Here is a 57,671-nt window from a genome sequence, read left to right as displayed (position 1 = left end):
GCGCCCCCTTGTTACCCGAAGTACAGGCCGGCCTCGATGGCAGCCGCCAGCGCCTGCTGCGTGGCGAAGGCAATGACCAGCTCGACGCCAGCAGCAGCGAGCGCACCAGCACCTCGTTCGGCACCCGCCTGAGCGCCAGCTACGAGATCGATTTCTGGGGCGGCCTGCGCGCCACCCGCGACAGCGCGCTGCGCAGCCTGGATGCCAGCCGTTTCGATCGCCAGACCGTCGAGCTGACCCTGGTCAGCGCCGTGGCCGACAGCTACCTGCAAGGCCTGGCACTCGACGAGCAACTGCGCATCGCCCGGCTCAACCTGGACAATGCCCGCGACGTGCTGGGGCTGGTCGAGGCGCGCGAACGCTCAGGCTCGGCCACCCGCCTGGAACTGGCCCAGCAGCGCAGCCTGGTGGCTGCCCAGGAACGCCAGCTGCCGTTGCTCGAACAGCGCCGCCAGGACAACCGCATCGTCCTCGCCACCCTGCTGGGCGACCCGGTGCAGGCCCTGCCCGACAATCGCGAAATGATCAGCAACATACAGTGGCCCAGTATCGGCAGCGGCGTGCCCAGCGAACTGCTCGGCCGGCGGCCGGACATCGCCGCCGCCGAAGCGCGCCTGGCGGCGGCCAGCGCCAACATTCAGGTGGCCCGGGCGGCCATGCTGCCTCGCCTGATACTCGGCGCGAACCTGGGCAGCGGTGCGCGCACCCTGCCCAATGTCTTCGACAGCCCCTACTACACCCTGACTGCAGGCCTCGCCGCGCCGATCTTCAACAACGGCCGACTCAGCGCCGCACGGGACCAGGCCAGCGCCGAACAGGAGGAATTGCTGGAGCTGTACCGCGGCAGCATCCTGGCGGGCTTCGCGGATGTGGAGAAAGCCTTGAACGCCATCGCCGGTGTTGAACGCCAGCGCCGCTGGCAGGACCAGGAGGTGGAACAGGCACGCATCGCCTTCGACCTGGCCCAGCAACGTTACGCCGCCGGCGCCGAGACCCTGCTGACAGTGCTCGAAACCCAGCGCACGCTGTACCTGGCCCAGGACCAGCAGGCACAGCTGCGCCTGGAGCAGTTGCAGGGTAGCGTGGCGCTGTACAAGGCATTGGGTGGGGGCTGGCAGACGCCGGGCAAACTGTAGGGCACGCGACAAATCCCTGCAGGCGCGGGTTTGCCCGCGCTTGCAGGGACATGGGGTGATCAGGGCACGATGTTCTTCAGTGACAGGTGGCGCGCGTACCAGGGGCGCTGCGGCACCTTGCGCAGCAGGCTATCCAGCTTTTCCTCGTCACCGAACGTGATACGCAGGGCCAGCTTCATGGTCTCCACGTCCATCTCCACCGACTTGCCCAGGCGCATGCCTGGCTGCGTGCTGCAGCCATGGGTGTCCGGGCCCAGCCACGGGTCGCCGGCTTCGACCCAGCGGCCCGGGGCGAACCAGGGCACGCCATTGACCTCCAGGCGCCGTACCTGGCCGGGGTGATAGCGCTCATGGGCCCGGAACCAGTCGTCGATGCGGTCGTCGATCCAGCCATGGAACCCCCAGAACACCGGATTGACATGGGACGAGAACGGGTCGCCGAGAAAATCGTTTTCGGGCTCGAACCAGCGCGCGGCAAAGTCGGCCTGGTCACGGGCGAACGGCACCGGCGCGCCATTGTTCGGATCACGCGGAACCGACGCCCAGCACATGTGCAGCCAGTCGTGCAGGTTCATCTCCAGTTCCGAACCGAAGGCCCCCAGGGTCAGCTTCGACAGGTACAACGGGTCCTGGTACTGCGACTCCCACACCTGGAAGTTGCTGCAATAGGTTTCGCCGGCCTTGATTGCCCCGACCCACTGGCCATAGGCCTCGTCGCCCGGCGCCTGCCAGGTCGGCGGCACGCAGTAGCCGTCGTGGTTGTCGAAATAGCGGGCAAAGCCTGCGCGGTCGAACTCGACGCTCGGCTGCGGCAGCGGGAAGCGCTGCCAGGAGGGCAGGTCCTGCAAGGTGCGTGCATGCATCAGCATGTGCCGGTGCATGAACAGGAAATCGATACCCGAGCCATTGCGGTGCTTGCGCGGGCCACGGGCATCGCGCTCATGGTCCCTGGGCCCGGGCTGCCAGCCCAGGCCACGCAGGGCGTCCTGCTTGTTCTGCGGCAACTTGTGCCACTGGTCACGGGTGGCATGCCAGAGCTGGTGGAACAAGCGGTGTTCGGCACCGACCACCCAGGCCAGCATCTCGGGGGTATAAGGCAGGCGCTCACGGGCCTCGGGGAACAACCGCTTGACCGCGACGAAGCGGCTGTCGGGCACCGGCAGGGTCAGCGGCCGATCCAGACGCTGCACGCGTCCGGTCAGCGTGCCGCTGCCGGCATTGGCGAACTCGGCCCAGACTTCGTCCAGACTGGCCACGCACTCATAGCCCGGCCCGCCATGCTGGTTGATCAGGCGCCAGCGCACCTGCGCGCTGCTCGCGCCGACCAGGTCGCCCAGCACCCGGTAGGCCGGCTCGCCAGCCCCACGCAAGCGCTCGCCGGTATCGACGAAACCGCGCAGACCGCGCCCCTTGGTGGCGACGTCGAGGAACATCTCGACACCTTGCTGGGGCAGCCCATCCAGGCCGCGCTCGGCACCCTCGAAGCGGATTTCCCAGACGCCGCGCAGTTGGTCCGCGAGCATCTGGCCTGCGTAGTCGGCCAGCTCGACGCTGGCTTCCCCAGGCGTGACGATGTCGTCCTCGGGATCATGGGTCAGTTGCTTGTGCGCGTAATAGGCCGCCGTGCCTGTGGCGCCCGCCACAGCCAGGCCGGCGATGAATCCTCGTCGGGAAATTGTCATTGCGCCTCAATCCGTCTTCGCGTGCCGCGACTGCTATCCAAGCTAGAACGTAGGCGGGCCAGGGAAATTTAGGCGCGGCACACCCCGGCTAATTAACCGCGCAGTGCGCTCGTCTGATGGGTATCTCCCGCTGACAGAGGCATGCCCATGACCTCCCCGCTTGCCCGCCTGGCACCTGCTGCCCAGGCCACGCCCTACCGGCTCTTCGACCTCGACCTCAAGGCCATCGAACCCCTGAGTCCCTCACTGACGCGCTTCGTCTTCACCGGCGAGGACGTCGCGCAGATGACCACCGTGGCCCCCGACCAGCGTGTGAAGTTGCTGTTTCCGACGCCAGCCGGCGCGCCATCCAACCTGCCCAAGCACGCGCAATGGCAGCAGGCGCGGCGCGAACTGCCGGCGCAAGACATGCCGCCCATGCGCACCTACACCATCCGCGCCCTGCGCCGCGAGGCGCTGGAGGTGGATGTGGACTTTGTCCTGCACGGCGTCAATGGCCCCGCCTCGGCCTGGGCCACCCACGCCCGCGTCGGCGATCGCCTGCAGATGGTCGCCCCCAACCTGGCGTATGCCGACGACCCCGGCGGCTATGAATGGAAACCACCACGCAGCGCCCGGCGCATTCTGCTGATCGGCGACGAAACCGCCCTGCCGGCGATTGCCGGCATCCTCGAACAGCTGGTCACGACCGCGCCGGAGCTGGCAGTGGAAGCCTTCATCGAAGTCCCGTTGGAAGCCGACTGTCTCGACCTGCGCCAGAGCCCGGCCACCCGCCTGCACTGGCTGCCACGCGACCTGCTGCGCAGCGAGCACGGCCAAGGCATGCAGCACGCCGTGCGCGAGCTGGCCAGCCTGCCGGCGCTGCGTGGCGCGTCGACGGTCGAGTTGGAAGACGTGGATATCGACGAAAGCATCCTGTGGGAACAGGCCTGCGGCGAACACGGCGACTTCCATGCCTGGATCGCCGGGGAGTCGGGGACTGTCATGGATATCCGCCGCTACCTGATCAAGGAGCGCGGACTGCCGCGAGAAAGCCTGACGCTGATGGGCTACTGGCGCGCCGGGCGCGTGTTCGACTGAACATGAACAGGGGCGCCTTGCGCCCCATCGCCGGCTTGCCGGCGATGGGGTCCTGACCAACAAGACGAAGGGGCTGAACGCAGCCCCGGAACATCAACCGGCCTTGACCGCCGCCGCGACGGCTTCGGCAAATCTGGCGGCCACTTCATCGATCTGCTCGGCACTGATGATCAACGGCGGCAGGAAGCGCACCACAGCACCATGGCGGCCGCCCAGCTCGAGAATCAGGCCGCGGCGCAGGCACTCGCGCTGCACCTTCGGCGCCAGGCTGCGGCATGCCGGCGGATGCCCCTGCGCGTCGCGCTTGCCCGCCGGGTCCACCAGCTCCACGCCCAGCATCAAGCCACGGCCACGAATGTCGCCAAGCTGCGGATAGTCCTGCTGCAACCGCTGCAGGTGCCCGCGCAGGCGCTGGCCCATGGCCTCGGCGTGCTCGCACAGGCGGTGCTCGACCAGGTACTTCATCACCGCAGAGCCCGCCGCCATGGCCATCTGATTGCCACGGAAGGTGCCGGCATGGGCGCCCGGCGACCACTGGTCGAGCCAGTCGCGGTAGACCATCACCGCCAGCGGCAGGCTGCCGCCGATGGCCTTGGACAGGGTGACCACGTCAGGCACGATGCCGGCGTGCTCGAAGGCGAACATCTTGCCGGTGCGGGCGAAGCCGCTCTGGATCTCGTCGACGATCAGCGCCACCCCGGCCTGCTCGGTGATCCGGCGCAGCCCGCGCAACCACTCGATATCGGCAGGGATCACACCGCCCTCGCCCTGCACCACCTCGACGATCACCGCTGCCGGCAGCGCCACCCCGGCTTCGGGGTCGTTCAGCAGGTTTTCCAGGTAGTGCAGGTTGGCGCGCACGCCCGCCTCGCCACCCAGCCCGAACGGGCAACGGTAGTCATAGGGGTAAGGCAGGAACTGCACGCCATTGTTCAGCAGCGCGCCAAGTGGCTTTTTCGGCCCCAGGCTGCCCATCAGACTCAGGGCGCCCTGGGTCATGCCATGATAGGCGCCCTGGAACGCCAGCACGGTGCTGCGCCCGGTCACGGTACGCACCAGCTTGAGCGCGGCCTCCACCGCATCGGTACCGGTCGGGCCGCAGAACTGGATCTTGGCTTCGCCGCGCAGGCCCTCGGGCAACAGGCCGAACAGGTCCTGGACGAACCGGTCCTTGACCGGCGTGGTCAGGTCCAGGGTATGCAGTGGCAGCTCGTCGGCCAGCACGCGCTGGATGGCGTCGATCACCACCGGATGGTTGTGGCCCAAAGCCAGCGTGCCGGCACCGGCCAGGCAGTCGATGAACTGGCGGCCCTCGACGTCCTCGACGTAAAGCCCACGGGCGCGCTTGAGCGCCAGCGGGATGCGCCGCGGGTAGCTACGGGCGTTGGACTCCTGCTGTTGCTGGCGCAGCAGCAGGGGTGAGTCCTCGAATTCGTACAGCGGGCGCGGCGCGGTGGCCGGCAGCACCTGGGCAAGGCTGGAAGCGGTCGACATCGGAAAATCCCTCGCAAGCAAGCGAATGTGCCCGCCACGCGCCCTGTAACCGGATGTGTGTCGGGTTCTTATCGCTTGAAAAACGCTTCAGCGAGGTGCGGATTTAGCGGTTGCCGTCGGATTTGTTGCGGATCAACTCCCTGAGCGTGCCGGCACCTGCAGGCGCACCCGCAAGCCATCGGCCTGGCTGTCGAAACGCAGGCTGCCGGCACAGCGCTGGACGATGGCCTGGACGATCGCCAGCCCCAGGCCGCAGCCGCCGCTCTGGCCGTTGCGCCAGAAGCGCTCGGTCAGGTGTTCGAGGTCGCCCTGCGCGATACCTGGACCATGGTCGCGGACGAGGAAATCCACCTGGCCGTCCTGCGCCTGCACATCCAGCTCCACGGCGGCATCGCCGCCATGGCGCAGGGCGTTGTCCAGCAGGTTGCGCAGTGCCGCCACCGCCAGCGGCGCCGGCATGCTCAGGTAGACCTTGGCCGCCTCCTCGGGCAGATGCAGGTGAATGCGCCGGTTGTCGCCGCCACCGGCATCCTCGATGGCCTGCCGGGCAACCTGGGCGGCACTGCACTGCACGCCGTCATCGAACGACAGGCTGCCCTCGACCCGCGCCAGCATCAGCAACTGCTCCAGCGTGCGGTGCATGCGGTCGGTACCCTGCTCGGCGTGTTCCAGCGCCTGTTCGCGCACCGCGCCATCAGTCATGCGCGCTACCTGCAGGTGGGTCTTGATCGCGGTCAACGGGCTGCGCAGTTCGTGGGCGGCGTCGTCGGTCAGGCGGCGTTCACGCTCGAGGGTCTGGGCGATGCGCAGGAACAGCTGGTTCTGGGTGTCGAGCAACGGTTGCAATTCGCTGGGCAACCCGGCCACCTGCAAGGGTTCGACACTGTCGGCGCGGCGCCTGCGCAAGGCATCGCGCATGCGATTGAGCGGTTCCAGGCCTTTGCCCAGGCCGATCCACAACAACCCCAGGCTGCCCAGCAGGGCCATGAACACCGGGGCCGAGGCCGCCAGCAGGATCGACTGGTTCAGCGCCTCGCGCTCCTGGTGACGATCGGCGGTGGTAATACGCACGTCGCCATGGTTGTAGGTGAAGGTACGCCATGAGGCGCCATCGATGGTCTGGTCACGGAACCCGCTGCGCTCGTCGTCCATGGCACCATCGTGCTTGTGGTTGCTGGCGAGGATCTCGCCGCGCAACGAGCTGACCTGGCAGGCCATGCCATCCGGCACGCTGAACTGGTCGGCGGAGAAATGCGCATCCTGGCCCTTGGCGGTCAGCGGCTGCGGCAATTGGTCGATCAGCCCCGCGACCATGCGTGCCGAGGCCACCAGCCGCTGGTCGAGGGAGAACATCATCTGCTGGCGCAGGTCACGCAGCATCCACGCTGCCGCCAGCACCCAGATGACGATGAACACGCTGCCGAGGATCAGCGACAGGCGTACCCGCAGGCTCATGATGCGGCCTCCTCCGGCGCCTGGGCCGGGCCCAGGCGGTAACCCAGGCCGCGCACGGTCTCGACGATGCTGTTGCCCAGCTTGCGCCGCAGGTGGTGGATATGCACGTTCAGCGCATTGCTCTCGACTTCGTCGCCGAAGCCATAGACGCAGTCCTTGAGCTGCTCGCTGGAGAGCACGCGCCCCGGGTTCTGCAGCAACGCCTGGAGCAGCGCCTGTTCACGCCGCGACAGGTCCAGTGGCCGGCCAGCCAGGCTCGCCTCGCAACTGCTGGGGTCGTAGCGCAGCGGGCCATGCTCGATCACGTTCACCGCCCGCCCGGCCACCCGGCGCAGCAGGGTGTGCAGGCGGGCGGCCAGTTCGCGCAGGTCGAAGGGTTTGAGCAGGTAATCGTCGGCGCCGGCCTGCAGGCCATCGACCCGGTCGGTGACCGCGTCACGGGCAGTGAGCACCAGTACCGGCAGGATCTCGCCCTGCTGGCGCAGGCGGCGCAGCAGCTTCAGGCCGTCTTCGTCGGGCAGACCCAGGTCGAGGATCATCACGTCGAACTTGGCGGTCTGCAGCATCTGCCGGGCCTGCGAGGCGCTGGCCACCCGGTCCACGGTCAGGCCTTGGGCCGAGAGGCCGGCGCAGATGCCGCTGGCGATCAGGTCGTCGTCCTCGCAGAGCAGAACGTGCATGGGGGAGCTCCTGGGTAGGGAAGATGGCATTGCACAGGTTGATCATTAAGGGGGGATTATGAACCGGTTTGGCGACGTTCGTCGGGCTGATAGCATCGGGCGCTGCAACTCTCCCACCAATGGTCCTAGGACCAGCTTAACCTTCAGTTAATAACCCAAGGCCAGCATGGCCTCCTTCAAAGTTCTGCCAAGGCGTCGACATGCGTGTTCTCCTGCTTTTCCTGACATTCCTGCTCGCCGGCCCTCTACAGGCCAACCCGTTCGCGGTCAAACCGGACTTCCTGCCGGTGAACGAAGCCTTCGTGCTGACCCACGACCGCCTGGAAAACGGCCAGATGCGCCTGCATTTCCAGATCAAGGACGGCTACTACCTTTACCAGAAACGCCTGAAGTTCGAAGGCCTGCCCCCCGAGCAGCACCCACCCCTGCCCCAGGCCGAGAACCACCACGACGAGTTCTTCGGTGACAGCGCGGTCTACCGCACCGAACTCGAGCTGCTGCTGCCGGCCAACGCCAGCGGTGAGCTGCGCCTGGGCTGGCAAGGCTGCGCGGACGCAGGGCTATGTTATCCGCCGCAGACCACCCCGATCGCCCTTGGCGGGGCGGCTGCGGCAACGCCGGCTGCCGACCAGGCCAGCGACCAGGCCCTGGCCGGCACCCTGCAGCAGGACAGCCTGGCCTGGAGCCTGCTGGCCTTCTTCGGCCTGGGCCTGCTGCTGGCCTTCACCCCCTGCTCGCTGCCGATGCTGCCAATCCTCGCCGGGCTGGTCCTGGGCAATGGCGCCAGCGCTCGCCGTGGCTGGTGGCTGGCCGGCGTCTATGTGTTGAGCATGGCCCTGGTGTACGCCGCACTCGGCGTGATCGCCGCGCTGCTGGGCGCCAGCCTGCAGGCCTGGCTGCAACAACCCTGGCTGCTGGGTAGCCTGGCGGGGCTGTTCGTGCTGCTCGCCCTGCCGATGTTCGGTGCCTTTGAACTGCAACTGCCAGCCGCCCTGCGTGACCGCCTGGACCGCGCCGGGCAAGGCACCCGTGGCGGCAACCTGTATGGCGCGGCGCTGCTGGGCGCCCTGTCGGGCTTGCTGCTGGGCCCTTGCATGACCGCGCCACTGGCCGGCGCGCTGCTGTTCATCGCCCAGAGCGGCGACGTGCTGCAAGGGGCACTGGTGCTGTTCGCCCTCGGCCTGGGCATGGGTGTCCCGCTGTTGCTGCTGGTCACCCTGGGCAATCGCTACCTGCCACGCCCGGGCGCCTGGATGAACCTGGTCAAGGGCTTGTTCGGCTTCGTGTTCCTGGCCATGGCCCTGTACACCGTGCGCGGCCTGCTGCCGGAAACGCTGGTACTGGCCCTGGCCGGCGCCTGGTTGGTCGCCCTAGGGTGGGCCGCCTGGCCTGCCCTGCAGCGCCTGCCGGCCTTGCGTGCGATCCCCCTGCTGGGCGCGCTGTGGGGTGGCCTGTTGCTGGTGGGCGCCGCAGCCGGTGGCAACGATGTGTGGCAGCCGTTGCAGCCTTTTGCCGGCAAGAGCACGGCCGCGGCCCCCGCCAGCGGCCACGACGCCTTTGTCACCGTCAGCGCACCGTCCGAGCTGCAACGTGAACTCGATGCCGCCAAAGCCCGTGGCCAATGGGTACTGGTGGACTATTACGCCGACTGGTGCGTGTCGTGCAAAGTCATGGAGAAGCAGGTGTTCGCCCGTGCCGATGTCCAGGCCAGCCTTGACGATGTGCACCTGCTGCGCCTGGATGTGACCGCCGACTCCCCGGCCAGCCGAGAACTGCTGCAACGCTACCAGGTTCCGGGCCCGCCCAGCCTGATCTGGGTCGGCCCGGAGGGCGAGGAACGTCGCGCCCGCCGCATCACCGGTGAAATCGACGCCGCCGGATTCCTCCAGCACTGGGCCCAGACCAGGAGCCAAGGCTGATGCTCACCATCACCCTCGGGCCGCTGACCATGGCCCTCAACCACCTGCTGCTGCTTGCCGCACTGGGCATCGCCAGCCTGGTCGGCTGGCGGGTCGCCAGGCGCGGCGGCGAAAACCCCGAGTCGGCGCTGTTCAACCTGTTCCTGCTGGGCTTGCTGTTTGCCCGCCTGGGTTTTGTCCTCGCCTACTGGCCGATGTACCGTGACGACCTGCTGCAAGTCATCGACATCCGCGACGGCGGCTTCCTGCTCTGGGGCGGGCTGCTGGGCATCGTCCTCGGCACCCTGTGGCAAGGCTGGCGCCGCCCGGGCCTGCGCCGCCCGCTGGGCTGGGCGCTGTTCAGCGGCGCCCTGTTCTGGGGGCTCGCCAGCCTGGCCAGCCATCTCTACAGCAAAGGCACCGAGCTACCCGACATGAGCCTGCGCGACAGCCGCGGCCAGGCGGTGGCCCTGCACGACTACCGCGGCCGCCCACTGGTGATCAACATCTGGGCCACCTGGTGCCCACCCTGCCGTCGCGAGATGCCGGTGCTGCAACAGGCCGAGGACGACTATCCCCATGTGACCTTCCTGTTCGTCAACCAGGGGGAGACCCCGGAGAACGTCAGCACCTTCATGGCCACCACCGGCCTGACCCTCTCCAACGTACTGTTCGACGGAACGGGCGAGCTGGCCCGCAAGGTCGGCTCCATGGCCTTGCCCACTACCCTGTTCTACAACGCCGAAGGGCGGCTGGTCGGCAGCCACCTGGGCGAACTGTCGCGCGCCAGCCTGCGCCACGCCCTGGAACCCTTCGAACGCGCCAACGCGCCCGCCCCACAAGGAAACTGACATGCGATTGAATGCGCTGCTGCCCCTGACCCTCGCCCTGCTCGCCACACCCACGCTGCAAGCCGAGGAGCTGCCCAAGGCGATCCAGCAACTGCAGGCCAAGGGCGCCGTGATCAAGGGCAGCTTCGACGCCCCCAACGGGCTGCGCGGCTATGCCGCCGAGTACCACAACAACGGTATTGCCCTGTACCTCACCCCCGACGGCAAGCACGTCCTGGTCGGCAGCCTGTTCGACGAGCAAGGCAAGGACCTCAGTGCCGAGCCGCTGGAAAAACTGGTGTACGCACCGATGAGCAAGGCCGTGTGGGCGAAAATGGAAAAGACCGCCTGGATCCAGGACGGCAAGGTCGACGCGCCGCGTACCGTCTACCTGTTCAGCGACCCCAACTGCCCCTACTGCAACATGTTCTGGCAACAGGCCCGGCCTTGGGTCGAGTCAGGCAAGGTACAGCTGCGCCACATCATGGTCGGCATCATCCGCGAGGACAGCCCGGGCAAGTCCGCCGCGCTGCTCGCGGCCAAGGACCCGGCCAAGGCCCTGCAGGAACACGAGAAGGCCGGCAAGGCCAGCACGCTCAAGGCGCTGGACAAGGTACCGGAGGCGGTACAGAAGAAGCTCGAGGCGAACCTGGCGTTGATGGAAGAACTGGGCCTGGCGGCAACCCCGGCGATCTTCTATCAGGACGAGCAGGGGCAGCTGCAGAGCCAGCAAGGCGCGCCGCGGCCGGAGATGCTCGGGAAGATCCTCGGCAAACGCTGAAAACCATCGCGGGGCAAGCGGCACAGAGCCGATGCGACTTGCCCCGCGATGACCGTTACAACGCCTCCAGCTCCGCCATCAGGTCGCTCAGCCGATCGACCTTGGCGTCATCCAGCGCGCTGTCCTGCAGCCCGCGCACATAGTCCGCCAGCTCTTCCACCGTGCTGCACTCGAACATCGCCCGCAACGGCACGTTCAACTGCAGGGCCTTCTGTACCCGCGAGGCGATCTGCGTTGCCAGCAGCGAATGCCCGCCCAGCTCGAAGAAGTTGTCGCGCACACCCACCCGCTCGGCCTTGAGCACATCGGCCCAGATCCCGGCGAGGGTCTCTTCAAGCTCGTTGCGCGGTGCCAGGTAGGCCTGGCTGTGCTGGCCACCGATATCGATGGCCGGCAGCGCCTTGCGGTCAAGCTTGCCGTTGGCGTTGTGCGGCAGGCTGTCGAACCAGCCCCAGTGCAGCGGCACCATGTACTCCGGCAACTCGGCGCGCAGGCGCTGCTTGAGCTGGTCGAGCAGCGCGGCGTCGGCACTGACGCCCTGGTGCGCCACCAGGTAGCCGACCAGATGCTTGCCGTTGACGCCCTCCTGCACGCCCACCGCGGCATCGCGCAGCTCCGGCTGTTCGTGCAGGCGCGCCTCGATCTCGCCCAGCTCGATGCGGTAGCCACGGATCTTCACCTGATGGTCGATACGACCGACGTACTCCAGCACGCCATCCGGACGGCGCCGCGCCAGGTCGCCGGTGCGGTACAGGCGCTCACCAGGCGCACCGTACGGGTGCGGGATGAACGCCTGCGCCGTGCGCAGCGGGTCGCCGACATAGCCACGGCCCACACCGGTACCGGCGACGCACAGCTCGCCCACCGCGCCCAGCGGCACCAGGGTCTGGTCCTCGCCGAGCAGGTACAGGCGGTTGTTGTCGGTCGGCGTGCCGATCGGCAGGTAGCTGCCCTGGGTCGAGGCGGCATCGACGCGGAAGAACGCCACGTCGTCCGAGCACTCCGCCGGGCCGTAGGCGTTGACCAGGCCGATGGCCGGGTAGCGCTGCAGCCACTGGGCGGCCAGCTCGGGCGGCATGGCCTCGCCGGTCGGCAGCATCCAGCGCAGCCCATCGAGGGCCTGGTGATCGTTGGCCAGCATGCCCTGGATCAGCGACGGCACACTCTCCAGCACGGTGATGCCGGTGGCCTGCACATGGCTCAGCAGGCCTTGCGGATCATGGGCGATGGCGTTCGGCACGATCTCCACGCGGGCCCCGAACAGCGGCGCGGCGAGGAACTGCCACACCGAGATGTCAAAGCTCTGCGAGGCGGTCTGGGCAATCACGTCCTGCTCGTCCAGGGCCAGGTACGGCACCTTGCTCAGCTGGTTGTTGAGCATGCCGCGCTGCTCGACCATCACGCCCTTGGGCAAGCCGGTGGAGCCGGAGGTGTAGATCACGTAGGCAAGGTTGTCCGGAGCGCTGTGGATGCCAAGGTTGTGGCTGGCCACGTTGCTTGCCTGCACGTCTTCCCAGACCAGCAGCTTCGGCCGCGCCGCGCCCGCTACTTCATCGAGCAGCTGGCGCGCCTGCTCGGCGCAGGCCGCGCTGCACACCAGCACTGGCGTGCGGCTCAGCTCGACGATGCGTTGCAGGCGCGCCGCCGGCAGGCCCGGATCCAGCGGCAGGTAGCCGGCGCCGGCCTTGAAGCTGCCGACGATCATGCCCAGCAGCGCCAGGCCGCGCTCGGCCAGCAGCGCCACCGGTTGGTCGATGGCCACGCCAGCCGCGACCAAGGCATGACCCAGCCGGTTGGCCGCCACGTTCAGGCCCGCATAGTCGTAAGCGGCCGCCTCGCAACGAGCGACGGTGCGCTGCGGATGCGCGGCCACCCGCGCCTCGAACAGCTCGACGTAGCTCTGCTCCAGCGCATAGGCATGCTCGGTGCGGTTGCAGTCCTCGAGCAGGAAACGTTGTTCGTCGGCCCCCAGCAGCGGCAGCTCGCCTACCTCGCCCTCGAAGCCCTCGACCAGCGCCAGCAGCAGGCGCTTGAATTCGGCGAGCAGGCGCTCGACGGTCGGGTAGTCGAAGTAGCGCTGGTCGAACGACAGGTGCAGGCCCAGGTCATCGCCCGGGTAGCACACCGCGGTCAGCGGGAAGTTGGTGTGGGTCCGGCCCGAGTCGGAGCTGGCGTCCAGGTGCTGGGCGTGGTCGAGCACCGCCGTTTCCACCGGGGCGTTCTCGAACACGAACAGGCTGTCGAACAGCGGCTGGCCCTTGGGCAGTTCGCTGCATTCCTGGATCGCCACCAGCGGCAGGTACTCGTATTCACGCAACTGCATGTTGCGATCGAGCAAGCCCTGCAGCCACTGGCGCACGCTGCTGCGCTCGCCCGGCTGCGGCAACTGCACGCGCAGGGCGATGCTGTTGATGAACAGGCCGACCGTACGCTGCATCTGCGGCATGCTCACCGGGCGCCCGGCCACGGTGACGCCGAACACCACGTCGCGATCGCCGCTGTAGCGCGCCAGGGTCAAGGCCCAGGCCGCCTGGGCGAAGGTGTTGACCGTCAGCTGGTGGGCCTGGGCCAGTTCACGCAGGCGGGCGCCCTCGCTCACTTGCAGGCGGGTGTAGCAGTCACCCACGACCATGCCGTCACCGGCGTGGTCATGGCGTAGCGGACGGTCGCTGGGGATCGCCGTGGCGCGCTCGAAGCCGGCCAGGTTGGCCTGCCACCACTGGCGCGCCTCGTCGAGGTCCTGGCGCTGCAGCCAGCCGATGTAGTCGCGGTAGCGCGGCGGCACCGGCAACTGGGCCTGGCGCCCTTCGCCCAGGGCCTGGTAGATCTCGAAGAAGTCGTTCATCAGCAGCGAGCGGCACCAGGCATCGATGAGGATGTGGTGGTTGCTCATCATGAACCAGTAACGCGCATCGTCCACGCGCACCAGGCGCAGGTGGAACGGTGCTTCGCGCAGCAGCTCGAAGCCGGCCTCGCGCTCCTCCTTGTGCAGCGCTTGCAGGCGCGCTTCCTGGGCGTGCTCGTCAAGGCCGCGCCAGTCCTGGTAGTCCACCGCGGTCTTGCCGGGTTTGTGGATGATCTGCAGCATCGCTTCGCCGGCGTTCCAGCTGAACGAGGCGCGCAACGCCTCGTGGCGCGCCACCACCGCCTGCCAGGCCTGGGCGAAGCGCTCGGGGTCGAGGGCGCTGTTGATGCGGTAGCGGTCCTGCATGTAGTAGATGCCGGTGCCCGGCTCTAGCAGGGTGTGCAGCAGCAGGCCTTCCTGCATCGGCGTCAGCGGGTAGACGTCCTCGATCTCGGCGGCCGGGATCGGCAGCGTGTCGATCTGCTCCTGGGTCAGTTGCGCCAGGGGGAAGTCCGAGGGGGTGAAGCTGCCGTTGCCGTCCGCCAGGCAGTGGGCGACCAGGGCCAGCAGCTCCTGGCGATATGCCTCGGCCAGACGGGCGATGGTCGCCTCGTCATAGCGCTCGGCGCTGAAGCTCCAGCGCAGTTGCAGCGCGCCGCCGTAGACCTGGCCATCGACGCTCAGCCAGTTCGGCAGCGGCGCATCCAGGTCATGGGCCAGGCCCGCCGGGGCGTCCAGCGGCTGGAACAGTGCCGCCTGGTCGAACTGCTGGTCGAACTGGCCGAGGTAGTTGAAGGTGATCCGGGCCTGGGGCAAGGCGGCCATGCGCTCACGCCCGGCCTCGTCGGCCAGGTAGCGCAGCACACCGTAACCCTGGCCTTTGTGCGGCACCTGGCGCAGTTGTTCCTTGATGCGCTTGATCGACGCGGCGCGGCCAACTTCGCCCTCGACCATTACGGGGCTCAGGCTGAGTGGGTAGGCGTTGGTGAACCAGCCGACGCTGCGGGTCAGGTCCATGTCCTCGAACAGACCATCGCGGCCATGGCCTTCCAGCTGCACCAGCACCTGCTCGTCGCCGCTCCAGTGGCACAGTGTGCGCGCCAGGGCAGTCAGCAGCAGATCGTTGACCTGGGTGTGGTAGGCCGCCGGCGCCTGTTGCAGCAGTTGGCGGGTCTGTTCCACGTTCAGGTCGATGGCAAGGCTGCGGGCATGGCGGTGCAGGTTGCCGCCCTGGGGATGATCGCAGGGCAGTTCGCGACGGGCGTTGCCCAGTTGCGCTTCCCACCAGCCCAGCTCGTCGCGCAGCGAATCGCTGCCGGCATAGCTGGCCAGGCGCGCCGCCCAGTCGCCCATGGCGTGGGTCTTGGCGGCCAGGGTTTCACCGCGGTACAGCGCCTGCAGGTCTTCCAGCAGGACGCGCCAGGACACGCCATCGACCACCAGGTGATGGATCGCCAGCAGCAGACGCTGGACGCCCTGGTCATCGCTGACCAGCAAGGCGCGCAGCAGCGGCCCCTCGGCAAGGTCGAGGCTGCGCTGCACATCGGTATACAGCGCCTGGCAGTCCTCGAAATCACTCACCGTCGCGGTCCACAGCAATGGCTGGGAGCTCGGCTGGGCGTACTCGGCCTGCCAGCGGCCGTTGGCCTGGCTAAAGCGCAGGCGCAGGCTGTCGTGGTGTTGCACCAGCGCGGCCAAAGCCCGCTCCAGCGCTTCGGCCTGCAACGGCTGGCGCGCCTGCAGCAGCACCGCCTGGTTCCAGTGTTGCGGCTGCGGCACTTCGCTGTCGAAGAACCAGTGCTGGATCGGCGTCAGGCCGGCGCTGCCCTGACGTGCGCCCTGCTCGATTGCGCTCGGCGCCTCGCTGCGGGTCACCACTGCCGCCAGGGTCTGGATGGTCTGGTGCTGGAACAGGTCACGCGGGGTGAATTGCAGCCCCAGCTGACGGGCACGGCTGACCACCTGGATCGACAGGATCGAGTCGCCGCCCAGTTCGAAGAAGTTGTCCTGCACGCCGATGCGCGGCAGGTTGAGCACCTCGCGCCAGATCTGCGCCAGCTGCCCTTCCAGCTCGTTGGCCGGGGCCTGGTAATGCTGGCGAGCCTGCTCCAGATCCGGGGCCGGCAACGCGCGGCGGTCGAGCTTGCCGTTGCCCATCAGCGGCAGGCTGTCGAGCAGCACCAGGTGCGCCGGCACCATGTAGTCGGGCAGGTGCTGGCGGGCATCGGCCTTGACCGCCTCGCGCAGCAGGGCCTGGGCCTCGCCGTCGGCGCTGGCCTGTGGGCACACCAGGTAGCCCACCAGCTGCTTGCCACCCGGCAGATCGAGGGCCAGGACCACCGCCTCCTCGACGTCGGCGTGCTCCTGCAGGCGACTCTCGATCTCGCCCAGCTCGATACGGAAGCCACGGATTTTCACCTGCTGGTCGGCCCGCCCGACATACTCCACCAGGCCATCGGCGCGCAGGCGCACCAGATCGCCGGTACGGTACAGGCGACCGCCGGCATGGCTGAACGGGTCGGCGACGAAACGCTCGGCGCTCAGGCCCGGACGGTCGTGGTAGCCCTGGGCCAGGCCGGCACCGCCGACGTACAGTTCACCGATGCCACCTTGCGGCAGCAGCGCCAGGTCCTCGTCAAGGATATAGGCGGTGCGGGCACCGATGACCCGGCCGATCGGCACGCTGCCGGCGTCGACCGGTATCTGCTCCGGCGCCAGGCAGGCCAGTGGCATCACCACCGTTTCAGTCGGGCCGTAGGCGTTGAAGAACTGCTGCGGCGCAAAGGCCTGGCGGATGCGTTGCAGGTGCTCCCCGGTCAGCGCCTCGCCACCGGTGATCACCAGGCGCACCGGCAATTGCTCGCCCTGCCCGGCCAGGTACTGGGCCAGCTGGCTGCCGTAGCTCGGGGTGAAACCGAGCACGCTGACTTGCTGCTCGCGCACCAGCTGGCAGATTTCCTCGGCGCCCCACTGCCCTTGGGCACGCAGCACCACGCGGGCGCCGCACAGTAGCGGCACCAGCAGGCGCTCGCTAGCGGCGTCGAAATTGATCGAATAGAAATGCAGCTCGCAGTCGTCGCTGCGCATGCCGAACTCCGCGATCACCGCCTTGCAGTGCATGGCGATCTCGCCATGGCTGACCACCACGCCCTTGGGCTTGCCGGTGGAGCCGGAGGTGTAGATCAGGTAGGCCTGGTGCTGCGGCAGGTTGAGGTTGTCCAGGGCAGCGTCGCTGTAGGCGGACAGGCTCGCGGCATCGTCCTCTAGGCTCCAGCGGGCAACGCCCGGCGGCAGTTCGCCCAGGGTGTCGAGCAACGCCCGTTGGCCGATCAGAAGGCCCAGGCGGCTGTCCTCGATCATGTAGCGCAGGCGGTCGAGCGGGTATTCCGGGTCCAGCGGCACGTAGGCTCCACCGGCCTTGAGGATGGCCATCAGGCCGACCACCATCTCCAGCGATCGCTCCAGCGCCAGGCCAACCCGCACCTGCGGGCCGACGCCGCGCTCGCGCAGGGCGCGGGCCAGGCGGTTGGCCTGCTGGTCGAGCTCGGCGTAGCTCAGGTGCTGGCCGGCAAAGGTCAGGGCCAGGGCCTGCGGGGTCCGCTCAGCCTGGGCGGCGAACAGCCCGTGCAGCGTCTGGTCCAGCGCGAAGTCCTGCTCGCCCTGCAGCTGGCCGATCAGCACCTGCTGCTCGGCTTCAGCCAGCATCGGCAGTTCGCACAGGCGCTGCTGCGGATCGTCGATCAGCGCCACCAGCAACTGCTGCCAGTGCTCGGCCATGCGCGCGATGCGCGGCTCATCGAACAGGTCGCGGCTGTAGGTGAAGCAGCAGCCCAGGCGGCCGTCGAGGTCGGTGACCTCCAGGTACAGGTCGAACTTGGTGGCGCTGGCATCGTTGACCAGGTAGTCCACCTGCATGCCCACCAGTTCACGGCTCTGCTGGAAGGCCCAGCGCTGCACGTTGCACATCACCTGGAACAGCGGGTTGTAGGCGCTCGAGCGCGGCGGCTGCAAGGCCTCGACCAGTTGCTCGAACGGCAGGTCCTGGTGCGACTGGCCATCGATGATGGTCTGGCGCACCTGGTCGAGCAACGCGCCGGCGCTCATCTGCCCGTCCAGTTCGCAACGCAGCACCTGGGTGTTGAGGAAGGCGCCGATCAGCCCCTCGCTTTCCGGGCGGATGCGGTTGGCCACCGGCGCGCCGATGCGCAGGTCGCGCTGGCCGCTGTAGCGGTGCAGCAACGCGGCCAGGGTGGCGGTCATGGTCATGAACAGGGTCAGGCCGCGCTGGCTGTTGAAGGCGTGCACGCGCTTGACTAGCGCCGGATCCAGGTCGAAGCGGTACAGCTCGCCGCGGTGGCTCTGCACCGCCGGGCGTGGGCGGTCGGCGGGCAGCGCCAGCACCGGGTGCTCATCGCCCAGGCGGTCCTTCCAGTAGGCCAGCTGGCGATCGCCCTCGCCGCTTTCCAGCCACTGGCGCTGCCACACGCTGTAATCGAGGTACTGCACCGGCAGCGGCGCCAGCGGCGACTCGCGCTCGTCGACGAAGGCCTCGTACAGCTCGCCCAGTTCGCGGGCGAAGATGTCCATGGCCCAGCCTTCGGTGACGATATGGTGCAGGGTCAGGACGAAGTAGTGCTCGCGCTCGCCGGCCTTGACCAGGCAGGCGCGCAACAGCGGACCGCGCTCCAGGTCGAACGGCTGGTGCGCCTGGTCATCGGCCAGTTGTTGCAGGCGTTGCTGGCGGGCCTCGTCGGCCAGGGTGCTGAAGTCATGCCAGTGCAGTTGCACGTGGCTGTCATCGGCCACGCACTGGTAAGGCTTGCCGTCGATGCTGGGGAAGGTGGTGCGCAGGGTTTCGTGACGCACGATCAGCGCCTGCAGGGCGCGCTCGAAGGCGTCTACATGCAGCAGGCCCTGGAGACGCGCCATGCCACCGACGTTGTAGGCGGGGCTGTGCGGATCCATCTGCCAGAGGAACCACATGCGCTGCTGCGAGTACGACAGCGGCACGGCCTGGCGGCGGTCGACGCGGGCGATGGTGCCTTGCAGGTTGCGTGCGCCGCAGCCCTGCAGACGGGCAATCTCGGCGCAGAACGCACCCAGCTCGCTGGCTTCGAACAAGGCCTTGAGCGGCAACTCGACATCCAGCGCCTGGCGGGTGCGCGAGACGATCTGGGTGGCCAGCAACGAGTGGCCGCCGAGGGCGAAGAAGTCATCCTGCAAGCCAACCTGCGGCCGGCCCAGCACCTCGCGCCAGATCGCCGCGACCTGTTGTTGCAACGCGCTTTGCGGCTCGACATGTTCACGTTGCTGCCAGACCGGTGCCGGCAGCGCCTTGCGATCGACCTTGCCGCTCGGTCCCAGGGGCATCTGCGCAAGATGGATGAGTTGTGCCGGCACCATGTAGGCCGGCAGGCGCTCGGCCAGAGCGGCCAGCAGCGCCTCGGTCTGCTCGACACCGCTGTAATAGCCCACCAGCTGGGCACCGACGGCATCCTTGTGGATCAGCACCAGTGCCTGGGCGACACCCGGCTCGGCCAGCAGCACCGCCTGCACCTCCTCCGGCTCGACGCGGAAGCCGCGCACCTTGACCTGCTGGTCGAGGCGCCCGAGGTACTCCAGGGCCTGGCTCGGCATGTGCCAGCGGGCGCGGTCGCCGCTGCGGTACAGCCGTGCGCCGTCGCCATCGGGCTGCGGCACGAAGCGCTCAGCGGTCAGCCCCGGGCGGCCGAGGTAGCCGCGGGCCAGGCCCGCGCCCCCCAGGCACAGCTCGCCGGGCACGCCCGGCGCGGTCAACTCGAACTCATCGTCCAGCACCCGGCACAGCACGTTGCCTAGCGGGCGGCCGATGGGCGAGCGCTCGCCGTCATTCGCCTGGCAGTGCCAGTGGGTGACGTTGATCGCGGTTTCGGTCGGGCCGTAGCGGTTGTGCAGTTGCACCTGTGGCAGCAGTTGCAGCACGCGGTCACGCAAGGCGGCGGACAACGCCTCGCCACCGGAGAACAACCGGCGCAGACTGGTGCAGCCGGCGGCCAACGGCTCCTGGACGAACACCTGCAGCAACGGCGGCACGAAGTGCAGCGTGGTCACCGCATGTTGCTGGATCAGCTGGGCGATGCGCTGCGGATCGCGATGTTCGCCCGGGCCGGCCAAAACCAGCTTGCAACCGGTGACCAGCGGCCAGAAGCACTCCCACACCGACACGTCGAAGCTGATCGGCGCCTTCTGCATCAGCACGTCGCTGTCATCCAGCGCATAGCTGGCCTGCATCCACTGCAGGCGCTCGGCCAGCGCGGCATGGGTGTTGCCCACGCCCTTGGGCTGCCCGGTGGAACCGGAGGTGTAGATCACATAGGCGAGGTTGTCGCCGTGCAGGTGCAGGCCGGGGGCCTGGCTTGGCCAGCTGTCCAGGTGCAACTGGTCGAGGGCGATGGCGCTCACGCCTTCGACCTGCGGCAGTTTGTCGAGCAGGCTGCTGTGGCTGAGCAGCAGGCCGGCCTGGCAATCACCGAGCATGTAGGCCAGGCGCTCGGCCGGGTAGTCGGTGTCCAGCGGCACGTAGGCGCCACCGGCCTTGAGAATGGCCAGCAGGCCGACCAGCAGCTGCGGCGAACGCTCCAGGGCAATCGCCACGCAAGTGTCGGGACCGACGCCCTTGTCGCGCAGGTAGTGCGCCAGGCGGTTGGCCTGCTGGTGCAGCTCGGCATAGCCAAGCTGACCGCCCTCCCACACCAGCGCGGTGCGCTCGGGGCTCAGGCGCGCCTGTTCGTTGAGTTGCTCGACCAGCAGGCGCGGCGCGCTCGCCATGGGCGCCTGGCCCCACTCGAGCAGTTGCGTCTGGCTGTGCTCGTCGAGCAGGCGCACTTCGCCGAGGGGCAACTGCGGCTCGGCGCAGACCTGCTCGAGCAAGGCCAGCAGATGGCTGGCCAGGCGCTTGACGGTGGCCGCCTCAAACAACCCGGCGGCGTAGTCGAAGGCCAGCGTCAGGCGGCCCTGGTGGTCTTCCTCGCTGTGCAACTGCAGGTCGAACTTGGCTTCGCGGCTGTGCCAGGGCAGTTCTTCGGCGAGCAGGCCGGGCAGGCGGCGCAAGGCCGACAGGTCGCGTTGCTGGTGGTTGAACATGACCTGGAACAGGCCTTGTTCACGGGCCTGCGGCAGCGCCTCGAGCAACTGCTCGAACGGCAGGTCCTGATGGGCCTGGGCCTCCAGGGTGACCTGGCGCGCCTGGGCCAGCAGCCCGGCGAACGGCAGGCGGCCGTCGAGCTCGGCGCGCAGCACCTGAGTGTTGATGAAGAAGCCGACCATGCCCTGGGTTTCCAGGCGCGGGCGGTTGGCGTTGGGCACGCCGACACGGATGTCGCCCTGGCCGCTGTAGCGGTGCAGCACGGCCTGCCAGCCGGCCAGCAGGACCATGAACAGGCTGGCCTGCTGCTCGCGGGCCAGGTCCTTGAGGGCGCTGGTCAGTGCCGCAGGTACCTTGAGGCTGTGGCGCGCGGCGCGGGTGTGCTGCTGGCTGGCGCGGGGCTGATCGGTGCACAGGTCGAGCACCGGCAGTTCGTCACCCAGCTTGTTCTTCCAGTAGTCGAGCTGGCGGGCGCTTTCGCCGTCGGCCAGCCACTGGCGCTGCCACTGGCCGTAGTCGGCGTAGCCCAGCGTCAGTTCGGGCAGTTGCACGGCCTGGTCCTGGGCGGCATACAGACGGGCGAACTCATCCAGCAGGATGTTCAGCGACCAGCCGTCGGCGACGATGTGGTGCAGGGTCACCCACAGCTGGTGCTCTTCGTCGTCCAGACGGGCCAGGGTCACCCGCAGGAGCGGGCCCTGGCGCAGATCGAACGGCTGCTGCGCCTCATCCTCGCGGCGCGCGGCCACCTCGGCGGGAGACTGCCCTTCGAGGTCCAGATGACGCAGGGTGAACGCCTGGCTCGGCAGGATGCGTTGCACGGCCTGGCCGTCGACTTCGTCGAACAGCGTGCGCAGGGATTCATGGCGTGCCACCAGGGCCTGGAAGCTGGCCTGCAGCGCCGCGACATCCAGCTCGCCGCGCAGGTGCAGGCCGGCGGGGATGTTGTAGGCGGCGGACTGCGGCTCCAGCTGCCACAACAGCCACAGGCGGTTCTGTGCCAGCGACTGCTGCAGGGCCTGGTCGCGAGCCTGGGTTTCGATGATGCCGGCGGCGCTGCCACCTTCGGCGAGGACGGCCGCCACGGCGGCGCTGTATTCGGCCAAGGTCGGTGCTTCGAACAGGGTGCGCAGGCTGAGCTGGATGCCCAGTTCGTCGCCCAGGCGCGCAGTCACCTGGGTGGCGGCGATGGAGTTGCCGCCCAGCAGCAGGAAGTGGTCGTCCGCCGCCACCGCCTCGACTTTGAGCAGCTCACACCAGATACCCGCGATCCGTGCCTGCAGGTCGTCACCGGCCACGCCATTGCCCTGCGCCGTTTGCGCCGTCGGGAACCGCGCATAGATATCCAGACTGCCGTCGTTCATGCGCAGGCGGCAGGCCGAGCGCTGCAGCTTGCCGCTGGAGGTCTTGGGCAAGGCGCCCGGGTTGAGCAGCAACACCACGGCCGGCGCCTGGCGACAGGCATCGGCAATGACCCGGCGCAGGGTATTGATCAGCGCCTCGGGCGTGTGCGCCTTCTGCACATTGCGGCTGATCTCCACCGCCACGCCGATGCCCTCCTCGCCCTGGTCGTCGACGGCGAACACCGCCACCCGGCCCTTGCGCAGCACATCGACCTCACGCTCCAGAGTCTTTTCCAGGTCTTGCGGGTAGATATTCTGGCCACGGACGATAAGCATGTCCTTCAGGCGCCCGGTGACGAACACCTCGCCATCGCGCATGAAGCCGAGATCGCCGGTGCGCAGCCAGGTCTGGCCATCACGCTCGACAAAGGTCCGGGCACTGGCCTCGGGGTTGCGCCAGTAACCCAGGGCGATGCTCGGGCCGCCGGCCCAGATCTCGCCGACCCGGTTGTCCTCCAGCACCTCCAGGCGCTGCGGGTCGACAATGCACACCGCGTGGCCCGGCTGCGGGTAGCCGCAGCTCATCAGCACGCTGCCCTGGCCGGGCTCGGCGCGGTTGGCGGCGAAGGCCTCGGCATCCAGTTCCAGCGCGCCGATACCCTGGCCACGGCGGCTGCCGCTGACGAACAGGGTGGCCTCGGCCAGGCCATAGCTGGCGAAGAAGCTGCTGGCGGTGAAGCCGCAGGCGGCAAACTTTTCAGCGAAGGTATCGAGACTGTCCTGACGGATCGGCTCGGACCCCGAATAGGCCACGCGCCAGCGGCTCAGGTCCAGGCCGGCGAGCGCGGCCTCGCTGACCCGCTCGCTGCACAGCCGATAGGCGAAGTCCGGGCCGCCACTGATGGTGCCGCCGTACTCGCTGATCGCCTGCAACCAGCGCAATGGCCGGGCGAGGAAATAGCCCGGCGACATCAGCACGCAAGGCACGCCACTGAAGATCGGCTGCAGCAGGCCGCCGATCAGTCCCATGTCGTGGTACAGCGGCAGCCAACTGACGATCACGTCGTCCGGGTTCAGGTCGATGCCGAAACCGTGACGGATCAGCTGTTCGTTGGCCACCAGGTTGCCGTGGCTGACCTGCACGCCCTTGGGCAGCGCGGTGGAGCCGGAGGTGTATTGCAGGAAGGCGATGTCGCTGCCTTCCAGCACCGGCTCGTGCCACTGCGCGGCCAGCTGCGGATCCAGGCGGTCCACGGCCAGCAGGCCCGGGACGTTGGCGCCGGCCAGGGCTTCGAGGCCCTGCAAACTGTCACACAGCGCCTCTACCGTCAGCAGCAGGCGCGGCTCGGCGTCGTCGATGATCGACAGCAGGCGTTCCTGATGGTGCTGGCGCGAAGACTCCGGCGGGTAGGCCGGCACGGCGATCACCCCGGCGTACAGGCAACCGAAGAAAGCCGCGACATAGTCCGGCCCACTGGGAAACAACAGGATGGCACGCTCGCCAAACCCGGCCCTGGCCTGCAACGCCGCGGCAATGGTCCGGGCGCGCTGGTCGAGGTCTCGGTAACTGAGCACCGCCTGCTCGCCGGGCGCATCAGCGAGGAAGCGCAAGGCGATGCGCTCCGGGGTCTGGGCGGCGCGTTGCGCCAGGGCCTGGACCAGCGAGTGCGGGAGTTCGAAGGCGTCCGTCATGGGATGTTCCTGCCAGTGTCTGGGTGAGTCGCGCCTGACTGGCCCGCGCACGACAGGCGGGCAGTGTTCGGCAGCCGAGATGTACACAGGGGAACGGATGGGCGGGGGAAGAAATTAGGGCCGTCGGGAAGGCCGCAAAGGCTTGACGCAGAGGCAAATGTTGAAGCGTTTCACAGGCTGGAGCTTAGAACCAAAATGGATAGAAACTCATTAACTTTCGTATTTGACAATCATTATCATTACGAATAGTTTGTCGCACGTCGTAGGAAGCCTCCTTAAGAGGTGCGCTCCCTCTCCTCTCTGAGACAAGGTGATTTCCATGGCGGAACAACTATCCACAAGTAAGTGCGATTCACCATTACTCCAGGCATTCGTCGACAACCGCAGCATCCTGGTCAAGATCGCAGCCCGCATCACCGGCTGCCGCTCGCGCGCCGAGGATGTGGTGCAGGACGCCTTCTTCAGGCTCAGCGCCGCCCCGCAGATCACCTCATCGTTCAAGGCCCAGCTCAGCTACCTGTTCCAGATCGTGCGCAACCTGGCCATCGATCACTACCGCAAGCAGGCCATGGAACTCAGGTACTCCGGCAGCGAGGAGGAAGGGATGAACGTGGTCATCCAGAACGCCTCGCCTGAGGCTACCCACATCAACCTTGCCACTCTGGAACACATCGCCGACGCCCTCGACGAACTGCCCAAACGCACCCGCTACGCCTTCGAGATGTACCGCCTGCATGGCGTGCCGCAGAAGGACATCGCCAAGGAGCTGGGGGTCTCGCCGACGCTGGTCAACTTCATGATCCGCGATGCACTGATCCATTGCCGCAAGAGCAGCCGCCTGGGCTGAGGCCGTCATCGCGGGGCAAGCCCGCTCCAGCAGGGGCGTGTTTGCCTTGGGCACTGCAACAGCCTGCCCACTCCATACTGAATACGCGACGGCCTTGCCGAAATTTAGGCTCTGTATGAACTGACCCTAGTCGTGCGGCGCTTCGACGGTGATCTGGTAAGGCTGGAAGATCCGCAGCAGTTCGCCGTTTTCCCGCAGCTGGCGCAACAGGCTGGCGAATGCCTCGGGGCTGATGGACGCCCCTGGGCGCAGTAGCGCGTAGTGATGGTAGACCTGGTCGACCCGTTGCGAGGCCAGCAACTGGCCGGCACTGTCCGGGTTGCGCTTGAGGAAATCGCTGAGGTACGAACGGGTGACCAGGGCGATGTCGGCACGCCCACGCTCGACCATGTTCAGGTTGCTGTCATGGGAATAGGTCAGGGTCGCCCTGTAGCGTTTCTTCAACCAGGCCGGGTCCGGATTGAAATCGGCGAAGGCGTAGTGGTAGCCATTGAACAGCGCCAGGCGCTTGCCTTCGAGGTCGTCGAAGTAGTGCTGGTCACGCCCGGCCTGCTGACGGCTGACGAACACCTCGGCATCCTCCAGCCCCATGTCCACGGTCTTGTGGGCAATCTCCTGCCAGCCCCACTGCGGGTTCTCGAAGATCGCCATGTCGGTGCGGCCTTGCTGGAAGTCGCCAAAGCGCCGAGGAATCGAGGTGGGCACCAGGACGAAACGGTGCCGGGACTGCAAACGGTTCAACGCCTCGACCAATTGCGGCAGCAAACCGGTGTCGGCGCCCTGCTCGGGGCGCACGGTGTACGGGGGAAAGTGCGCCGCCCCGATCTTCACTTCCAGCACCTCGTCGGCCCGCGCCGCACCACCCAGCGCTACCGCAACGAACAACAGCAGGGAAGAGGAAATCTTGACGCTGGGCAGTGGGATCAAGTCGAGACACTCATCACGGGTAGGGGCCTGAATGCGCCTAAACTAGGCGTTTTCCCACATGGGCACAACCGCCGAATATGCCAAAGTGCCAGGGGATGCCGTGGCTCTCGACTTTGGCTACGCTCTACCGGCCGGCCCGCTCAGATGAGCGCGCCGGCCTTTGTGCATTGAAGGGGAGCCTGGCATGGGCCACTGGTTGGTGATCGACCTGGAAGCCACCACCGACGACGGCGGCTGGCCGGTCACGGAGATGGAAATCATTGAAATCGGCGCAAGCCTGGTCACCCGCGAAGGGCGCGAGGTCGATCACTTCCAGCGTTTCGTGCGCCCCAGGCGGCGGCCGCAACTGACGCCATTCTGCTGCGAACTGACCCACATCACCCAGGCCGACGTCGATGGCGCGGATAAATTCGACCTGGTCTGGCGCCAGTTCGAACAATGGCTGCAGCCGCACCAGGCGCAGTTGCAGGCGTGGGTCAGCTGGGGCGACTACGATCGCAAGCAACTGCTGCAGGAGTGGCAACTGCACCATGTGCGCAGCCTGCTGGAGCAACTGCCGCATATCAACCTCAAGCAACGTTTCGCCAAGGCCCGCCACCTGCAGCGCCCGGCGGGGCTGAACAGTGCCCTGCAACTGGCCGGCCTGCAGTTTTCCGGGCAGCAGCACCGAGCCCTGGAAGATGCCCGCAACACCGCCCGCCTGCTGCCCTTGAGCCTGCCACCGGGCACGGCCTGAAACAGATGACGCTGGGGCGGGCCTTGGGCATACTGGCCAGCCTTTTTTCATTGCTTTTTCAGGAGTCGCCCGATGTTCAAGGTCAATGAGTACTTCGATGGCACCGTCAAGTCGATCGCCTTCGAAGGCAAGGAAGGTCCGGCCACCGTGGGCGTGATGGCCCCGGGCGAATACGAGTTCGGCACCGCCAAGCGCGAGATCATGCATGTGGTTTCCGGCGCCCTGAGCGTGAAGCTGCCAGGTAGCGACAACTGGGAAACCTTCAACGCTGGCGACAAGTTCAACGTGGCCGCCGACAGCAAGTTCCAACTGAAGGTGGCCGTGGACACTGCCTACCTGTGCGAGTACCGCGACTAAGCACCAAGCTGTAGCGGCCCCATCGCCGGCAAGCCGGCTCCCACAGGGACGGCGCTTGGCTTTAGGGCAGCGTGGTCGGGGTGGGAGCCGGCTTGTCGTGGCGACGAACCGCGGCGATGGGCTGCAAAGCAGCCCCAAGCGGCCTAGACCTTGAGAAACGCCGCAACCCGCTCCGCCGCCGCCTGCATATGCTGCTCGTGGCTGAACCCCGACGCCTTCAGCGGCTTCAGATCATGGTCCGCCGCCACCAGCCAGCTCACCTCGATCGCCGGCGATAGCACATACCCCTCGACCGCTTCCCGATTGCCCAGGGCATCCCGCTCACCCTGCACGATCAGCGTACGTGTGCGCAGGCCTGCAAGATGCTCCACGCGAGGTTTCTCCGGCTTGCCAACGGCATAGAACGGATACCCCAGGCACACCAGCGCATCGGCGCCCAGTTCATCAGCCAACAGGCTGGCCATGCGCCCTCCCATGGACTTGCCACCTATGGCCAACGGCCCTGCGACTAAACGCCGCACCTGTTCGTATACAGTCCGCCACGACTCCAGCAACACCTTCTGCGGATTGGGCGGCCGCTTGCCGCCATTCAACCGCCGTTCGGCCATGTAGGGAAACTCGAAGCGCACCACCCCTACCCCTTGCCCCGCCAGCCTTTGCGCCATGTCCTCCATGAACCCGCTGTCCATCGGCGCACCGGCGCCGTGGGCCAGGATCAGGCAGCCGCAAACGCCGCGATCCGCCGGAATTTGCGGAGGATCGCAGCGCAAGCCTGGGACATTTCCGATCTTCGCCCATTGATCCCCGTCAATACCGGCACTTTGCCCATTAATCATGCTTGCCTCGCTGTCTAGCCTGCCTATAACCGTGGATGGGAACCCATACATGAACACAACCAGCAGTACCGCCTACAACTACCAGGTGGTCCGCCAATTCGCCATCATGACGGTGGTGTGGGGCATCGTCGGGATGGGGCTCGGCGTCTTCATTGCCGCCCAGCTCGCCTGGCCCGCCTTCAACCTTGACCTGCCGTGGACCAGCTTCGGCCGCCTGCGACCCTTGCACACCAACGCGGTGATCTTCGCCTTCGGCGGCTGTGCCCTGTTCGCCACCTCGTATTATTCGGTGCAACGCACCTGCCAGACCACCCTGTTCGCGCCGCGCCTGGCCGCGTTCACCTTCTGGGGCTGGCAACTGGTGATCCTGCTGGCGGCGATCAGCCTGCCGCTGGGCTACACCAGCACCAAGGAATACGCCGAACTGGAGTGGCCGATCGACATCCTGATCACCATCGTCTGGGTCGCCTATGCCGTGGTGTTCTTCGGTACGCTGATGAAGCGCAACACCAAGCACATCTACGTGGGCAACTGGTTCTTCGGCGCCTTCATCCTGACCGTGGCGATCCTGCATATCGTCAACAACCTGGAAGTACCGGTCAGCCTGACCAAGTCCTACTCGCTGTACGCCGGCGCCACCGATGCCATGGTGCAGTGGTGGTACGGCCACAACGCCGTGGGCTTCTTCCTGACCGCCGGCTTCCTGGGGATGATGTACTACTACGTGCCCAAGCAGGCCGAACGTCCGGTGTATTCGTATCGCCTGTCGATCGTGCACTTCTGGGCGCTGATCACCCTGTACATCTGGGCAGGCCCGCACCACCTGCACTACACCGCCCTGCCGGACTGGGCGCAGTCGCTGGGCATGATCATGTCGCTGATCCTCCTGGCCCCGAGCTGGGGCGGCATGATCAACGGCATGATGACCCTCTCGGGCGCCTGGCATAAGCTGCGCAGCGACCCGATCCTGCGCTTCCTGGTCGTCTCGCTGGCGTTCTACGGCATGTCCACCTTCGAAGGCCCGATGATGGCCATCAAGACGGTCAACGCCCTGTCCCACTACACCGACTGGACCATCGGCCACGTCCACGCCGGCGCGCTCGGCTGGGTGGCGATGATCTCCATCGGCGCGCTGTACCACACCATTCCGAAAGTGTTCGGCAAGGAGCGCATGTACAGCCTCGGGCTGATCAACGCGCACTTCTGGCTGGCCACCATCGGCACCGTGCTCTACATCGCCTCGATGTGGGTCAACGGCATCGCCCAGGGCCTGATGTGGCGCGCGGTCAACAGCGACGGCACGCTGACCTACTCGTTCGTCGAAACCCTGGTGGCCAGCCACCCAGGCTTCGTCGTGCGCTTCGTCGGCGGCGTGATCTTCCTCAGCGGCATGTTCCTGATGGCCTGGAACACCTGGCGCACCGTGCGTGCCCCGGCTGTCGAGCAAGCCACCGCCAATGCCCAGCTGGCTTGAGGAGTAGAGCCTGATGAAACACGAAGTCGTTGAGAAAAACATAGGCCTGATGGCCCTGCTGATGGTGTTCGCCGTCAGCATCGGCGGCCTGACCCAGATCGTCCCGCTGTTCTTCCAGGACGTCACCAACAAGCCGGTCGAAGGCATGAAGCCCTACACCGCCCTGCAGCTCGAAGGCCGCGACATCTACATCCGCGAAGGCTGCGTCGGCTGCCACTCGCAGATGGTGCGGCCGTTCCGCGCCGAAACCGAGCGCTACGGCCACTACTCGGTGGCCGGCGAAAGCGTCTGGGACCACCCGTTCCTGTGGGGCTCCAAGCGTACCGGCCCGGACCTGGCCCGGGTCGGCGGGCGCTACTCGGACGACTGGCACCGCGCGCATCTGTACAACCCGCGCAACGTGGTGCCTGAGTCGAAGATGCCGTCCTACCCGTGGCTGGTGTCCTCGCAGGTCGACAACAGCCACACCGACGTCAAGATGCGCGTGCTGCGCAGCCTGGGCGTGCCGTACACCGACGATGACATCGCCGGGGCCAAGGACGCCGTCAAGGGCAAGACCGAGATGGACGCGCTGGTCGCCTACCTGCAGGTGCTCGGCACCGCGATCAAGAACAAGAGGTGAGTGCGATGGAAATGGACATCGGCATGATCCGCGGCCTGGGCACCCTGTTGGTGATGATCGCCTTCATCGGCTTGTCGCTCTGGGTGTTCAACCGCCGCCGCGACCGTGATTTCGCCGAAGCGCGCCTGCTGCCCTTCGTCGACGACCGCCTGCCCCCCGCCGGGCAGGAACCTGCTGCAATGAGGAGTACCCGGCAATGACCACCTTCTGGAGTACGTACATCAGCGTACTGACCATCGGCAGCCTGATCGGCCTGACCTGGCTGCTGCTCGGCACCCGCAAGGGCCAGAGCAGCGACACCACCGACCAGACCATGGGCCACAGCTTCGATGGCATCGAGGAGTACGACAACCCGCTGCCGAAATGGTGGTTCTGGCTGTTCGTCGGCACCCTGGTGTTCTCGGTCGGTTACCTGATCCTCTACCCGGGCCTTGGCAACTGGAAAGGCATCCTGCCCGGCTACGAGAACGGCTGGACCCAGGTGGATGAGTGGCAGAAAGAAATGGACAAGGCTGACGCCAAGTTCGGCCCGATCTTCGCCAAGTACGCCGCCATGCCGGTGGAGGAAGTGGCCAAGGATCCGCAGGCGCTGAAAATGGGTAGCCGGCTGTTCGCCTCCAACTGCTCGGTGTGCCACGGCTCCGATGCCAAGGGCTCGTACGGCTTCCCCAACCTGACCGACAAGGACTGGCGCTGGGGCGGCGAGCCAGAGACCATCAAGGCCTCGATCATGAACGGCCGCCACGGCGTGATGCCGGGCTGGGCCACGGTGATCGGCGAGCAGGGCGTGGCGGATGTCGCCGCGTTCGTGCTGACCAACCTCGATGGCCGCAGCCTGCCGGAAGGCGTCAAGGCCGACCCGGCCAAGGGCCAGGAGATCTTCGCCAGCAACTGCGTGGCCTGCCACGGCCCCACCGGCAAGGGCACCCCAGCCATGGGCGCACCCGACCTGACCCACCCGCAGGCGTTCATCTACGGCTCGAGCTTCGCCCAGCTGCAACAGACCATCCGTTACGGCCGCCAGGGCCAGATGCCGGCGCAGCAGGATATCCAGGGCAATGACAAGGTCCACCTGCTGGCGGCCTATGTCTACAGCCTGTCGCAGGATGAAGTGCCGGAAACCGTAACCGCCAAGTAAACAAGCGCAACACCCCTGTGGGAGCCAGACCGCTCCCACAGGCCCGCTCCACCCTCCCCGCCTTGCACCCCCTCCGAACACAACTAAGCTTGTTGCCACAGTGGCTCCGCTCGCAGCGACCGGAACAGACGTGGTGCACAGCCTGACATCACGCACCGATCCTGGACGCTCGAGCCTGCGGCTTTGGGATGTGCCTTGCGTGCCCGTCCCAGAAACAAAAGCTTGACCGATCGATCAGAAAAACATGGAAAACGGTACACATTACAAATATTTATTTGTGTACAATCGTTCAGCCCCCAACGCCACGGGACGGTGGCGAAAAGGGTCCGGACACGGGTCGGCGTACATAACTTGCGTTGCCATAACCCTGGTGGTTATCAATACTGGCGCCGATTTACCAACCAACAAGAACACCCAAACCGTGGAACCTTAGAATGAGCACTGCAATCAGTCCGACTGCTTATAACTATAAGGTCGTCCGCCAGTTCGCCATCATGACGGTGGTCTGGGGGATCCTTGGCATGGGGCTCGGCGTCTTCATCGCCTCGCAACTGGTATGGCCCCAGCTCAACCTGGACCTGCCATGGACGAGCTTCGGCCGCCTGCGCCCGCTGCACACCAACCTGGTGATCTTCGCCTTCGGTGGCTGTGCCTTGTTCGGCACCAGCTACTACGTGGTGCAGCGCACCTGCCAGACCCGCCTGATCTCCGACAGCATGGCCGCCTTCACCTTCTGGGGCTGGCAGGCGGTGATCGTCGGCGCGCTGATCACCCTGCCGATGGGCTTCACCACCACCAAGGAATACGCCGAGCTCGAATGGCCGCTGGCGATCCTGCTGGCCATCGTCTGGGTCACCTACGCCCTGGTGTTCTTCGGCACCATCGTCAAGCGCAAGACCAAGCACATCTACGTCGGCAACTGGTTCTACGGCGCCTTCATCGTGGTCACCGCGATGCTGCACATCGTCAACCACATCTCGCTGCCGGTGAGCCTGTTCAAGTCCTACTCGGCCTACGCCGGGGCCACCGACGCGATGATCCAGTGGTGGTACGGCCACAACGCCGTGGGCTTCTTCCTCACCACCGGCTTCCTGGGGATGATGTACTACTTCGTGCCCAAGCAGGCCGAACGCCCGATCTACTCCTATCGCCTGTCGATCGTGCACTTCTGGGCACTGATCACCCTGTACATCTGGGCCGGCCCCCACCACCTGCACTACACCGCGCTGCCGGACTGGGCGCAGTCGCTGGGCATGGTGATGTCGATCATTCTCCTGGCGCCAAGCTGGGGCGGCATGATCAACGGCATGATGACCCTGTCCGGCGCCTGGCATAAGCTGCGCACCGACCCGATCCTGCGCTTCCTCGTGGTGTCGCTGGCGTTCTACGGCATGTCCACCTTCGAAGGCCCGATGATGGCCATCAAGACGGTCAACTCGCTGTCGCACTACACCGACTGGACCATCGGCCACGTCCATGCCGGCGCCCTCGGCTGGGTGGCGATGATCTCGATCGGCGCGGTCTACCACATGATCCCGAAACTCTACGGCCGCCAGCAGATGCACAGTGTCGGGCTGATCAATGCGCACTTCTGGCTGGCGACCATCGGCACCGTGCTGTACATCGCCTCGATGTGGGTCAACGGCATCACCCAGGGCCTGATGTGGCGCGCCATCAACGACGACGGCACCCTCACCTACTCCTTCGTCGAAGCCCTGCAGGCCAGCCACCCGGGCTTCATCGTTCGCGCCCTGGGCGGTGCGTTCTTCGCCTCCGGCATGCTGCTGATGGCCTACAACGTGTACCGCACCGTGCGCGCCGCCAACCCGGTGGAGGCTGAGGAAGCCACCAAGATCGTCGTCGTGGGAGCCCACTGATGAAGCATGAAGCAGTCGAGAAGAACATTGGCCTGATGGCCTTCTTCATGGTCATCGCCGTCAGCGTCGGCGGCCTGACCCAGATCGTCCCGCTGTTCTTCCAGGACGTCACCAACAAGCCGGTCGAGGGCATGAAGCCACGCACCGCGCTGGAGCTCGAAGGCCGCGACATCTACATCCGCGAAGGCTGCGTCGGTTGCCACTCGCAGATGATCCGCCCGTTCCGCGCCGAGACCGAGCGCTACGGCCACTACTCGGTGGCCGGCGAAAGCGTCTGGGACCACCCGTTCCTGTGGGGCTCCAAGCGCACCGGCCCGGACCTGGCCCGGGTCGGCGGACGCTACTCGGACGACTGGCACCGCGCGCACCTGTACAACCCGCGCAACGTGGTGCCTGAGTCGAAGATGCCGTCCTACCCGTGGCTGGTCGAGCACAAGCTCGACGGCAAGGACACCGCCAAGAAGATGGAAGTGCTGCGCACCCTGGGCACCCCCTACACCGATGAAGACATCGCCGGCGCCGCCGACGCGGTCAAGGGCAAGACCGAGATGGACGCCCTGGTCGCGTACCTGCAAGGCCTTGGCACCCTCATCAAGAGCAAACGGTGACCGTGATGGATATCGGGATGATTCGCGGCCTGGGCACCGTCGTGGTGCTGGTGGCCTTCGTGGGCCTTGCGCTGTGGGTGTTCAGCCCGCGGCGCAAGCGGGAATTCGACGAGGCAACGCAATTGCCGTTCGCGGACGACCCCGAAGCCACCCGTCACGTCGAGCAAGCACAAGCTTCTAGGAGCAAAAAACAATGACAACCTTCTGGAGTCTGTACGTCACCGTCCTGACCCTGGGCACCATCTTCGCCTTGACCTGGCTGCTGCTGTCGACCCGCCGGGGCCAGCGCGAGGAGATCACCGACGAAGTCGTCGGCCACGCCTTCGACGGCATCGAGGAGTACGACAACCCACTGCCGAAATGGTGGTTCTGGCTGTTCGTCGGCACCGTCGTCTTCGCCCTCGGTTACCTGGTGCTCTACCCGGGCCTGGGTAACTGGAAAGGCATCCTGCCGGGCTACGCATACGTCGACAACGAAAAGAAGACAGAGTTTTCCAACGGCCAGGCCGGCTGGACCGGCGTGCACGAATGGGAAAAGGAAATGGCCAAGGCCGACGCCCGCTTCGGGCCGATCTTCGCCAGGTTCGCCGCCATGCCGGTGGAGGAAGTGGCCAAGGACCCGCAGGCACTGAAGATGGGCGCGCGCCTGTTCGCCTCCAACTGCTCGGTGTGCCACGGCTCCGATGCCCGCGGCGCCTACGGCTTCCCCAACCTGACCGACAACGACTGGCGCTGGGGCGGTGAGCCGGAGACCATCAAGACCACCATCATGAACGGTCGCCATGGCGTGATGCCAGGCTGGGCCACGGTGATCGGCGAACAGGGCGTGGCCGATGTGGCGGCCTTCGTGCTGACCAACCTCGACGGCCGCAAGCTGCCCGAGGACGCCAAGGCCGACCCGGCCAAGGGCAAGGAAATCTTCGCCACCAACTGCGTGGCCTGCCACGGCCCCGAAGGCAAGGGCACCCCGGCGATGGGCGCGCCCAACCTGACCCACCCGCAGGCGTTCATCTACGGTTCGAGCTTCGCCCAGTTGCAACAGACCATCCGCTATGGTCGCCAGGGCCAGATGCCAGCCCAGGCGCAAATGCAAGGCAACGACAAGGTTCACCTGCTGGCGGCGTACGTGTACAGCCTGTCGCATCAGGCGGAACCGGCCGCAACCGAGTAAGACAGGCCCGGCCCCTCGCGGATGAATCCGCTCCTACGCGCCCCTGTAGGAGCGGATTCATCCGCGATGAGGCCCGCAAACTCAGCACAAGCTGACCTGAATCAATTGACACCCGCCATAACACGATTCACACCACGAACCCAACGCGACTAAGTGTCGCAGTGCGCCCCGCATGCGCCAGCACAGGCGTATCATGGGCCGCAGAGCGCTAGCAGAACGCGCGAGACTGCGGCCGGCACGCACTGGCCGCGGCATTTCTCCACTGCCGTGGGACTTGATGATGAGCAAGCAAATTCCGGTACATGACGTCACCCCGCCTGCCAGCAAAGGGAAGGATTCCGTCGACCTCTACGCCTCGCGCGAAAAAATCTACACCCGCGCCTTCACCGGCATTTTCCGCAGGCTGCGGATGGTCGGTGGCGCGGTGTTGTTCCTGCTGTATTTCGGCACCGTCTGGCTGAACTGGGGCGGTCACCAGGCCGTGTGGTGGAACCTGCCCGAGCGCAAGTTCTACATCTTCGGCGCCACCATCTGGCCCCAGGACTTCATCCTGCTCTCGGGCATCCTCATCGTCGCCGCCTTCGGCCTGTTCTTCATCACCGTGTACGCCGGTCGGGTCTGGTGCGGCTACACCTGCCCGCAGAGCGTGTGGACCTGGGTTTTCATGTGGTGCGAGAAAGTCACCGAAGGCGACCGCAACCAGCGCATGAAGCTCGACAAGGCACCCATGAGCGCCAACAAGTTCCTGCGCAAGCTGGCCAAGCACAGCCTGTGGCTGCTGATCGGCTTCGTCACCGGCATGACCTTCGTCGGCTACTTCGCGCCGATCCGCGAACTGGCCATCGAGTTCTTTACCGGCCAGGCCGACGGCTGGGCCTACTTCTGGGTCGGCTTCTTCACCCTGGCCACCTACGGCAACGCCGGCTGGCTGCGCGAGCAGGTGTGCATCTACATGTGCCCGTACGCGCGCTTCCAGAGCGTGATGTTCGACAAGGACACCCTGATCGTTTCCTACGACCCGCGCCGCGGTGAAACACGCGGCCCGCGCAAGAAGGACATCGACTACAAGGCCAAGGGCCTGGGCGACTGCATCGATTGCACCATGTGCGTGCAGGTCTGCCCCACCGGCATCGACATCCGTGACGGCCTGCAGATCGAGTGCATCGGCTGCGCCGCCTGCATCGACGCCTGCGACAGCATCATGGACAAGATGAACTACCCCAAGGGCCTTATCAGCTACACCACCGAGCACAACCTGTCCGGGCAGAAGACCCACATGCTGCGCCCGCGCCTGATCGGCTATGCCCTGGTGCTGCTGGTGATGATCGGCGCCCTGGTCACCGCCTTCGCCACCCGTTCGCTGGTGGGCTTCGACGTGGCCAAGGACCGCGTGCTGTACCGCGAGAACGCGCAAGGACGTATCGAGAACGTCTACAGCCTCAAGGTGATGAACAAGGACCAGCGCGACCACGTCTACGTGCTCGACGCCGCCGGCCTACCCGACCTCAAGCTCGAAGGCCAGCGCGAAATCCGCGTAGCCGCCGGGGATATCGTCAACCTGCCTGTGCAGTTGTCGGTCGCACCGGAACAGCTGCCCTCGACCACCAACGAAATTACCTTCATCCTCAAGGACGCCGACGACAGCGCCAGCCAGGTTGAAGCCAAGAGCCGCTTCATCGGCCCACAGATCCGCTGAGAGAGAACCTAGACAATGCCTGCCGCCACCGCCGCCAGCCCCTGGTACAAGCACCTCTGGCCCTGGATCATCATCGGCATCCTGGCCACCTCGGTGTGCCTGAGCCTGACCATGGTCAGCATCGCCGTGCGCAACCCGGACAACCTGGTCAACGACAACTACTACGAGGCCGGCAAGGGCATCAACCGCTCGTTGGACCGCGAGCTGCTGGCCCAGACCCTCAACCTCAAGGCCAGCGTGCACCTGGACGAGCTGACCGGCGAAGTCGAAGTGCGCCTGACCGGCAACAGCGACCCGCAGGCGCTGGAGCTGAACCTGATCTCGCCGACCCAGCCGGCCAAGGACCGCAAGGTGCAGCTGGCACGCACCGAGCCAGGCCGCTATGTCGGCCAGCTGGACGACAAGGTCGACGGCCGGCGCTTCGTCGAGCTGCTCGGCAGCCAGGACGACCATGTGTGGCGGTTGTTCGAGGAGGAGAAGGTCGAGCATGGGGTGACCTTGCAGCTGGGGGATGAAGCCATTCAAGGGGCCGAGCACCAGTAATAGCGACACACCACACCTCGTGGGGGCGGGCCTGAAAACCAGCATTCCAGGCCCATCGCGGGGCAAGCCCGCTGCCACGAACCCGCTGCAGCAAGAAGAGATGTCGATGAGCCAACCCACCCCCTGCTACCACTGCGCCCTGCCCGTCCCCGCCGGCAGCCGCTTCACCGCCGTGGTGCTTGGCGAGCCCCGGGCATTCTGCTGCCCCGGCTGCCAGGCAGTGGCAGAGTCCATCGTCGCCGGGGGCCTGGAGCACTACTACCAGCACCGCAGCGACACCAGCGCCAACCCCGAGGCCCTGCCCCGTCAACTCCAGGACGAGCTGGCCCTGTACGACCGCAGCGACGTGCAGCAAACGTTCGTGCGCCATGAGGGCCAACTGGCCGAGGCCACCCTGCTGGTCGAGGGCATCAGTTGCGCCGCCTGTGGCTGGCTGATCGAAAAGCACCTGCGCACCCTGCCCGGCGTCGCCGATGCCCGGCTGAACCTGTCCAACCATCGCCTGCTGGTCAACTGGGACGACCTGCAACTGCCACTGTCGCAGTTGCTGGCCGGGCTGCGCCGCATCGGCTATGCCGCCCACCCCTACCAGCCCGACCAGGCCGCCGAACAGCTGGCCCGGGAGAATCGCAGCGCGCTGCGCCGCCTGGGCGTGGCCGGGCTGCTGTGGTTCCAGGCGATGATGGCGACCATGGCCACCTGGCCGGAATTCAACATCGACCTGTCGCCCGAGCTGCACACCATCCTGCGCTGGGTCGCGCTGTTCCTCACCACGCCCATCGTGTTCTACAGCTGCGCACCGTTCTTCAAGGGCGCGGCCCGCGACCTGCGCACCCGTCACCTGACCATGGATCTGTCGGTGTCGCTGGCCATCGCCCTGGCCTACTGTGCCGGGATCTGGACCGCCATCACCGGCCATGGCGAGCTGTATTTCGACACCGTGGGCATGTTCGCCCTGTTCCTGCTCACCGGCCGGTACCTGGAGCGCCGCGCCCGCGAACGCACCGCGGCAGCCACAGCGCAGCTGGTCAACCTGCTGCCAGCGTCGTGCCTGCGCCTGGACACCAACGGCCAGGGCGAGCGCATCCTGCTCGGCGAACTGCAGTGCGGCGACCGCGTGCAGGTGCTGCCTGGGGCCGTCATCCCGGCCGACGGGCTCATCGTCGACGGTCGCTCCAGCGTCGACGAATCACTGCTGACCGGTGAATACCTGCCCCTGGCACGCCGCGTCGGCGACCGGGTGACCGGTGGCACCCTCAACGTCGAAAGCACGCTGACGGTCGAGGTCCAGGCCCTGGGCCAGGATTCGCGCCTGTCGGCCATCGTCCGCCTGCTGGAGCGCGCCCAGTCGGAGAAACCGCGCCTGGCGGAGATCGCCGACCGCGCCTCGCAATGGTTCCTGCTGTTCACCCTGGTCGCCGCCGCGGTGATCGGTGTCGTCTGGTGGCAGCTCGATGCGCCCCGAGCGTTCTGGATCGTCCTGGCCATGCTGGTCGCCACCTGCCCCTGCGCCCTGTCGCTGGCCACCCCCACCGCCCTCACCGCCGCCACCGGCAGCCTGCACAAGCTCGGCCTGCTGGTGACCCGCGGGCATGTGCTCGAAGGCCTCAACCAGATCGACACGGTGATCTTCGACAAGACCGGCACCCTCACCGAAGGCCGCCTGGCCCTGCGTAGCATCCGCCCGCTGGGCCGACTGGACGCAGACCATTGCCTGGCGCTGGCGGCGGCGCTGGAGAACCGCTCCGAACACCCCATTGCCCGTGCCTTCGGTCGCGCCGCGCAGGCGGCGGAAACCGTCACTGCCGTGCCGGGGCTGGGCCTGGAAGGCATGCTGGCAAGCCAGCGCCTGCGTATCGGCCAGGCCACCTTCGTCTGCGCACTCAGCGGCGCCGAGGTACCCACCGTGCCGGAGCCGCACGGACAATGGCTGCTGCTCGGGGACCGGCAAGGGCCACTGGCCTGGTTCGGCCTGGATGACCGCCTGCGCGACGACGCCCAGGACCTGGTGACGGCCTGCAAGGCACGCGGCTGGAACACGCTGCTGCTGTCCGGCGACAGTTCGCCGATGGTCGCGCAGGTGGCCGCGCAACTGGGCATCGACCAGGCCGTCGGCGGCCTGCGTCCGGACGACAAGCTCGCCCGCCTGAAAACGCTACAGGGTGAAGGGCGCAAGGTGCTGATGCTTGGCGACGGCGTCAACGATGTACCGGTGCTGGCTGCCGCCGACATCAGCATCGCCATGGGCAGCGCCACGGACCTGGCCAAGACCTGCGCCGACGCGGTGCTGCTGTCCAACCGCCTGCAGGCGCTGGTGCAGGCCTTCGACCTGGCCCGCCGGACCCGCCGCAACATTATCGAGAACCTGCTTTGGGCGACGCTGTACAATGGCCTCATGCTGCCGTTCGCCGCGCTCGGCTGGATCACCCCGGTGTGGGCGGCGATCGGCATGTCGGTCAGCTCGCTGATCGTGGTGCTCAACGCCCTGCGCCTGACCCGGCTGCCCAGCGGCGTGACGCCGCCCGGGCGCGAGCCCGCGTCGCTCGAAAGGAAACCGCTATGCCCGCCCTCTACGTGATGATCCCTGCCGCCCTGCTGCTGGTCGGTGTCGCCGTGTACATCTTCTTCTGGGCAGTGGACAGCGGCCAGTACGACGATCTGGAAGGCCCGGCCCACAGCATCCTGTTCGATGACCAGGACCCTTGCCATCAGGCGGCCGTGAAGCCTGAGGGCGAAAAGCCCAAAGACCAGGACACGACCCCGCGTGCCTGAACTGATCCCCCTGCTGGGCTCGGCGCTGGTCCTGGGCCTGCTCGGTGGCGGCCATTGCCTGGGCATGTGCGGCGGCCTGATGGGCGCGCTGACCCTGGCCATCCCCCCCGAGCAGCGCAGCCGGCGCCTGCGCCTGCTGCTGGCCTACAACCTCGGGCGTATCCTCAGCTATGCCGCCGCCGGCTTGCTGCTGGGCCTGGCTGGCGTGGCCCTGGCCAGCAGCCCGCTGGCGACCGGCTTGCGGGTCGCGGCCGCGTTGCTGCTGATCGCCATGGGCCTGTACCTGGCCGGCTGGTGGAGCGGACTGACCCGTATCGAGGCACTCGGGCGCGGACTTTGGCGCCATGTGCAGCCGCTGGCCACGCGCTTGCTGCCGGTGTCCAGCCTGCCCCGGGCCTTGCTGCTGGGCGCCTTGTGGGGCTGGTTGCCGTGCGGCCTGGTGTACAGCACCCTGCTGTGGGCGGCGAGCCAGGGCAATGCACTGCACAGCGCGGCGCTGATGCTGGCGTTCGGCCTGGGTACCTGGCCGGTGCTGCTGGCCACGGGGCTCGCTGCGGAGCGCGTCGGTGCCCTGTTGCGCAATCGCGGGGTACGCATGGCCGGTGGCGTGCTGGTGATCCTCTTTGGCCTGTGGACCCTGCCCGGGCCTCACCAGCACTGGCTCATGGGGCATTGAGAGGCTGCTGCGACCACCAGATCTCCTGATACAAATCAACACGACTTCTTACAAGCGCCCCTAGACTCCGGACACTGCAGCTCTATCCGGGGACTACCCACATGCTCGACGACCTACACTGGGACGCCGACCTGATTCGTCGTTACGATCTGGCCGGACCACGCTACACCTCCTATCCGACCGCTGTGCAACTGCACGGCGAAGTGGGCTCGTTCGACCTGCTCCACGCCCTGCGCGAGAGCCGCCGCGCCGCCCGCCCACTGTCGCTGTACGTGCACGTGCCGTTCTGCGCCAACATCTGCTACTACTGCGCCTGCAACAAGGTCATCACCAAGGACCGCGGTCGCGCCGCGCCCTACCTGCAACGCCTGGAGCAGGAAATCCAGCTGATCGCCTGCCACCTCGACCCCAAGCAAGTCGTCGAGCAGCTGCATTTCGGTGGCGGCACGCCGACCTTCCTCAGCCATGTGGAACTGCGCCAGCTGATGGCCACCCTGCGCCAGCATTTCCACCTGCTCGACGACGACTCCGGCGACTACGGCATCGAAATCGACCCCCGCGAGGCCGACTGGTCGACCATGGGCCTGCTGCGCGAGCTGGGCTTCAACCGTGTCAGCCTCGGCGTGCAGGATCTGGACCCCGCCGTGCAGCGCGCGGTCAACCGCCTGCAGAGCCTGGAGCAGACCCGCACGCTGATCGAAGCGGCGCGCACCCTGCAGTTCCGCTCGATCAACCTGGACCTGATCTACGGCCTGCCCAAGCAGACACCGGAAGGTTTCGCCCGCACCGTCGAAGAAGTGATCCGCCTGCAGCCCGACCGTCTGTCGGTTTTCAACTACGCGCACCTGCCCGAACGCTTCATGCCCCAGCGGCGCATCGACAGCAGCGACCTGCCGGCCCCAGCGGCGAAGCTGGAGATGCTGCACGCCACCATCGACCAACTGACCGCCGCCGGCTACCGCTACATCGGCATGGACCACTTCGCCCTGCCCGACGACGAGCTGGCCATCGCCCAGGAAGAAGGCACCCTGCAACGCAACTTCCAGGGCTACACCACCCACGGCCACTGCGACCTGATCGGCCTGGGCGTGTCGGCGATCAGCCAGATCGGCGACCTCTACTGCCAGAACAGCAGCGACCTCAACACTTACCAGGACACCCTCTCCACCGCGCAGCTGGCGACCCAGCGCGGCCTGATGTGCAACCAGGACGATCGCCTGCGTCGGGCGGTGATCCAGCAATTGATCTGCCACTTCGAACTGGATTTCGAAGCGATCGAACAGGCCTTCACCATCGATTTTCGCGGCTACTTCAAGGAGCAGTGGCCGCAACTGCAGGCCATGCAACGCGACGGCCTGATCAGCCTGGACGCCAAGGGCATCCGCATCCTGCCGGCCGGCCGCCTGCTGGCGCGCTCGGTGTGCATGGTGTTCGACGCTTACCTCGCGCAGCAGAATCGCCAGCGTTTCTCGCGGGTGATCTGAGGCGATTGAGGCGTTTCACCGCATGGACAGCGCGCCTTTCGAGGCACACTATGGACAGTTGAACGGTGTCGGGACACACCTTCCACACCGCTGCTAGCGTGCACCAAAAATGCGCACACTGGCCTACAGCCCATGCCGCGGGTTATCCTTACGGCTTATGTGTGCTTTCCCACAAGGATCGAAAGAAATGTCCGAGCCAGTAAAACTGCGCCCACACAACCAGGCCCACTGCAAGGATTGCAGCCTGGCCCCCCTGTGCCTGCCCCTGTCCCTGAATTTGGAGGACATGGATGCACTGGACGAAATCGTCAAACGCGGCCGCCCGCTGAAGAAGGGCGAATTCCTGTTCCGCCAGGGTGACAATTTCGGCTCGGTCTACGCAGTACGTTCCGGCGCCCTCAAGACGTTCAGCCTCAGCGACAGCGGCGAGGAGCAGATCACCGGCTTCCACCTGCCCAGCGAGCTGGTCGGCCTGTCCGGCATGGACACCGAGGCCTACCCGGTATCGGCCCAGGCCCAGGAAACCACCTCGGTGTGCGAGATCCCCTTCGAGCGCCTCGATGAACTCTCGGTACAGCTGCCGCAGCTGCGCCGCCAGCTGATGCGGGTGATGAGCCGCGAGATCCGCGACGACCAGCAGATGATGCTGCTGTTGTCGAAGAAGACCGCCGACGAGCGCATCGCCACCTTCCTGGTCAACCTGTCGGCGCGCTTCCGCGCCCGTGGTTACTCGGCCAACCAGTTCCGCCTGAGCATGTCGCGCAACGAGATCGGCAACTACCTGGGCCTGGCGGTGGAAACCGTGTCGCGCGTGTTCACCCGCTTCCAGCAGAACGGCCTGCTCAAGGCCGAGGGCAAGGAAGTGCACATTCTCGACCCGATCCAGTTGTGCGCGCTGGCCGGTGGTGCACTCGAGGTCTGATCGCCGCGCTAACAGGGTATACTGACGCCGAGTTTTTCCAGGATACCCGCCCCATGCACAGCGACACCTTCGACCTCAAAGCCCTGATCCGCCCGGTAGTGGACTTTCCCAAGCCGGGCGTGATCTTCCGCGACATCACCCCGCTGTTCCAGTCGCCGCGCGGGCTGCGCTATGTCGCCGACCAGTTCATCGAGCGCTATGTCGAGGCCGAGTTCAGCCATATCGGCGCCATGGACGCGCGAGGCTTCCTGATCGGCTCGATCATCGCCCACCAGCTGAACAAGCCGCTGATCCTGTTCCGCAAGCAGGGCAAGCTGCCGGCCGACGTGCTGTCCGAGGGCTATCAGACCGAATACGGCGAGGCCTTCCTGGAAGTGCATGCCGACAGTCTCTGCGATGGCGACTCGGTATTGATCTTCGATGACCTGATTGCCACCGGCGGCACCCTGCTGGCCGCGGCGAACCTGGTGCGCCGCACCGGCGCCCAGGTCTTCGAGGCAGCGGCGATCATCGACCTGCCGGAGCTGGAAGGCTCGCGTCGCCTGCAGGCGGCGGGCGTGCCGACCTTCTGCCTGACCGAGTTTTCCCTTAGCGAATACTGAGTTCGCCTTCAAAACGATCGCGGTGCGCCGATGCGACTGGCCCCGCGATGCGTTTACAGGTTTACAACGTGATCGGCCTGCGCCCGGCAAATGCATGGGCCAGCGTCCCGCCATCCACCAATTCCAGCTCGCCACCCAACGGCACGCCATGGGCGATGCGCGTGGCAGTCAGGCCTTTCTCGGCCAGCAGCTGGGCAATGTAGTGCGCCGTCGCCTCCCCTTCCACCGTGGGGTTGGTGGCCAGGATCACCTCACTGAAGGTGCCCTGCTCCTCGATCCGCGCCATCAGCTGAGGAATGCCGATGGCATCCGGCCCCAGCCCGTCCAGCGGCGAGAGATGCCCCTTGAGCACGAAGTAGCGACCGCGATAGCCGGTCTGCTCCACTGCGTACACATCCACCGGCCCCTCGACCACGCACAGTTGCGTGTCGTCACGGCGTGGATCGGCGCACTGCGGGCACAGTTCCTGCTCGGTCAAGGTCCGGCACTGGCGGCAATGACCGACGCCTTCCATGGCCTGGCTCAGGGCCTGGGCCAGGCGCGTGCCGCCACTGCGGTCGCGTTCGAGCAGTTGCAGGGCCATGCGTTGGGCGGTTTTCTGACCGACGCCGGGCAGGATGCGCAGGGCGTCGATCAGTTGGCGGATCAGGGGGCTGAAACTCATGTGTGCAGGCCTGCCAATTCAGGAAACAGAATGAACAAGGGAGCAACGACCGTCGGGCCGTTGCTCCCCATTTGAAGCGAGAAGCCGATCAGAACGGCATCTTGAAACCAGGCGGCAGCTGCATGCCAGCGGTCATGCCACCCATCTTTTCCTGGCTGCTCTGCTCGATCTTGCGCACGGCGTCGTTCAGCGCGGCGGCGATCAGGTCCTCGAGCACTTCCTTGTCGTCAGCGTCGGTCGACATCAGGCTCTGGTCGATGCTGACGCGCTTGACGTCGTGGCGACCGGTCATCACCACACTGACCAGGCCGCCACCGGACTGGCCGGTGACTTCCGCATTGGCCAGCTCTTCCTGCATCTTCTGCATCTTTTCCTGCATCTGCTGGGCCTGCTTCATCAGGCCGGCCATGCCACCTTTCATCATGGGGGTATACCTCGATTGGGTCATGTGATGCGGCCCAGCACAGGCCGGCCGCATGGTTATCCGTTCATTGGCCCTGGCTGGCCAGGGCGTCTACAGGCTCAATAGTATCCTGCCTGACCGTCGCGCCGAACTGCCGGATCATCTGCTGGATGAGCGGGTCCTGTTCGATCGACACCACGGCGTCATGCTGGCGCTCGGCGCGCTTGCGCGAGGCGGCCTGGGCCGGGGTTTCCTGCTCGGGGCGGATCAGCTCGATCTTCAGGCGGATCTCGCGGCCCAGTTGCTGGTTCAGCGCATCGTTCAGCCTGCGCTGCTGCGTCGAGTTGAACAGCGCGCCCTGCCCCGGGTCCAGGTGCAACAGCCAGTCATCACCCTCGGCGGCGATCAGCGTGCAGTTTGCGGCGATGTTGCCTGTCATACCGGAGACAGGCAACTGTGGGAATAATTCCAGCCATTGCAGGGCCAGGCCGGTCGCGGGCATGGCCGCCGGCAGTGGCTCCGGCGCCTGGGCAGGCGCCTCCTCCTGCACGTGCTCGGCCAGCTCGTCCAGGTAGCTGAAGCCGACCGGGTCGCTGTCGGGCGCGTAGTAGTCCTCGTCCGCCGGCGGCTCGTCGTCGCGCTCCATGCCCGCCGGGCTATAGGCCGACGGATCGAACGGCGGCTCGTCGTAGTCCGGCTGCGGGTTGGAGGCTTGGACCGCAGGTGCAGGCTCGGGCGCAACCGGCGCTGGCGCGGCAACGGGCTCCTCCCACGGCAGGTCGATGACCTCCTCGACGGGCTGCGGCTCAGGCTCGGGCTCTGGTTCCGATTGCGGAGCCTCGACAACCTCGGCAACGACCGGCACTTCGACGACTGGCGGCTCGGGCTGTACGGGTGGCTCAGCCACGGGCTCCGGCGCGACCGCTTCAGCGACAGGGCTGGCGGCAACGGACGGCGCCACGGCCACAGCCGCCGCTGCCACCGGTTGGGCCGGATCAGCTGTGGCCTGGCTGATCCCCGTCGGCTTTAGTACCGGCCTCGGTGCGTCGTCGCTATCGGCCGGGCGGAACGCCAGCATCCGCAGCAGGACCATCTCGAAACCGCCGCGAGGGTCCGGCGCCAATGGCAGGTCACGGCGGCCGATCAAGCCCATCTGGTAGTAGAACTGCACGTCTTCGGCCGGCAGGGACTGGGCCAACGCCAGCACGCGGTCACGGTCGCCCTGGCCGTTGTCCACCGCTTCCGGAAGGGCCTGGGCGATGGCGACGCGGTGCAGCACATTGAGCATTTCCGACAGCACGCCGCTCCAGTCCGGGCCTTGCTCGGCCAGGTCACGCACCGCGGCCAGCAGCGCCCGGGCATCGCCTTCGAGCAGGGCCTGGAGCACGCCATACACCTGGCCGTGGTCGAGAGTGCCGAGCATCGCCCGCACGTCGGCGGCCAGCACCCGCCCCTCGCCAAAGGCGATGGCCTGGTCGGTCAGGCTCATGGCGTCGCGCATGGAGCCGTCGGCGGCGCGGCCGAGCAGCCACAGGGCATCCTCCTCGAACGGCACGTTCTCGGCGCCCAGCACGTGGGTCAAGTGCTCGACCACGCGCTCCGGGCTCATGTTCTTCAGCGAGAACTGCAGGCAGCGCGACAGGATGGTTGCCGGCAGTTTCTGCGGGTCGGTGGTGGCGAGGATGAACTTGACGTAGGGCGGCGGCTCTTCCAGCGTCTTCAACAGGGCGTTGAACGAGTGGGTGGAGAGCATGTGCACTTCGTCGATCAGGTAGACCTTGAAGCGCCCGCGGCTCGGCGCGTACTGCACGTTGTCGAGCAGCTCGCGGGTGTCCTCGACCTTGGTGCGGCTGGCGGCGTCGATCTCGATCAGGTCGACGAAACGGCCCTCGTCGATCTCCCGGCACACCGAACAGGTACCGCACGGCGTCGAGGTGATGCCGGTCTCGCAGTTCAGGCACTTGGCGATGATCCGCGCAATGGTGGTCTTGCCCACGCCCCGGGTCCCGGTGAACAGGTAGGCATGGTGCAGGCGCTGGTTGTCCAGGGCGTTGATCAAAGCCTTGAGCACATGGGTCTGGCCGACCATTTCGCGGAACGAGCGCGGACGCCATTTACGTGCAAGAACCTGATAACTCATCAAAAAACCATCGTGACCGGAGCGGGCGGAAAGAGCGCTAATGCTAGCGGAGCGGGGCCGAAATTGCACCCTGCCGATCTCGTCTAAGCTCAGTGACGGGCACACGGACGACGGATCAGGGAGGATGAGGCGTGCGGCGAGTCCTGGCCATCCTGTTGTTGTGGGTATTGCTGTGGGCCACCCACGGCCTGGCGCAACCGCCGGTGTTGCGCTTCTCCATCGCCGAAAGCTGGAGCATGCCGCTGATGCGCATCGAGGACCAGCAGCCAGCGGAAGGCATCCTGCTGGAGCTGATGCAGGCCATCGCCCGGGAGGTCGATGCCCGCCCCCAGTACCATGTGCTGGCGCGCCTGCGCCTGCAGGAGGCGATGCAGGCCGGCGAAATCGACGTACGCTGCTACGTGTCCACGCAATGGTTGACCGATCGGCCCGGCGACTATCTCTGGAGCATCCCGCTCATCGAGCAGCGCGACCTGCTGGTCGGCCGCCCCGGCGACAGCGGCCCCGTCAGCCCGGACGCACTGCCACCCCAGGCCATCGGCACCGTGCTCGGCTACACCTACCCCACGCTCGAGCCGCTGTTCAGCCAGGCCCGCCTGCAGCGCGAAGATAGCCGCAATCAGTTGCTGGTCCTGCAGAAACTCCAGGTCGGGCGCTTGCGCCATGCCGTGAGCAACCAGCTGTCGCTGCAGTGGTACAACCGCTCCCTGCCGCCGGCTCAACACCTGCAACCCCTGGCCGTGCTTGAAGAACAGGCGCTGGGCTGCATGGTGCGCAACGACCCCGCACTGCCGACCCAGGCGGTGCTCAGGGCGTTGGTGCGGATCAAGCAGTCCGGGGAAATGCAGCGGATCGTCGAGCGTTATACCGAGCCCCGTCCGTTCGCAGGTGACGACAGCCCTCAAGTACCCGCAGCCGCGACACCCAGTGCCGCCAGGTAGAGGCCCAAACCGAACACGCAGTGCGTCGCCAGGCTGCGCAGGCAGCTCTTCAAGGGCGCGGGTGTGTTCGTCGCGAAGTACCCTGCCCCCAATGCAGGCTGCACCACGCACAACGGCACGAGCACCGAGACCACCCCGAACAGCAAGGCTGGCCACAGTGTCGGCCCTTGCAACCACCCCTCCCCTGCAATAGCCACCAGCAGCGCCGCAAACACCAGCCCCGTGGCGTAGTGAAGCAACCAGCCCCACGCCAGTTCCCCCCTGACCGGCGCAGCCTTGCCAATCGCCGCATGCCGCCAGCGCCCCGCGAACAGGTGGCCCGCCCAGCGCCCGACCATCGCGTAGTTCAGGGTGGTGACACCCAGGCGCCTGAGCAGCAAGGTCCACAGGTCCATGACCAGGGTGGCGCCGATGCCGACAAGCAAAATGGAAAATGCGAGAGAAGAAACGGTCATGACGAAAGCCCTTGGCAGATTGACGGAGAGGTCGATGCCGAGCAGCATGCAAGTTGAAGTCAACTTCAAGTCAAGGGAGCCGCGATGGACATTGCCGATGTCGCCAGACGCACCGGAGTGCCGGCGTCGACATTGCGTTACTACGCGAACAAGGGGTTGCTCAGATCACTGGCCAGCCACGGGCAGCGCCGCCAGTTCCCGCCAGACACCCCCGAGCGCCTGGCGCTGATCGCGCTGGGACAGGCGGCTGGCTTTTCGCTGGACGAAGTAGCCGCCATGCTTGACGAGCAACGGGTCGACCGCGAGTTGCTGCTGGCCAAGGCCGACGAGATCGACCGCCGGATCAAACGGCTGCAGGCGATGAGCAAGGGGTTGCGGCATGCGGCGCAGTGCCCCGAAGAGAGCCATCTGCAATGCCCGACCTTTCAGCGGCTGATGCAGGTGTCGGCTAATCAGGGCAGGCGTGGAGGTCTCAGTAGCCGTGCAACTCGCGGAACGGCTGGCCCTTGTGGTAGTTGATCCACTCCTCCACGTCATACGGCAGGTACAGCTGCCGACGCGCCCGCGACAGGGCGATGTACACGGCGCAGATCCGCGCATCGAAGGCGTAGGCGTGCTTGAAGCGGTCGGTGGTCATCAGTTCCGGTGTCAGCAACACCTGATCGAACTCCAGGCCGCCAGCCTCCTCGGCCATCAGCAGCGTCAGGCTGTCGGGCCGCGCGGCGATACGCGCGTCCAGCAGCGTCAGGTCCGCAAGCTTGAAACCCGCCTCAAGGCGCGCCTCGACCCAGAGGAACGCGGCATCGAAACGTTCGGACTCACGCACCTGCTGCCAGTCGAGCAGGTGCGCGAAGTACGGATGCGGCCCTTCGGCATCCTGCCCCGGCGCATAGAACGCGGCCCTGAACAGGCCGATCGCCGTGGCCATGAAGCGGCGCATCTGCGGCCAATCGGGGAAATTCAACAAGCAGTTGGACTCGGCCAACTCCATGGCCCAGCGCATCGTGTCCCAGCGCGAGGCGGTCAGCACCACGCAGCCCTCGGGCGGGACGAACCCTTCGGGGAAGTGCTCGATGCCGACATCGACATGGCGCGCAGCCTCGAAGGCAACCTTGGACTTCTTCGAATGCACCCCGATCAACGGGTTGATCAGGCGTTCCACCTTCGGCCCGCAACGCACGGCAAAGGCCATGTCCTTCTGGCGCACCTGACGCTCGCGCCTGACCACCTCGCCGGAGGCCTTCTGGTACTCGTCGCCCAGGGTGATCAGCACCTGGCGGCCTCGTTCGATAACTTGCAGCAGCGAGGCCGGCACGTCCTGGCTCTCGTCGATGATCACGTGGCTGAAACGCCCCGGCACGCTGCAACCAGCCAGGCTCGCTCGCTTGAGCAGCAGCAACGCCTCGAACCCGGTCTGCGCGCCCCAGGCCGGTTGCGCCTCCAGGTAGCGCCATAGCCGGCTGGCGTACTCGAGCAGGACCTGGGCATCGACGCCGGACAGTGCTTGGCGAAAATACGGCAGATGACGATTCGACAGGCTGTAATCCCGTGAATCGCAGTAGTTGCGCAGCACTTCCAGGCAGATATCCAGGGCATGCTCGGCGTCGTACTGGCGCAAGCCGACGATCCCCAGTTCCTCGGCCAGCCTGCGCTTGCCAGGGCCGCGCTGCGCCGTCCGGGCGGAAACTGACCGGGTATCCTTGAGCAGGGCTCGGGCGAACTGGCCGAAGGTCATGCCGACCTTGGCCTGCTCATCCAGCCCCATGCGTCGACGCAAGGTGCCGAGCTTGGCCGGCGTGCGTGCCAGGGCCAGCACCCGGCCACGGGGCAGGCAGTCCATCAGCGCGCCAAGCAGGTAGCTCTTGCCGATCCCGGCATAGCCCTGCACGTGGATGTCTTCGTCGAGGTTGGCCTGGATGACCTTGAGCAGCTTGTCCTGCTCGACAGTCAGCCAGCGCTCGCTGTCGAAGCCAGTGGTCACCCGCTGGCTGAACGGGTTGTCACTGTGATGCAGGCGAATGCGGTAGTCGAAATCCCACTTGCCATCGGCCAGCAGGTATTCCCGCGCCTGGACCTGCTCCGCGTCGAGCAGACGCAGCTTCGAAGCCTTGATTACCTCAAGGCCGAAATAGAGCTTGCGCGCATCGAACAGCCTACGGGCCTCGGACAACAACCCCACGCCAGGCGAGTGCGCGCCATCGACCGCCCACGCCAACAGCTTACCCAGCACCTTTTCCGCCGCCCGCGCATCGACCTGACCCTGTGCCTGGGCCAGGTTCTGGATCACCAGCACTGCCGCCAGCTCCGGTTCGCCCAGGGTGTCGAGCGCCAGCGCGCCGTCGGCCAGCAAGGCCTGGCAAACCTCTGCGGTGACCGGCAGGTACACCGGATGGGAAAAGTCGAAGTGCTCGGGCTGCATGTCGGTACGGGTCCGGGGATCACTCAAGGTTTGTCGGATTCAGCGGCCTGCCCCATCACCAGATCGAAGCGGTAGGCACCCAACGACCCGGCCATGTCGCCGGGATGGCTGACACCCGCCTGCGGTGCGTCGAGCACGCCATCGAGCTCATGCAGGGCCAGCTCCAGCAGCTTGCGCAAGTCACGCACCGAGCGCGCCGACACCTGCAGCTCCAAGGCCACCGCGTCCGCCTTCACCGCCACTGGCGCAGCCGCTTCCTCGAGAATGCGCTCGTGCTCTTCTTCCATCTGGTCGAGCACCTGGGACAACTCCAGCACGCGCTCGGGACTGGCGGCCATCTGGTCCTTGATTTCCAGGCGGCGCATTTGCCACTCGCGGATCTTCTGGCGGGTGAGGTCGTCGACATGTTCCACGGTCGCTATCTCCTGGCCGAATGGGCCGACACGATGGGATGCATGATAAGGCGCTGCGCGGGATCGTGCAGGCGGAAAACAGTGCGAGGGTGTAAAGAAACGCGTCTGATGTGCGACGCCTGACAGGTACGCCGGAAAAACCCTGCGCCCAAAATGGAGGCGGCCCCACCAGCCACACCCCGGCACTCGATGTTCCCGCTATGGCTGCTCCCTTCCGGGCCTGACCAGGTTAACGGGTAATCAATGCGGGGGGACCGATGGGGCCACCACGACGGCTCGCCAGCTGACGAGCCGCGCCATTGTACAACGCCAGGGCGAAGTTACAACCTTTGATCGTGAAAAAACCATCATTTCTCAAGGACTTGTGGCAAATCCATCGCGAGGCGAACCCGCCCCCACGTGCGATCACCCGTGGGAGCGGGCTTGTCCCGCGATAAGGCCACCGGCCTCAGACGTCGATTCCGCGCTCCCCAAGGAAGGCCACGAAGGCATCCTCGTCCATCACCGACACGCCCAGCTCGCTGGCCTTGGCAAGCTTCGAGCCCGCGCCGGGCCCGGCCACCACGCAATGGGTCTTGCCGGACACGGAGCCCGCCACCTTGGCCCCCAGGCTTTCCAGCTTTTCCTTGGCGATATCGCGGCTCATGCGCTCCAGGGTACCGGTCAGCACCCAGGTCTGGCCGGCCAGCGGCAAACCCTCGGCGGATTTCTTCTCGCACGACCAGTGCATGCCGAAGTCCAGCAACTGGGCTTCGATGGCGCGGGCCAACTGCTGGTTGGCCTCGACCTTGAAGAACTCGCGCACCCCGTCGGCGGCCTTGGTGTTCAGGGCCTGGCGCAAGTCGATGCCATCGGCGGCGATGATCTTGTCCAGGGTGCCCAGCTTGTCTACCAGCTTCTCGGCACCGGTCGGGCCGACCGACGGGATATCGAGCTTGGCGAGCATCCCGGCGAGGGTGGTGCTGGCGGCGAACTCGGCGCCCAGCTCACCTTCATCCTGCAGTTGCATACCGCTGTCCAGCAGTTGCTCGATCACCGCACGGTTGTGCTCGTCCTCGAAGAAGTTATGGATCTCGTAGGCGACCTCCAGGCCGATGTCCGGCAGGTAGGTCAGCACCTGTGGCAGCGCCACCTGCACCCGCGCCAGGCTGCCCAGGGAGCGGGCCAGGACCTTGGCGGTCTCCTCGCCGACATCGGGGATGCCAAGGGCGTAGATGAAACGCGCCAGACTCGGGCGCTTGCTGGCCTCGATGGCTTCGAGCAGCTTGCGGCTGGAGACCTCGGCAAAGCCTTCAAGGGCGACCACTTGCTCGAATTCCAGCTTGTAGAGATCGGCCGGCGAGCGGATCAGGTTTTCATCGACCAGTTGCTCGACGCTCTTTTCGCCCAGGCCATCGATGTCCATGGCCCGACGCGACACATAATGGATGATCGCCTGCTTGAGCTGGGCGGCGCAGCTCAGGCGCCCCACGCAGCGGTACACCGCGCCTTCGCTGGTGGTTTCCTTGCCCTTGCTGCGCTTGACCAGCTGGGTGCGCTCGACCTGCGAGCCGCACACCGGGCATTGGCTCGGCACCTGCACCGCGCGAGCGCCCTCCGGGCGGCGCTCAAGCACCACCTGCATGACCTGCGGGATCACGTCGCCGGCACGGCGGATGATCACCGTGTCACCAATGCGCAGGCCCAGGCGCGCGATCTCGTCCATGTTGTGCAGGGTGGCGTTGGAGACGGTCACACCGGCCACCTTGACCGGCTTGAGACGGGCCACTGGAGTCACCGCGCCAGTTCGCCCGACCTGGAACTCGACATCAAGCACCTCGGTGAGCTCTTCCATGGCCGGGAACTTGTGGGCGATCGCCCAGCGCGGCTCACGGGCACGGAAACCCAGCTCACGCTGGGAGGCCAGGGCATTGACCTTGAACACCACTCCATCGATCTCGTAAGGCAGGCTGTTGCGGCGCGCACCGATGTCCCGGTAATAGGCCAGGCACTCGTCGATACCGGCGGCGTGCCTGAGCTCGCGACTGATCGGCAGCCCCCAGGTCTTGAGTTTCTCCAGGATACCGATATGGCTGTCGCCAAACGGCTCGGACACCTGGCCGACGCCATAGCAGCAGAATTCCAGCGGGCGGCCGGCGGTGATCTTCGAGTCCAGTTGGCGCAAGCTGCCGGCGGCGGCGTTGCGCGGATTGGCGAAGGTCTTGCCGCCGGCCTCGGCCTGGACCGCATTGAGCCGGTCGAATCCGGCCTTGCTCATGTACACCTCGCCGCGTACTTCCAGCACCGCCGGCCAGCCCTCGCCCTGCAGCTTGAGCGGGATGTTGCGCACGGTGCGCACGTTGGCGCTGATGTCCTCACCGGTAGTGCCATCGCCGCGGGTGGCGCCCTGCACCAGCTGGCCGTCGCGGTACAGCAGGCTCACCGCCAGGCCATCGAGCTTGGGCTCGCAGCTGTAGTCCACGGCCGCCTGATCGCCGCCCGGCAGGTCCAGGCCTTCGACCACGCGGCGACCGAAGTCGCGCAGGTCGTCTTCCTCGAAGGCGTTGCCCAGGCTGAGCATCGGTATCTCGTGACGCACCTGGCTGAAGGCCGCCAGCGCCGCGCCGCCGACGCGCTGGGTCGGCGAATCCGGTGTCACCAGGTGCGGGTGCTCGGTTTCCAGAGCCTTGAGCTCATTGAACAGGCGGTCGTATTCGGCATCGGGCACGCTGGGTTCATCGAGCACGTAGTAGCGGTAGTTGTGCTGGTCGAGTTCGGCGCGCAGTTCGTGGATTCGGGATTCGGCGTTCATTTCTGGTCTTCTCTTGCAAAGCAAAAGAGCAGCCCCTGGCTGCTCTTTCGTTTCAATCATCGCGGCGCGGACCGAGGCAGGGTCCGCCCGCTCGGGTGTATCAGCGTTTCTGCGTCAGGGCGCGGCGCTCGAACTCGACGATGCGCTGGCGGTAGTGCTCGATGGTCTGGGCGGTCAGCACGCTGCGCTGGTCATCCTTGAGTTCGCCATTGAGCTCGTGGGCCAGCTTGCGGGCGGCGGCGACCATCACGTCGAAGGCCTGCTTGGGGTGACGCGGGCCTGGCAGGCCGAGGAAGAAGCTCACCGCACGGGTGCTGAAATGGTCGATGTCGTCCAGATCGAACACGCCGGGTTTGACCGCATTGGCCATGGAGAACAGCACTTCGCCGTGGCCGGCCATGCTCTCGTGGCGATGGAAGATGTCCATCTCGCCGAAGCGCAGGCCGCTTTCCAGGATGTTCTGCAGCAGCGCCGGGCCCTTGAAACCGCCTTCGTCGCGGGAGATGACACTGATCACCAGCACTTCTTCGGCCGGCGGCAGCTCTTTGGCCGGCGTGGACGCGGCAGTAAAACCGCTGTTGCGGGTGTTGTCGGCGGCGAAGTCGTCGTCGCCAGTATCGAACAGGTCCGGCTCACGCGGCTCGGCGGCCAGCTTCAGGTCGCCCTGTTGCTGCTCGCTGTTGTTGCGCTTGCCGCGCTTGGCCTTGGCCGGTTTGGCTTCACGCTCGCGTTCGCGCTCCCGCACCGGGGCGCTGACCGATGGCAGGTCGCTCTCATCCAGCTCGGGCTCTTTATGGGTTTCCAGCACACGCGAAGGGCCGAGCACCTCGGCGCCGCCGCTGTCGTCGTCCGGGGCGTTGGCGTAGCTACGGTCCAGACGGAACTTCAACTTGCCCTTGCCGCCGCGCATGCGGCGCCAGCCGTCGAAAAGAATACCGGCGATGACAATGATGCCGATGACGATCAGCCACTCGCGCAGACCGATTTCCATGTAATCCCGTGCCTCTATAAAAAATATGCTTGAAAACAAAGGCTTCAAAGGCCTTTAACACGTGGCGCCAACTCTATGTTCTGACAGGCGTTTTACCCACGCAAAAAACAAGTGACATTAAGCTAGCACGACCAAAGGCAACTTTACACCGTCTGTCGCGTCTGCTGAGGCTTTTGCCTACACGTTCACACCCTTTCTTTACCCCTTAGGCTCTGTCCGAAATGTATCTGCACTCGCCCATACTGCGTTGAAACGGGGCTCGGAATGCTCATGTACTCCAGTACAGTCGGGCGCGACCCCGGCCGTTCCTCCCCCCGTTTCGCCTTGTCTGGCCTTCGCGCAGACACATTTCGAACAGACCCTAGGCATCGACCATGGCCATAGCCTCTTCCACATCAACTGCTACAAGACGTGAACAACCCGGCTCGTGCATGGTCACCCCCATCAGCTGGTCGGCCATTTCCATGGCGATCTTGTTGTGGGTGATGTAGATGAATTGCACGGTTTCGCTCATTTCCTTGACCAGGCGCGCATAGCGCCCGACGTTGGCATCGTCCAAAGGCGCGTCGACCTCGTCGAGCATGCAGAACGGCGCCGGATTCAGCTTGAAGATGGCGAACACCAGGGCCAGGGCCGTCAGTGCCTTCTCGCCGCCGGACAGCAGATGGATGGTGCTGTTCTTCTTGCCCGGCGGGCGCGCCATGATCGTCACCCCTGTATCGAGTAGATCTTCGCCCGTCAGTTCCAGATAAGCGCTGCCGCCACCGAAAACTTTTGGGAAAAGTGCCTGTAATCCGGCATTTATCTGATCAAAGGTATCCTTGAAGCGGTTGCGGGTTTCCTTGTCGATCTTGCGGATGACGTTTTCCAGGGTCTCCAGTGCCTCGACCAGGTCGGCGTCCTGGGCATCCAGGTAGCGCTTGCGCTCGGATTGCTGCTCGTACTCTGCGATGGCCGCCAGGTTGATCGCGCCCAGGCGCTGGATCCGCGCCTCGACTTGCTCCAGTGCCTGCTCGGTCCCCTGCTCGCTGGCCTCGGCCTCGAGCGTGGCGAGCACGCCCTGCAGATCGTAGCCGTCGGCGAGCAACTGCTCCTGCAAGGTCTTGCGCCGCACGTCCAGCCCCTGGGACTCCAGGCGCTGCTGCTCCAGCTGGCCGCGCAGCAACTGGGCCTGCTGCTCGGCCTGGGTGCGGCGGCGCTCGGCATCGCGCAGTTCGCGGTCCGCCTCGTCCATGTGCAGCCGCGCCTGGCGCATTTCTTCGTCGACACTCATGCGGCGCTCGAGCAGTTCCTCGAGTTTCAGGCGCAACTCCTCGAGCGGCGCCTCGCCCTCCTCGAGATTCAGGCTCAGTTGCTCCTGACGCTCGTTCAGGCGCGCGGCCTGCTGCTCCAGGCGCTCGAGCGCCTGGCGGGTCGAGTCGTGCTGGGCACGCAACGAGCCCAGACGCACGGCCAGTTGATGGGCATGGTCCTTGTGCTGGCGGGCCTCCTGGCGGACCCGGTCGAGGCCTTCGCGCAGGGTGTCGCGGCGCGCCATCAGTTGCTCGCGCTGCTCGGTGTCCTGGGCCATCAGGTCGAGGGATTCCTGCAACAGCAGGCGTGCCTCGCCCAGCTGCTCATGCTCCAGGGCGCGCTGTTCCTGGAGCTCGGCCAGTTCTTCGTGCAAGCGTCGGCGGCGCAGTTCGAGCTGTTCGGCGCGGGCCCGGCCAGCGGACAGGCGCGCCTTGAGCTCACCGTGCTGGCGGCTCTCGTCCTGGCTGCGACGGCGCAACTGCTCGCGCTGTTCCTCCAGGTCGAGCTGTTGTTCACGCAGGCGCTGCAGTTGCTCGTCAAGCTGTTCGAGCGACGCCTCCTGCTCCAGTTGCTCCTGGGCCAGGCGTTCGATTTCCTGGCCCCTGGCCAACACGCCGCCCTGGGCCTCACCACCACGGCTGACCCGCAGGAAATGCCGCCCGACCCAGTATCCGTCGCGGCTGACCAGGCTTTGCCCAGCAGCCAGCGACGCTCGCTGCGCCAACGCCTGCTCCAGCGTTTCAACCGGCGTGACCTGCCCCAGCCAGGCCGACAGATCGGCCCGCCCCTCGACCTTGTCGAGCAGGCTGCCGGCAACGCGCGAACCCTCGCCACCAGCCAGCAGCAGGCGCAGATCGCCCTGCTCCAGCGCGGCAAAGTCCAGGCCGGCGAAGTCGTCCAGCAGCACTGCCTGCAGGTCGGCGCCAAGCACCGTTTCCACCGCCAGCTCCCAGCCGGGCTCGACCCGCAGCCCCTCGGCCAGGCGCGGGCGCTGCTCCAGGCCCTGGGCGCGCAGCCAGTCGGCGGCACCCACACCGGGCTCCAGCGCAGCCTGCTGCAAGGCCTCCAGCGAGGCCAGGCGCCCACCCAGGCGCTGCAGATCACCCTGCTGTTGCTGTTGCGCCTGGCTGGTCTGCTGCAATTGTTCGCGCAACCCTTCCAGGCGCTCGACCACCTGCTGCTCTTGCAGGTGCAGCTCTTCGAGCAGCAACTCGCTGCTGGCCACTTGCTCGCCCAGATCGGACGTCTCGGTGTCCTGGGTATCACCACCTAGCTGCTCGCCCTCCTCGCCCAGCTTGCGCTGGCGCTCGGCCAGGCGCTCCAGGCTGGATTCGAGCTGCGCCAGGCGCGCCTGCTGCACCTCGGCCTGACGGCGCGGCTCGGCGGAGCGGGTGTTGAAGCCGTCCCACTGCTCCTGCCAGCCGTGCATGCCAAGCTCAGCTTCCTCCAGGGTCGCGGCGGCTTCCTCGGCCGCGGCCAGGGTCAGCTCCTGCTCCGGTTCGAGCATCGCCAACTCTTCGCCGAGGGTCGCCAGCAAGGTGCGGTCGTGCCCCAGGTGCGATTCGGTTTCCAGGCGGCTGCGTTCGGCTTCCTTGAGGTCGTCCTGCAACTGGCGCAGACGCTGCTGGCCATGCTGGATGCTCTGCTCGACGCGAGCGATATCACCGGCCACCGAATAGAAGCGGCCCTGCACCTGGTTGAAGCGTTCGGACAACTCATGGTGACCGTCGCGCAGTCGCTCGATGCTGGCGTCGGCGTTGCGCTGTTCGGCCACCAGCGCCTCGAAGGCGACCTCCTGGTCGCCGATCACCGTCTCGCGCTGGCGCACCCGATC

Annotated in this window: 42 protein-coding genes and 1 other RNA gene (1 of these 43 running past the window's edge); 26 read left to right on the top strand and 17 right to left on the bottom strand. The window is 66.4% G+C overall.

All coding sequences use genetic code 11. From position 1 onward, the window contains the following. A protein-coding gene (locus ACODS9_RS20180; protein WP_489094585.1) for an efflux transporter outer membrane subunit crosses the window boundary here: on the top strand, positions 1-1,136 show its 3' portion. The gene continues 271 nt to the left of window position 1, outside the view; 1,136 of the gene's 1,407 nt are visible here — the last part of the coding sequence; its start codon lies off the left edge, out of view; it ends in the stop codon at positions 1,134-1,136. A 59-nt stretch (positions 1,137-1,195) separates the two neighbouring features. On the opposite strand, the gene pvdP is transcribed toward ACODS9_RS20180, so the two are convergent. Further along, a complete protein-coding gene (gene pvdP, locus ACODS9_RS20175; RefSeq protein ID WP_401105683.1) occupies positions 1,196-2,818 on the bottom strand; it encodes a pyoverdine maturation tyrosinase PvdP in 1,623 nt (540 codons plus the stop codon). 147 nt (positions 2,819-2,965) lie between these two features. Here pvdP and ACODS9_RS20170 point away from each other — a divergent pair, with 147 nt between their 5' ends. Further along, complete coding sequence (locus tag ACODS9_RS20170) at positions 2,966-3,898, top strand: siderophore-interacting protein (RefSeq protein ID WP_489094584.1); 933 nt, start codon at positions 2,966-2,968, stop codon at positions 3,896-3,898. A gap of 93 nt (positions 3,899-3,991) precedes the next feature. Here ACODS9_RS20170 and ACODS9_RS20165 read toward each other — a convergent pair whose 3' ends face one another. The 3 genes from ACODS9_RS20165 to ACODS9_RS20155 form a co-directional block, all read right to left on the bottom strand. Next, entirely contained in the window at positions 3,992-5,392 is a 1,401-nt protein-coding gene (locus tag ACODS9_RS20165; protein ID WP_489094583.1) for an aspartate aminotransferase family protein, read from the bottom strand. A 132-nt stretch (positions 5,393-5,524) separates the two neighbouring features. Further along, a complete protein-coding gene (locus ACODS9_RS20160; RefSeq protein WP_489094582.1) occupies positions 5,525-6,847 on the bottom strand; it encodes an ATP-binding protein in 1,323 nt (440 codons plus the stop codon). After that, the gene (locus ACODS9_RS20155) at positions 6,844-7,527 is read right to left on the bottom strand and encodes a response regulator (RefSeq protein ID WP_046856453.1); all 684 of its coding nucleotides are present in this window, start codon (positions 7,525-7,527) and stop codon (positions 6,844-6,846) included. The genes ACODS9_RS20160 and ACODS9_RS20155 overlap by 4 nt, the downstream gene beginning before the upstream one ends. 200 nt (positions 7,528-7,727) lie before the next feature. Between ACODS9_RS20155 and dsbD the strand changes: the two genes are divergently transcribed. The 3 genes from dsbD to dsbG are packed head-to-tail and all read left to right on the top strand — an operon-like array spanning position 7,728 to position 11,036. Next, the gene (gene dsbD, locus ACODS9_RS20150; RefSeq protein WP_489094581.1) at positions 7,728-9,446 is read left to right on the top strand and encodes a protein-disulfide reductase DsbD; all 1,719 of its coding nucleotides are present in this window, start codon (positions 7,728-7,730) and stop codon (positions 9,444-9,446) included. Continuing rightward, complete coding sequence (locus tag ACODS9_RS20145; RefSeq protein WP_476258795.1) at positions 9,446-10,276, top strand: TlpA family protein disulfide reductase; 831 nt, start codon at positions 9,446-9,448, stop codon at positions 10,274-10,276. The genes dsbD and ACODS9_RS20145 overlap by 1 nt, the downstream gene beginning before the upstream one ends. 1 nt (position 10,277) lies before the next feature. Then, complete coding sequence (gene dsbG, locus ACODS9_RS20140) at positions 10,278-11,036, top strand: thiol:disulfide interchange protein DsbG (protein WP_367856630.1); 759 nt, start codon at positions 10,278-10,280, stop codon at positions 11,034-11,036. 55 nt (positions 11,037-11,091) lie between these two features. On the opposite strand, the gene ACODS9_RS20135 is transcribed toward dsbG, so the two are convergent. Further along, on the bottom strand, positions 11,092-24,039 hold the full coding sequence (locus ACODS9_RS20135) for a non-ribosomal peptide synthetase (RefSeq protein ID WP_489094580.1): 12,948 nt from the start codon (positions 24,037-24,039) through the stop codon (positions 11,092-11,094). A 319-nt stretch (positions 24,040-24,358) separates the two neighbouring features. Between ACODS9_RS20135 and ACODS9_RS20130 the strand changes: the two genes are divergently transcribed. After that, positions 24,359-24,886, top strand: coding sequence for an RNA polymerase factor sigma-70 (locus tag ACODS9_RS20130; RefSeq protein ID WP_046856458.1), 528 nt, complete (start codon positions 24,359-24,361; stop codon positions 24,884-24,886). Positions 24,887-25,012: 126 nt separating this feature from the next. Here the strand turns inward: ACODS9_RS20130 and ACODS9_RS20125 are convergent, their stop codons facing one another. Next, positions 25,013-25,813, bottom strand: a complete 801-nt coding sequence (locus tag ACODS9_RS20125; protein WP_367856632.1) for a substrate-binding periplasmic protein — start codon at positions 25,811-25,813, stop codon at positions 25,013-25,015. A gap of 184 nt (positions 25,814-25,997) precedes the next feature. Between ACODS9_RS20125 and ACODS9_RS20120 the strand changes: the two genes are divergently transcribed. Continuing rightward, on the top strand, positions 25,998-26,549 hold the full coding sequence (locus ACODS9_RS20120; protein WP_476258793.1) for a 3'-5' exonuclease: 552 nt from the start codon (positions 25,998-26,000) through the stop codon (positions 26,547-26,549). 72 nt (positions 26,550-26,621) lie between these two features. Then, on the top strand, positions 26,622-26,906 hold the full coding sequence (gene ppnP, locus ACODS9_RS20115) for a pyrimidine/purine nucleoside phosphorylase (protein ID WP_038705716.1): 285 nt from the start codon (positions 26,622-26,624) through the stop codon (positions 26,904-26,906). A gap of 143 nt (positions 26,907-27,049) precedes the next feature. Here the strand turns inward: ppnP and ACODS9_RS20110 are convergent, their stop codons facing one another. Beyond that, positions 27,050-27,742 (bottom strand): alpha/beta family hydrolase, encoded by a 693-nt coding sequence (locus tag ACODS9_RS20110; RefSeq protein ID WP_489094579.1) that lies wholly within the window; start codon positions 27,740-27,742, stop codon positions 27,050-27,052. 49 nt (positions 27,743-27,791) lie between these two features. Between ACODS9_RS20110 and ccoN (ACODS9_RS20105) the strand changes: the two genes are divergently transcribed. From ccoN (ACODS9_RS20105) to ACODS9_RS20030, 16 genes are all read left to right on the top strand, one after another. Continuing rightward, positions 27,792-29,216, top strand: a complete 1,425-nt coding sequence (gene ccoN / locus ACODS9_RS20105) for a cytochrome-c oxidase, cbb3-type subunit I (protein WP_046856461.1) — start codon at positions 27,792-27,794, stop codon at positions 29,214-29,216. A 13-nt stretch (positions 29,217-29,229) separates the two neighbouring features. Beyond that, positions 29,230-29,838 carry a cytochrome-c oxidase, cbb3-type subunit II gene (ccoO, locus tag ACODS9_RS20100; protein WP_038705714.1) on the top strand — a complete coding sequence of 203 codons (609 nt, stop codon included), beginning with the start codon at positions 29,230-29,232 and terminating at the stop codon, positions 29,836-29,838. 5 nt (positions 29,839-29,843) lie between these two features. Beyond that, a complete protein-coding gene (locus ACODS9_RS20095; RefSeq protein ID WP_046856463.1) occupies positions 29,844-30,038 on the top strand; it encodes a cbb3-type cytochrome oxidase subunit 3 in 195 nt (64 codons plus the stop codon). Then, the gene (ccoP, locus tag ACODS9_RS20090; RefSeq protein ID WP_038705713.1) at positions 30,035-30,976 is read left to right on the top strand and encodes a cytochrome-c oxidase, cbb3-type subunit III; all 942 of its coding nucleotides are present in this window, start codon (positions 30,035-30,037) and stop codon (positions 30,974-30,976) included. The genes ACODS9_RS20095 and ccoP (ACODS9_RS20090) overlap by 4 nt, the downstream gene beginning before the upstream one ends. Before the next feature lie 434 nt (positions 30,977-31,410). Continuing rightward, positions 31,411-32,853 (top strand): cytochrome-c oxidase, cbb3-type subunit I, encoded by a 1,443-nt coding sequence (gene ccoN / locus ACODS9_RS20085; protein WP_046856465.1) that lies wholly within the window; start codon positions 31,411-31,413, stop codon positions 32,851-32,853. After that, positions 32,853-33,461, top strand: a complete 609-nt coding sequence (gene ccoO / locus ACODS9_RS20080) for a cytochrome-c oxidase, cbb3-type subunit II (RefSeq protein ID WP_023631369.1) — start codon at positions 32,853-32,855, stop codon at positions 33,459-33,461. The genes ccoN (ACODS9_RS20085) and ccoO (ACODS9_RS20080) overlap by 1 nt, the downstream gene beginning before the upstream one ends. A gap of 5 nt (positions 33,462-33,466) precedes the next feature. Next, on the top strand, positions 33,467-33,658 hold the full coding sequence (locus ACODS9_RS20075) for a CcoQ/FixQ family Cbb3-type cytochrome c oxidase assembly chaperone (RefSeq protein WP_031315534.1): 192 nt from the start codon (positions 33,467-33,469) through the stop codon (positions 33,656-33,658). Then, entirely contained in the window at positions 33,655-34,632 is a 978-nt protein-coding gene (gene ccoP, locus ACODS9_RS20070) for a cytochrome-c oxidase, cbb3-type subunit III (protein WP_367856636.1), read from the top strand. The genes ACODS9_RS20075 and ccoP (ACODS9_RS20070) overlap by 4 nt, the downstream gene beginning before the upstream one ends. Positions 34,633-34,912: 280 nt before the next feature. Further along, entirely contained in the window at positions 34,913-36,328 is a 1,416-nt protein-coding gene (gene ccoG, locus ACODS9_RS20065) for a cytochrome c oxidase accessory protein CcoG (protein ID WP_046856467.1), read from the top strand. A gap of 15 nt (positions 36,329-36,343) precedes the next feature. Next, positions 36,344-36,871: a FixH family protein gene (locus ACODS9_RS20060; RefSeq protein WP_102684959.1), complete on the top strand. Its 528-nt coding sequence runs from the start codon at positions 36,344-36,346 to the stop codon at positions 36,869-36,871. A gap of 106 nt (positions 36,872-36,977) precedes the next feature. Then, a complete protein-coding gene (locus ACODS9_RS20055) occupies positions 36,978-39,449 on the top strand; it encodes a heavy metal translocating P-type ATPase (RefSeq protein WP_489094578.1) in 2,472 nt (823 codons plus the stop codon). Further along, a complete protein-coding gene (gene ccoS / locus ACODS9_RS20050; protein WP_046856470.1) occupies positions 39,431-39,643 on the top strand; it encodes a cbb3-type cytochrome oxidase assembly protein CcoS in 213 nt (70 codons plus the stop codon). The genes ACODS9_RS20055 and ccoS overlap by 19 nt, the downstream gene beginning before the upstream one ends. After that, the gene (locus ACODS9_RS20045; RefSeq protein ID WP_489094577.1) at positions 39,636-40,319 is read left to right on the top strand and encodes a sulfite exporter TauE/SafE family protein; all 684 of its coding nucleotides are present in this window, start codon (positions 39,636-39,638) and stop codon (positions 40,317-40,319) included. Before ccoS ends, ACODS9_RS20045 begins: the two co-directional genes overlap by 8 nt. A gap of 101 nt (positions 40,320-40,420) precedes the next feature. After that, positions 40,421-41,803: an oxygen-independent coproporphyrinogen III oxidase gene (gene hemN, locus ACODS9_RS20040; protein ID WP_367856639.1), complete on the top strand. Its 1,383-nt coding sequence runs from the start codon at positions 40,421-40,423 to the stop codon at positions 41,801-41,803. Positions 41,804-41,990: 187 nt separating this feature from the next. Beyond that, positions 41,991-42,725: a Crp/Fnr family transcriptional regulator FnrA gene (fnrA, locus tag ACODS9_RS20035; protein ID WP_023630845.1), complete on the top strand. Its 735-nt coding sequence runs from the start codon at positions 41,991-41,993 to the stop codon at positions 42,723-42,725. A gap of 53 nt (positions 42,726-42,778) precedes the next feature. After that, entirely contained in the window at positions 42,779-43,327 is a 549-nt protein-coding gene (locus ACODS9_RS20030; RefSeq protein ID WP_038705708.1) for an adenine phosphoribosyltransferase, read from the top strand. 61 nt (positions 43,328-43,388) lie between these two features. On the opposite strand, the gene recR is transcribed toward ACODS9_RS20030, so the two are convergent. The 3 genes from recR to dnaX form a co-directional block, all read right to left on the bottom strand. After that, the gene (gene recR, locus ACODS9_RS20025) at positions 43,389-43,991 is read right to left on the bottom strand and encodes a recombination mediator RecR (RefSeq protein ID WP_023632784.1); all 603 of its coding nucleotides are present in this window, start codon (positions 43,989-43,991) and stop codon (positions 43,389-43,391) included. Positions 43,992-44,079: 88 nt separating this feature from the next. Then, on the bottom strand, positions 44,080-44,415 hold the full coding sequence (locus tag ACODS9_RS20020; protein ID WP_023632783.1) for a YbaB/EbfC family nucleoid-associated protein: 336 nt from the start codon (positions 44,413-44,415) through the stop codon (positions 44,080-44,082). Positions 44,416-44,479: 64 nt separating this feature from the next. Further along, the gene (dnaX, locus tag ACODS9_RS20015; RefSeq protein WP_489094576.1) at positions 44,480-46,534 is read right to left on the bottom strand and encodes a DNA polymerase III subunit gamma/tau; all 2,055 of its coding nucleotides are present in this window, start codon (positions 46,532-46,534) and stop codon (positions 44,480-44,482) included. A gap of 131 nt (positions 46,535-46,665) precedes the next feature. Here dnaX and ACODS9_RS20010 point away from each other — a divergent pair, with 131 nt between their 5' ends. Then, positions 46,666-47,475: a substrate-binding periplasmic protein gene (locus ACODS9_RS20010; RefSeq protein WP_489094575.1), complete on the top strand. Its 810-nt coding sequence runs from the start codon at positions 46,666-46,668 to the stop codon at positions 47,473-47,475. On the opposite strand, the gene ACODS9_RS20005 is transcribed toward ACODS9_RS20010, so the two are convergent. Further along, a complete protein-coding gene (locus ACODS9_RS20005) occupies positions 47,436-47,930 on the bottom strand; it encodes a DUF2938 domain-containing protein (RefSeq protein WP_489094591.1) in 495 nt (164 codons plus the stop codon). The genes ACODS9_RS20010 and ACODS9_RS20005 overlap by 40 nt on opposite strands. 84 nt (positions 47,931-48,014) lie before the next feature. Between ACODS9_RS20005 and ACODS9_RS20000 the strand changes: the two genes are divergently transcribed. After that, the gene (locus tag ACODS9_RS20000) at positions 48,015-48,449 is read left to right on the top strand and encodes a helix-turn-helix domain-containing protein (protein ID WP_489094574.1); all 435 of its coding nucleotides are present in this window, start codon (positions 48,015-48,017) and stop codon (positions 48,447-48,449) included. Here the strand turns inward: ACODS9_RS20000 and ACODS9_RS19995 are convergent. From ACODS9_RS19995 to smc, 6 genes are all read right to left on the bottom strand, one after another. Continuing rightward, on the bottom strand, positions 48,403-50,349 hold the full coding sequence (locus ACODS9_RS19995) for a hypothetical protein (protein ID WP_489094590.1): 1,947 nt from the start codon (positions 50,347-50,349) through the stop codon (positions 48,403-48,405). The two genes, ACODS9_RS20000 and ACODS9_RS19995, sit on opposite strands and share 47 nt — an antisense overlap. Positions 50,350-50,372: 23 nt before the next feature. Then, the gene (locus ACODS9_RS19990) at positions 50,373-50,762 is read right to left on the bottom strand and encodes a hypothetical protein (protein ID WP_489094573.1); all 390 of its coding nucleotides are present in this window, start codon (positions 50,760-50,762) and stop codon (positions 50,373-50,375) included. Positions 50,763-50,925: 163 nt separating this feature from the next. Beyond that, positions 50,926-51,022, bottom strand: an RNA gene (gene ffs / locus ACODS9_RS19985) — signal recognition particle sRNA small type. Between the two features lie 188 nt (positions 51,023-51,210). Further along, the gene (gene ligA / locus ACODS9_RS19980) at positions 51,211-53,553 is read right to left on the bottom strand and encodes an NAD-dependent DNA ligase LigA (protein ID WP_489094572.1); all 2,343 of its coding nucleotides are present in this window, start codon (positions 53,551-53,553) and stop codon (positions 51,211-51,213) included. Between the two features lie 100 nt (positions 53,554-53,653). Further along, the gene (gene zipA / locus ACODS9_RS19975; protein ID WP_046856479.1) at positions 53,654-54,544 is read right to left on the bottom strand and encodes a cell division protein ZipA; all 891 of its coding nucleotides are present in this window, start codon (positions 54,542-54,544) and stop codon (positions 53,654-53,656) included. A gap of 361 nt (positions 54,545-54,905) precedes the next feature. Continuing rightward, the coding region (smc, locus tag ACODS9_RS19970; protein WP_489094571.1) for a chromosome segregation protein SMC at positions 54,906-57,671 on the bottom strand (2,766 nt) is incomplete at its 5' end.

Source organism: Pseudomonas sp. FG36, from assembly GCF_057809275.1.
Note: the sequence above shows the minus strand (reverse complement) of the source record. Positions and strands in the feature narration are given on the sequence as shown.

Bases quoted from the DNA above. Each gene is read 5' to 3' on its own strand.
- pvdP (WP_401105683.1), bottom strand. From the start codon at position 2,818: ATGACAATTTCCCGACGAGGATTCATCGCCGGCCTGGCTGTGGCGGGC.
- ACODS9_RS20170 (WP_489094584.1), top strand. From the start codon at position 2,966: ATGACCTCCCCGCTTGCCCGCCTGGCACCTGCTGCCCAGGCCACGCCC.
- ACODS9_RS20165 (WP_489094583.1), bottom strand. From the start codon at position 5,392: ATGTCGACCGCTTCCAGCCTTGCCCAGGTGCTGCCGGCCACCGCGCCG.
- ACODS9_RS20160 (WP_489094582.1), bottom strand. From the start codon at position 6,847: ATGAGCCTGCGGGTACGCCTGTCGCTGATCCTCGGCAGCGTGTTCATC.
- ACODS9_RS20155 (WP_046856453.1), bottom strand. From the start codon at position 7,527: ATGCACGTTCTGCTCTGCGAGGACGACGACCTGATCGCCAGCGGCATC.
- dsbD (WP_489094581.1), top strand. From the start codon at position 7,728: ATGCGTGTTCTCCTGCTTTTCCTGACATTCCTGCTCGCCGGCCCTCTA.
- ACODS9_RS20145 (WP_476258795.1), top strand. From the start codon at position 9,446: ATGCTCACCATCACCCTCGGGCCGCTGACCATGGCCCTCAACCACCTG.
- dsbG (WP_367856630.1), top strand. From the start codon at position 10,278: ATGCGATTGAATGCGCTGCTGCCCCTGACCCTCGCCCTGCTCGCCACA.
- ACODS9_RS20135 (WP_489094580.1), bottom strand. From the start codon at position 24,039: ATGACGGACGCCTTCGAACTCCCGCACTCGCTGGTCCAGGCCCTGGCG.
- ACODS9_RS20130 (WP_046856458.1), top strand. From the start codon at position 24,359: ATGGCGGAACAACTATCCACAAGTAAGTGCGATTCACCATTACTCCAG.
- ACODS9_RS20120 (WP_476258793.1), top strand. From the start codon at position 25,998: ATGGGCCACTGGTTGGTGATCGACCTGGAAGCCACCACCGACGACGGC.
- ppnP (WP_038705716.1), top strand. From the start codon at position 26,622: ATGTTCAAGGTCAATGAGTACTTCGATGGCACCGTCAAGTCGATCGCC.
- ACODS9_RS20110 (WP_489094579.1), bottom strand. From the start codon at position 27,742: ATGATTAATGGGCAAAGTGCCGGTATTGACGGGGATCAATGGGCGAAG.
- ccoN (WP_046856461.1), top strand. From the start codon at position 27,792: ATGAACACAACCAGCAGTACCGCCTACAACTACCAGGTGGTCCGCCAA.
- ccoO (WP_038705714.1), top strand. From the start codon at position 29,230: ATGAAACACGAAGTCGTTGAGAAAAACATAGGCCTGATGGCCCTGCTG.
- ACODS9_RS20095 (WP_046856463.1), top strand. From the start codon at position 29,844: ATGGAAATGGACATCGGCATGATCCGCGGCCTGGGCACCCTGTTGGTG.
- ccoP (WP_038705713.1), top strand. From the start codon at position 30,035: ATGACCACCTTCTGGAGTACGTACATCAGCGTACTGACCATCGGCAGC.
- ccoN (WP_046856465.1), top strand. From the start codon at position 31,411: ATGAGCACTGCAATCAGTCCGACTGCTTATAACTATAAGGTCGTCCGC.
- ccoO (WP_023631369.1), top strand. From the start codon at position 32,853: ATGAAGCATGAAGCAGTCGAGAAGAACATTGGCCTGATGGCCTTCTTC.
- ACODS9_RS20075 (WP_031315534.1), top strand. From the start codon at position 33,467: ATGGATATCGGGATGATTCGCGGCCTGGGCACCGTCGTGGTGCTGGTG.
- ccoP (WP_367856636.1), top strand. From the start codon at position 33,655: ATGACAACCTTCTGGAGTCTGTACGTCACCGTCCTGACCCTGGGCACC.
- ccoG (WP_046856467.1), top strand. From the start codon at position 34,913: ATGAGCAAGCAAATTCCGGTACATGACGTCACCCCGCCTGCCAGCAAA.
- ACODS9_RS20060 (WP_102684959.1), top strand. From the start codon at position 36,344: ATGCCTGCCGCCACCGCCGCCAGCCCCTGGTACAAGCACCTCTGGCCC.
- ACODS9_RS20055 (WP_489094578.1), top strand. From the start codon at position 36,978: ATGAGCCAACCCACCCCCTGCTACCACTGCGCCCTGCCCGTCCCCGCC.
- ccoS (WP_046856470.1), top strand. From the start codon at position 39,431: ATGCCCGCCCTCTACGTGATGATCCCTGCCGCCCTGCTGCTGGTCGGT.
- hemN (WP_367856639.1), top strand. From the start codon at position 40,421: ATGCTCGACGACCTACACTGGGACGCCGACCTGATTCGTCGTTACGAT.
- fnrA (WP_023630845.1), top strand. From the start codon at position 41,991: ATGTCCGAGCCAGTAAAACTGCGCCCACACAACCAGGCCCACTGCAAG.
- ACODS9_RS20030 (WP_038705708.1), top strand. From the start codon at position 42,779: ATGCACAGCGACACCTTCGACCTCAAAGCCCTGATCCGCCCGGTAGTG.
- recR (WP_023632784.1), bottom strand. From the start codon at position 43,991: ATGAGTTTCAGCCCCCTGATCCGCCAACTGATCGACGCCCTGCGCATC.
- ACODS9_RS20020 (WP_023632783.1), bottom strand. From the start codon at position 44,415: ATGATGAAAGGTGGCATGGCCGGCCTGATGAAGCAGGCCCAGCAGATG.
- dnaX (WP_489094576.1), bottom strand. From the start codon at position 46,534: ATGAGTTATCAGGTTCTTGCACGTAAATGGCGTCCGCGCTCGTTCCGC.
- ACODS9_RS20005 (WP_489094591.1), bottom strand. From the start codon at position 47,930: ATGACCGTTTCTTCTCTCGCATTTTCCATTTTGCTTGTCGGCATCGGC.
- ACODS9_RS20000 (WP_489094574.1), top strand. From the start codon at position 48,015: ATGGACATTGCCGATGTCGCCAGACGCACCGGAGTGCCGGCGTCGACA.
- ACODS9_RS19995 (WP_489094590.1), bottom strand. From the start codon at position 50,349: ATGCAGCCCGAGCACTTCGACTTTTCCCATCCGGTGTACCTGCCGGTC.
- ligA (WP_489094572.1), bottom strand. From the start codon at position 53,553: ATGAACGCCGAATCCCGAATCCACGAACTGCGCGCCGAACTCGACCAG.
- zipA (WP_046856479.1), bottom strand. From the start codon at position 54,544: ATGGAAATCGGTCTGCGCGAGTGGCTGATCGTCATCGGCATCATTGTC.